Source organism: Acidisphaera sp. S103 (assembly GCF_009765975.1).
GTDB lineage: Bacteria > Pseudomonadota > Alphaproteobacteria > Acetobacterales > Acetobacteraceae > Rhodopila.
This window is the reverse complement of record NZ_LMUJ01000054.1, coordinates 181,127-238,797: the sequence shown is the minus strand read 5'-3', so window position 1 is coordinate 238,797 and position 57,671 is coordinate 181,127. Positions and strand designations below refer to the sequence as shown.

Sequence of the window (57,671 nt, the reverse complement as noted above, 5' to 3'; positions counted from 1 at the left end):
CCCGCGTACACACGATAAATGCGCGATTTTCATCTATCACGCAATTTTCGGAAAGAGAATGTGCCGATTTATTCACGTTTATTGAAACCGAGGGTTGACCCCGTCCATCAGGCAGCCTATCCGTCCGCCCCTATTCAGCAACAGGAGCCGGACAAATGTCGGCGGAATGGACTCAGTCGGGAGCAGAAATCCTTCTACGTGCCCTCAAGGATCAGGGCGTAGAGGTTATTTTCGGCTATCCCGGCGGTGCCGTACTGCCGATCTATGACGCCCTGTTCAAACAGAACGCGATCCGCCACGTGCTGGTGCGCCAGGAAGGCGGCGCCGTTCATGCGGCCGAGGGCTATGCTCGCTCCACCGGAAAGGTCGGCGTGGTCCTGGTCACCTCCGGTCCCGGCGCGACCAATGCGGTCACCGGCCTGGTCGATGCGCTAATGGACAGCATCCCGGTGGTTTGCCTGACAGGCCAGGTGCCGACGCACCTGATCGGCAACGACGCTTTCCAGGAAGCCGACACCACCGGAATCACCCGGCCGGCCACCAAGCACAATTATCTGGTCAAGCGCGCCGAGGACCTCGCCCGCGTGGTGCATGAGGCGTTCTATGTCGCCCGCAGCGGCCGCCCCGGCCCGGTGGTGATCGACCTGCCCAAGGACATCGTCATCAACCCGGCCCCGTACGCGGAACCGGCGGTCCAGCATCCCAGCTACCGGCCGCGCACCGAACCCGACCTGGGGCAGATCGCCAAGGCCGTCACGCTGATGAAGCAGGCGAAGCGGCCGATGATCTATGCCGGCGGCGGGGTCATCAACGCCGGCCCCGCGGCCTCGGAAGCATTGACCAAGCTGGCTCGGATCACCGGCTTTCCCATCACCAACACGCTGATGGGCCTCGGCTGCTACCCCGCCAGCGATCCGCAGTTTCTCGGCATGCTGGGGATGCACGGCACCTACGAGGCCAACCTCGCGATGCATGGCTGCGACATGCTGCTGGCCATCGGCGCCCGCTTCGATGATCGGGTGACCGGCCGCCTGAACGCCTTCAGCCAGCACTCGCAGAAAATCCACATCGATATCGACGGCTCGTCGATCAACAAGAACGTGCCGGTGGAGGTGCCGATCATCGCCGACGCCGGCAAGGCGCTGAATGCTCTGCTGGCAGCGTGGCAGGCCAGCGACGAGCCTACCGACAAGCCGGCGCTGGCATCCTGGTGGCGCCAGATCGACGAATGGCGGGGCAAGCAGTCCCTGAAGTTCACCCAGGACATGCAGCGCGGCGGCATCATCAAGCCGCAATACGCCATTCAGCGCCTGTTCGAGATCACCCGAGCACGCGGCAAGGAAGTGTTCATCACGACGGAAGTCGGGCAGCACCAGATGTGGGCCGCTCAGCACTTTCATTTCGAACAACCGAACCACTGGATGACGTCCGGCGGCCTCGGCACTATGGGCTATGGCCTGCCCGCCGCGATGGGGGTGCAGATCGCCCATCCCGATGCCTGCGTGATCGACATCGCCGGCGAAGCCTCGATCCTGATGAACATCCAGGAAATGGGCACGCTGGCGCAGTATCGGCTGCCGGTGAAAGTGTTCATCCTGAACAACCAGTATATGGGCATGGTGCGGCAGTGGCAGGAACTGCTGCACGGCAGCCGTTACTCGGAAACCTACTCCGCCGCGCTGCCTGATTTCGTCAAGCTGGCGGACGCGTTCCACGCCACCGGCATGCGGGCGCACTCAGTGGACGAACTGGATAGCGTCATCAACGCCATGCTGGATTGCCCCACCGCCGTTATCGCCGACATCGCCGTGGATCAGGCGGAGAATTGCTTCCCGATGATCCCCAGCGGCGCGGCGCATAACGAGATGCTGCTGGGGCCGGAGCACGAGGCCTCCGGCGCCGGCGTCACCGATGCGGGCATGGCGCTGGTCTGATCGCGCCTGCCTCTTGCGTCTCCGGCCACGGCGGGGCATCACCCCCCGCGCGTGCTGGAAAATCCTTTCCCCCGCACTATGGTTGACGTGATGCCCACCACCACTGACACGACCCAGCGCAGCGCGACGATATCCGTCCTGGTCGACAATGAAGCCGGCATTCTGGCCCGCGTCGTCGGCCTGTTTTCCGGCCGCGGTTACAACATCGACAGCCTGACCGTCGCCCCGGTCGACGCCGGCGGCCTGTACAGCCGCATGAACATCGTCACCTCCGGCACCAGCATGGTGATCGAACAGATCAAGGCGCAGATCGACCGCCTGGTGCCGGTGCATCGCGTCGCCGATCTGACGATGGACGGCCCGCACGTCGCCCGCGAGCTGGCGTTGGTCAAGGTGATCGGTACCGGCGAACAGCGCGTGGAGGCGATGCGGATCGCCGATACGTTTCGTGCCCGTGTCGTCGATACCACGCTGGGCAGTTTCGTTTTCGAGCTGACCGGTAACACCGACAAGATCGATGCCTTCATCGAACTGATGCGCGACCTCGGCCTGGCCGAGGTTTCCCGCAGTGGCATCGCCGCGCTCGCCCGCGGTACCCGCGTTATCTGAAATCGACTTGAACAGAGGAAGAAGTACCATGCGCGTTTACTACGACCGCGATTCCGACGTGAACCTGATCAAGGGGAAGAACGTCGCCATCATCGGCTATGGCAGCCAGGGCCATGCCCATGCGCTGAACCTGAAGGACAGCGGCGTAAAGCAGCTCGCCATCGGCCTGCGCGCCGGTTCGGCTGGCATCGCCAAGGCGGAAGCCGCCGGCCTGAAGGTGATGGATCCGGCCGACGCCGCCAAATGGGCCGACGTGGTCATGGTCCTGACCCCCGACGAGGGCCAGGGCGACCTGTACCGCGACAAGCTGGGTCCCAACATGAAGTCCGGCGCCGCCCTGGCCTTCGCGCACGGACTGAACGTGCACTTCAACCTGCTGGACCCGCGCCCCGACATCGACGTGTTCATGATCGCGCCGAAGGGCCCCGGCCACACGGTGCGCAGCGAATACCAGCGTGGCGGCGGCGTCCCCTGCCTGGTGGCGGTGTCCCAGAACCCGTCCGGCAACGCCCTGGAAGTCGCACTGTCCTACGCCAGCGCCATCGGCGGCGGCCGAGCCGGCGTCATCGAGACGACCTTCAAGGAAGAATGCGAAACCGATCTGTTCGGTGAGCAGGTCGTCCTGTGCGGCGGCTTGGTCGAACTGATCAAGGGCGGCTACGAGACCCTGGTGGAAGCCGGTTACGCACCGGAAATGGCGTATTTCGAGTGCCTGCACGAAGTGAAGCTGATCGTCGACCTGATCTATGAAGGCGGCATCGCCAACATGAACTACTCGATCAGCAACACCGCCGAATATGGCGAGTATGTCTCCGGTCCGCGGATCATCAACGCTGACACCAAGGCCGAGATGAAGCGCGTGCTGGCCGATATCCAGTCCGGCCGTTTCGCCCGCGACTGGATGCTGGAGAACAAGGTGAACCAGACCAGCTTCAAGGCCACTCGCCGCCGGCTGAGCGAGCACCCGATCGAGGAAGTCGGCGCCAAGCTGCGCGCGATGATGCCGTGGATCAGCAAGAACGCGCTGGTGGACAAGACGAAGAACTAACGCTTCGTGCATAAACAAATGCTTCGATGTTGGCACTGTCGCCCAGTCCCGTCATGGCAGGCGTAGGCCTGCCATCCACGCCTTTTCCGAGACCTACACAGCAAGGCGTGGATGGCGGGCCTTCGCCCGCCATGACGATGAGAGGCCGGCGGCGTTCGCCGGACAATTCGCTTATTCCCCGGCGAGCCCTAACGCTTCAAGAGTTGCTGATTGTCATCGTAAGGACCATGACGGCGAAGCCATTTCCTGCCATCTAACACGGCTGGAAATTGGTTTCGTCGCCAGGGCATCCATCCCGGCACCCGAAACCGCTCGGCCATGGAAAAGGTTCGCGATGATCAGTGCATTTGCCTGCGGAAATGGCCGGCTGGACCGCCTGGCCGACACCGGCTCCATCGATGCGCTGCGGCACGCGATCTGGATCGATCTGCGAAGCGCCGGTCCGGACGAAATCGACCGGGTGCAACAGGCGACCGGACTGAATATCCCGTCAGAAGCCGATCTCAGCGAGATCGAGTCGTCCAGCCGCCTGTCCACCCGTAACGGCACGCTGTATCTCAGCATGCCGATGGTTCAAATGGACGACGACGGCCCCCGCGGAGTCGCGGGCGGGTTTGTGCTGTCGCCGGATCGGTTGATCACCATCCGCTTTGCCCCCAGCCAGCTATTCGATACTTACACGGACCATCTTCCCCGCGGCTCCGCATCCGCCAGTTGCAGCGCGGACATCTTCGTCGGCCTGCTGGAGGCGATTGTCGATCGCCAGGCGGATGTGCTGGAGAAGGTGCGGGCCGATCTGGATACCATCTCGCACGCGATCTTTGCCATGGGCGTGAAACAGGAAGGCGGGCGCAAGGGCGAGGACGCCACGCTGCGCCGCACCCTCGGTCAATTGGGCCACATCGGCGACCTGATTTCCCACGTCCGCGATACCCAGGTCGGCGCCGCGAGGATCGTGCCGTATGTCGAGGCCACGGCGGCAGACTGGCTGCCGAAGGCGTTGGCACCCAGGCTGGTGACCTTGCGGCAGGATATTGCCTCGGTCAGCGACTTCGATACGCACCTGAACGACAAGCTGCAGTTCATGCTCGACGCGACGCTGGGCTTCATCAACATCGCCCAGAACAATGTGATGAAGGTGATGGCCATCGCCTCGGTCGTCGGCATCCCGCCGGTGCTGATCGCCGGCATCTACGGCATGAACTTCAAGAATATGCCCGAATACGACTGGGCGTGGGGCTACCAATGGGGCTGGGGGTTGATCATCCTGACCACCCTCATCCCCCTGGCCGTGTTCCGCTGGCGCAAATGGATCTGAGCGCCCGCGGCGTCAGATCACCTCGTCCCGCCGCAACGCCTCCCTGTCCGCCGCCGCGTAACCGAGTTCCGCCAACACCTCGTCCGAATGTTCGCCCAGCCCGGGGGCCGGACGCCGCACCCGGCATGGAAGATCGGAGAATTTGATTGGAAACCCCAACGACCGGACGATCCCATAGCCGGGATGCTCGATATCCATGACCATCTCTTGCGCCAGGATCTGCGGATCCTGGAACACCTCCGGAATGCTGTTGACCGGTCCGCACGGCACGCCCGCCTTGTTCAACACCTCGACCCAATGCGCCGTCGTGTTCCCGGCCAGTTTCCCGCCGACGATCGCATTGATTCGATCGCGGTTCGCCACCCGGACCGATTGAGTCGCGTAAAGCGGATCGTCCTTCAACCCCGGCTCACCCAGGGCATCGGCCAGCCGGCGGAAGAAGGCATCATCCGCCGGTGCCAGTGCGATCTGGCCGTCCCGGGTGGGAAACAATCCGTATGGTGCCGCGATCGGGTGGTCGTTGCCGCTGCGTGGCGGCACCGTACCGGTGGCGAAGTAGTTTGTTGCGATGTAGGACAGCAAACTAACCAGCCCGTTGGTCAGGCTGACCTCGGCCCGTTGCCCCTGGCCGGTGGCACGCGCGTGCGGCACCGCGGCGGCGATGCTCAAAGCCGCGTACAGGCCCGCTATCAGGTCGCTGATCGGCAATCCCGAACGCAACGGCGGATCGTCGGCATGGCCATTCACGCTCATGAAGCCGCTCATCGCCTGGGCAATGAAATCGAACGCCGGCCTGTCCTTGTAAGGTCCGGTGCTGCCGAACCCGTTGATCGAGCACACCACCAGGCTGGGCCGCAACGCCTTCAGGCGCATTTCGGAAAACCCCATCCGATCCAGCACGCCGGGCCGGAAATTCTCCACCAGCACGTCTGACCGTTCGATCAGGCGCGCCAGGATCGCCTTCGCCTCCGGTTTGCGCAGGTCCAGCCGGATCGAACGCTTGTTGCGGTTGAACTGCGCGAAATACCAGGACAGGCCGTCCTTGATCGCGCCCTGGCTGCGGACGGAGTCGCCCTCCGGCGTCTCCACTTTGATGACATCGGCCCCCATGTCGCCCAGCAGGGCGGTGCAGAACGGGCCGGATAGAACGCGTGTCAGGTCCAGGACCTTTACCCCAGTCAGCGGCATCGACATTTCCCATCGTTTGAGCGCCCACTCTCCCACCAAGACGCCGCTCTGCGAAGACGCCGCCACCCCACCTCATTCCCATCCCACCGGTTCGTTTTTTTCAGCAGAAATATGTCACCCCGTCATCGATAGGACGCAGTATGATGCCGATCGGCATCGTGCGTCCGCAAAAGCGGACAGAACAGTGGATCATGGCATCGTCAGCGTCCGAAAGCGCCACCCACGAAACCGTAGCCACGATGGACGCCGGCCGTACGCGCCAACCCGCCGGCGCGCCGCTGAGGGTGCTGCACATTTTCCGCTATTTCCGGCCCGATTTCACGGGCGAAGGCCTGTATCTGGAGAAGCTGGCACCGCTTCTCGACGATCTGAATATCCAGGCGGACGTGGCGGTCGAGTGTACCCGCTCCCCGGCGATGAACCGGCCGCCGGCCGGCATCGGACGCGCATCGTTCTTCGGATTGGGCACCGGCCGGGTGCGGCGGGTTCCGGCGGTAATGACAGGGTGGTTCCTGGTCAATGCCTTCCGCTACGACGTGGTGCATTTCCATGCCTTCGTCGACCGTATCTTCCTGTTCCACCTGATCGCCCGCATGTCCGGCTGCCGCATCGTGCAGTCGGCGACGCTCGACGACGGTCTTGGCTCCGTCCTGCGCGGCTACCGTCCGATCTACCGCCCGCTGCTGCTGCGCCTGTTCCGGTTGATCGACGCGGCCGTCGCCATCAGTCCGCGGCTACACGCGGACACACGGCAGGTGCTGCCGCCGCGGCAGACCTGGTTGATTCCGCAGGGTGTCAACCCTGCCCCCGACACGTCTCCGGCGGACCGGTCGCGTTGGCGCGCCCATTGGGGATTCGCGGCGGACGACGTCGTGCTGCTGTTCGTCGGCGGCATGTGCGCCCGCAAGGACGTCACTTTCCTGGTGGAGAACCACGCTGCCTTGCGGCCGCCCGCATCGGGCCGGGTGAAGCTTTTGCTGGTCGGCCCACAGTTGGAGGACGGCTACCTCGACGCCCTGCGCCGCCTGATCGCCGCGTCGGCCTGCCACGCCGACATCGTGCTGGAAGGCTATATGGACGACCCGTCGCCCGCCTACGGCGCGGCGGACGTGTTCGTCTTCGCCTCACGCGGGGAGGGTTTCGGTAATGTCCTGATCGAGGCGATGTCATGGGGCCTGCCGGTGGTCAGCCGGCGGCTGGAACAAGTCACCGACCACATCATCGACGACGGCGGTACCGGCTTCCTGTTCGATACCGCGGCGGAATATCACGCCGCCGCCACGCGTCTGATCGCCGATCCGTCGCGAAGGCTGGTTATGGGACGGGCCGCGTGCCAGACCGTACGGCAGCGTTTTGATTTACCCGGGATCGCCCATCAATACGCCCAACTCTATCGCCTGCTCACAGGGAAGCCGGACGCGTGACCGATATCTTCATCGTCCAACTGCCCAGCCCGCCACGCAAGAACGTCTTCCGCGAGTGGTCGGGCGGCATGGGCACCGCATTGGACACGGATCGGCCGGAAGCCGGGCACGATCCGGGCTATTACGACATTCCCTATTCGGCGTACCTCTATATCGCCCGCCGCCTTCAGCAGGATGGCGTGGCCTTCCGCTATGCCGACCTACAGGCAAACCCTTGGTTCGACGCCGCGGCGTTCGACGCGATGTTCCAGGCGGAACAGCCCGGTGTCCTGATCACCCAGGTCAACCTGCCCTCGTTCGACCACGACCTGGACCTGATCGCTCGGGCGCGCCGCCTGGTGCCCGGGTTGCGGGTCATCCTGGTGGGCGCCACCGGCAAATGGTTCCGCGAGCGGATTTTGCGGCAGGGCCTGGCGGACGTGGTGATGGAGGAGTCCGAGGAACTCGTGGTCTCCGACAACGCCCAGGCCTTGTTGCGGAACCAGGCCGACCAGTTGCAGGGTTGCAGCATCTGGCGGGACGGCGCCGTGGTCGGCCTGCCGATCCGTACGCCGCTGCAGAACCTCGATTTCGTCGATTTCCCGGCCTATGATCTGCTGGATTTTTCCCGTTACGAATCCAACCTGTATTTCGGACGGCGCCAACGTTACGCGACTGTGTTCACCACCAAGGGTTGTCCGTATCGCTGCGGCTACTGCCCCTATCCGTACGGCTTCGGCCGCCGGCTGATCTACCGATCCCCCGCCGTGGTCGGCGCCGATATCGCGCGCCTGAAGGCCGAGTTCGGTGTGCAACAGATCCTGTTCCGCGACCAGGTCTTCACCATCAATCCCAAACACGCAAGAGCGGTCTGCGAGGAATTGGTCCGGCGCGACCTGGGCGTCGCCTGGCTGTGCGAAACCCGTTACGATCTTGTCGACCAGGATATGATCGACCTGATGTGGCGCGCCGGCTGCCGGGAAATCCATTACGGACTCGAGTCAGCCGACGAAACCATGTTCGCCGCCGTCGCCAAGTCCGACGGACCGAAGTCGCTGGACCTGTTCGAACGCGTCATCGGCTGGACCAAGGCTCGCGGGATGCGGGCGCACGTCCATCTGATCGTCGGCATGCCGGACGAAAGCCACACCTCCGTGCGCAACACCTCGGCATGGCTGCGGCGGGTCAAGCCCGACAGTGTCCAGATCGGCTACTTCATGCCCTATCCGGGCACGCCGATGTTCGAGGAATTGCGGCAAAGCGGCGAACTCGGTGACGTCGAGACGATCGAATGGGGCTCGCTGGGTGCGTTTTCCAATCCGGTGCTGCCGTCGCGACACCTCTCGATCGAGCAGATCCGCAAGGCACGGCATCGCATTTCGGTGGATTGGCAGTACACGCTGGCGGATCGGGTCACCAATCGGTTGCGGCGGATGGCCGGCCTGCGGGTCCGATGACCCGGCGGATCACTTTCCTCAACAATCAGGGCCTGGTCTCGACCGGCGGTGGCGTGACCATCTTGCGGCATCTGGTGCGCGACCTGATGCGCGACCACGCGGTGACCGTCCTGTCATTCGACCAGCCGGCACCGGGATTCGATCCGGTTCGCCAGGTGACCCTGCCGGCGCCGCCTCCGCCGGGCCGTCTCTGGCGTCTCGCCCCTGTGCTGCGGGCGCGGCATCTGCGACGGGTCGTGTCGCGGGCGGACCTGGAAACCGACGTCACGGTGGCGCTGGACTGCCATTTCGGCCCGCTGCTGCGTCATGTCCCGCCGCGGCGGTTGATCTACCTGTCGCTGTCCTGCATTCCGCGGCAGGAGTGGTTCGGGACCGGTGGCCTGCAAGGCGTGATGAATTTTCCCCAATATATCTGGCTGGAACGTTCGCTGGTCCGCCGAGCGGATCGCACTTTGGCGTCCAGCCGGATGCATGCTGATGAACTGCGGCGGTTCGAAGCGCTGTTCGGATCGCGGCCGGTGGTTCTGCACCCGGTGTTTCCAGCCGAGACACCGTCGCACCGCGCCGCCGATGTGCCGAAAATCCTGTCCGCCGGCCGGTTGGAAGCTGTGAAGAACCACGCCGCCATCATTGCCATCACCGAACGGCTGCACGATGTGCCGTGCCAGTTCGTGATCGCCGGGGACGGTCCGCTCGCACCGGCGCTGCGACGGCAGGCCGCACACCTGGACGGCAAGATCGTTTTTCTCGGCGACGTCGCCGATTTGCGCGCCGAACGGGCCGAAGCCAGCCTGTATTTGCATCCATCCCGGTACGAAAGTTTTGGGATTGCGGTGTTCGAGGCCATGCGGGCCGGCATTCCGCCCATCGTGTCGCGAGATGCACCGGCCGGCTATCGTGAAATCCTGCAAGACGGCGTCAGCGCCTGTTGCGTCGATTTCAATCGTCCGGATATGGCGGCGGCGGCGATCCGCCGGTTGCTGAGCAACAAAATCGAGCGGGAGGCGATGGGCGAGGCGGCGAGGGCCGCGGCGATGCGGGTATCGCAACAAGATTATGCCGCCGCGTTCCGTTCCCTGATCGACGCAATACCCGTGTCATGAGAAGCGTTTTCAGCCATGCCCTGATCTTCGGCCTTGCCCCGCTGCTGCGTAAAGGCGTCGGCCTGGTCATGGTGCCGATCTACACGCATTATCTGTCCACCGGCGACTATGGCGAAATCGAACTGCTGACCATGGCGACCGGCCTGTTCGGGCTGGTCCTGGGCCTGGACCTGCGGGCCGGCTATATGCGGGCATGGATCAAGGCGCCGGATGCTTCCGCCCGCGCGGCGTTGCTGGCCGGCACGACCGGCCTGCTGAGCGTATGCGCCACCGCCGGAATGATCCTGTTCCTGATCGTCTGCCGCCCCCTTTCCACCTTTCTGCTCGGGCATTGGATCGGTTGGGGGTATGCCGCCGTGCTCGCGGTCGGGCTGGCGGCGGACGTCGTTTCGCTGGTGTTCAACGCGACCCTGCAGGCGCTACTGCGCTCCTCGCTGATGGTGACGTTGAGTGTGGTGCAGTTCGCGTTGGGCCTCGGCGTGACGGCGTTCTGCGTGGTGTATCTCCGCAGCGGGCCGGTGGGCTTCTTTCTGGGCGGCGCCGCGGCCTCGGTTGTGACCTTGGCGGTGACGGCCTGCGTCTGCTTTGCCCATGCCGGCTGGGCCGCGCCCGACTGGCGTGCGGTCGGCAAACTGATCGGTTATTCCGCGCCTTTGCTGGCCGCCGCACTGATGTTCTTTGTCGTTCGCAATGCGGACCGGTTCATTGTGTCGCGATTCCTTTCAGTCGCCGATCTGGGTCTGTATGTCATGGCCTGGACGCTCGCCGGCATGGTGCTGACGCTGGTGTTCGTGCCCATCCAGACATCGCTGGACGTCTGGCGCTACCGCATGCATGAGATGCCTGATGGCGCCGAACGGCTGGCCGACACGTTCCGCGTGGTGATGGCTCTGACCGGGCTGGCGGCGGTCGGGATCTCGACATTCGGCTGCGACGCGTTCGCGCGGTTGATCAATCCGGCCTTCGTTCCGGCCATGGGCTACGTGCCCTGGCTGTCGGGCGCCGTTATCCTGCAAGCCGGCTATTCGATCGTTGCCTCGGCCTTCTATGTGACCGGGGCGACGCGCCGCTGGACCACGTTGTTCGCCTTCGGCGCGGGCATGCAGGTGGTCGCCAGCTTGGTGCTGGTACCCCTGGCGGGCATCCTGGGCGCCTGCCTCGCGATGATCGCCGCCAACCTGCTGCTGTACGCCGGCGCGGCGCTCTGGGGCGCTCGGTTTTGGGCCGTGCCGTACGCGCATCGCGCGACACTGGCCTCGGTGGCGCTCGCGGTCGCCCTGCCGGCGCTGCGCCACTCGGTTGCGTTGCCCGGTCTTACCGGCGCGGCCCTGGCCGACGGCGCCGCCACCGGCCTGTTCCTGGCGGCCCTGTGTGTGTTCGGCCTGGTGCGGACAAGCGACTTCGCCATGGTGCCGCGGCTGTTCGCGACGGCCCTGCCGCGAGGATCATGACCATGCCGGACCAGCCAGCGGAAAACCCGTTCAATCCCAAACTGTTTGCCTATGACCCCGAGCGAACCTACGCATGGCGTGTGTTCGAAACCATCACCGTCGCCACCGTTACGTGGAACCGGCTGGAACACACCAAACGCTTCATCGACAGCGTGTTCCGTCACTCGCATCTGCCCTACCGCCTGCTGGTCGTGGATAACGGCAGCACCGACGAAACCGTGCCCTTCCTGCGGCAACTGGCCGCAACCCATCTGCATGTCACGGTGATCGAGAACCGCGCCAACCGAGGGTTGATGCGCGGCCTGATGCAAGTCCGCGATCATGTCGCCGATGGTCTGCTGGTCTATTGCGACAACGACATGGAAGTGCTGACCAACTACTGGCTGGTGCTGTTGCAGAAGGCCTTTCACGCCGCGCGGCTGCGGCTGGGGCATGCCGATGTCGCGCTGGGCTGCCGCGTCATCAACCTGGACGAATACGGCTTTCGCTATGCCAGCCGGCGCGAGATCCTGCCGATCCTCGCCGATCGGAACGCCGAACCCCGCACCAGCTATGCCGCCGCCAGCAAGGACGATTCCGACCCGTCGATCCGGCTGGACGAAGCCGTCGTGATCGGCTGGACCGAGTTCCTGATGGGCGGCGCCCAGGCCATACCCGCCTCGGTTTTCCGCCGGATGCGACTGGAGGAAGACTATCCGCGCTATATCGGCGGCACCGACTCGTTCCAGTCGGCGGAATACCGCCGACTGGGCGTGCCGATGGGCTACATCGAGAACGGCCCGGTCCTGCGCCACAACGATTGGCCCTACACCGAAGACAAGATCCGCATGTATGAGGCGTTGACCACGACCCGCGCGGTCACTGACTACAGCTACGTCCGCTGGAAACTGCGCGATCTCTGGCGCCGTCGGCGCTGGTCCCGTTGACGTGTCATGAACGGAATATTGAACGGGCCACGCTGTCGTGGCCCGTTCAGGACTGATGTATGGGTCAGAGCATGATCGCGCTGGGCGGAACGTCCAGAGCGCGTGAATCATGCGATCAAACAAAACGCTCTAGAACGGAATCTCGTCGTCCAGATCGCCGCCCTTCGGCGCATCCCAGGACGGGCCACCCGCCGCGCTGCGCGCCGCGCCACCGGACGGCCTGGAGGCACCCGCCGGGGCACGCTCGCGCGGAGCATATCCGCCACCGCCACCAACCGACCCGCCCTCGGCGTAACCGCCGCCGTCACCGCCGCCGCCCGATCGCGTATCCAGCATGGTCAGGGCGCCGTTGAAACGGCCGATCACCACCTCGGTGGTATAGCGTTCCTGGCCGCCCTGATCCGTCCATTTCCGGGTTTGCAGCGACCCTTCCACATAGATCTTGGCACCCTTCTTCAGGTACTTCTCCGCCACGTCGGCAGTGCGATCGTTGAAGATCACCACCCGGTGCCACTCGGTCTTTTCCTTGCGCTCGCCCGACGCCCGGTCGTTCCACGTCTCGCTCGTCGCCAGCGTGAGGTTTACGATCTTGCTACCATCCTGCATGGAGCGGATTTCCGGGTCCTTCCCCAGATTCCCCACCAGAATCACCTTGTTCACCGAACCTGCCATCGACCCAATCCTTTCCCAAGACTCCAATCCTAGCCCAAACCCCATCTACGGGCCACAAGGTTAAGATTCCCCTTACAAACCGCCGGCAACCGCCGCCGGAACCACCGCTTCCGCCGACAACTTGCGCGGCAGATCATGCGCACAACGGCCGAGTCCCACACAGAAATGGCTGACCACCGGCGCCAGCCGCTCCGCCGCCTGCCGCACGCCAGTGTTCGCCCCGCGCAACCGAACCGCCGCCTCCCGCGCCCGAGCCGCCACGGACGGCCAGTCCAGCCCCGGCAGCACGCCATCGCGCAGCACGAACCGGCCGCCGATCATCACGTCCCGGACGGCGGCCCCGTCCTCGGTATTCACCAGTTGGTTCACTGCGTCGTTCAGCGGCACCAGGTTGACGTGATCCAGGTCGAGAAACACCAGGTCCGCCTTGTAGCCCGGCGCGATCCGTCCGATCAGGCCGCCCATGCCCAGCACCGCCGCGCTGCCCTCCGTCGCCATTCGGAGGGCCTCCGCAGTGCCGATCCAGTCCTCCGGCGGCCGGTCGAAAACGCGGGAAACATAGGCGGCCAGCCGCGTCGCCTCGAACATGTTCTGATTGTCCGACGACGATGAACCGTCCGTTCCCACCCCGACCGTCACCCCGCCGGCGATCGCGCGCCGCATGTCGGCGATGCCGTTGCCCAGCCGCAGATTCGACCCGGGATTGTGCGCCAGGGCACCGCCATGCCGGGCGATCAATTCGATTTCCGAGTCGTCGATCCAGATGGCATGCGCCCCGCTGAACCCAGGCCCCAGCAGCCCTATCCGCTCCAGATGCGCGGTCAGCGTCATGCCATAACGCCGCATCGCCCCGGCCCGCTGCACTGCCGACTCCGCCAGATGAGTCTGCACCGGCAGCCCGAATTCCGCCGCGAGGTCTCGGCAGGCTTGCATGAATTCATCCGAACAATGCAGCGGGATCGTCGGCGCGATCCCCAGGCGGATCTGGTCGTTCGGGTATGGCCAGGTTCGCGCGGCCTCACGGATCGGCGCCAGGATGGTTTCGGCCGAAGCGGACCGCATCGCCTCGGCCACGGGTCGCAGTTCCGGCGGAAACGCGTCCAACAGCCCGGGAATGGCCTGGTAGAACGTGCGATCCGCGATCATCGGGGAAATGACCGCACGCATCCCCACATCGGCGTACGCCCGCGCCACATCGTGCAGTGCCTCGATGCTGGGGACCGGCAGCATTGCCGACAGGTCGTAACACGCGGTGCATCCCTTGCGGATCATCTCCACCGCCGTCAGCAGGGTGGAGAGATAGCGATCGTCGCTGGTCCGTCCGCCGTTGATCCACGGACCGGCGTTCAACAGCAACTCCAGCGACCAGCGGTCGCCGATCCCCTTGGCCAAACCGCCATGGCCATGAGTGTGCGCGTTCACCAGACCGGGAATGATCAGCCGGCCCGTGGCATCGACCACGCGCGGCGCCTCGGCCGCCCCCGCTGGCACGATGGCGCTGATCGTATCACCATCCAGCACGATGTCGGCTGGGCGCGCGGTGGTTTCGCGACCGACGAGCACCAGTCCACCGGAGACGACGACGTGATTGGTCTGCACGGCCTGCTCCATATGTGATCTGGACAGCCTACGCATCCTCGCTTCGACTTCAACGCCTTCAGACAATGACCGCGGCGGCCGGTCGATCGATGCATGAATCCTGCGCTTCAAGCCCTGGTCCAAATCCACATTCGGACCACATAGTCGAGGCCTCTTCCACCATCGCCCGGAACATGGCATACCGGGAACATCCCCAGAACACAAGGGACATCAGGATTCATGGCCGGCAACATCCACGTGCGCGGCGCGCGGGAACATAACCTCAAAAACGTCGACGTCGTCATTCCGCGCGACTCGCTGACGGTCATCACCGGCCTCTCCGGGTCCGGCAAATCCTCCCTCGCGTTCGACACCATCTACGCCGAGGGCCAGCGCCGCTACGTGGAGTCCCTCTCCGCCTACGCCCGCCAGTTCCTCGAACTGATGGGCAAACCCGACGTCGACAGTATCGAGGGCCTGTCCCCGGCGATCTCCATCGAGCAGAAGACCACCTCCAAAAACCCCCGCTCCACCGTCGGCACGGTGACCGAGATCGCCGACTACATGCGGCTGCTGTGGGCTCGGGTCGGCGTGCCCTATTCCCCCGCCACCGGCCTGCCGATCGAGGCACAGACCGTGTCGCAAATGGTCGACCGCGTCATGGCGATGCCGGAGGGCACACGTCTGCTGCTGCTGGCGCCCGTCGTCCGCGACCGCAAGGGCGAATACCGCAAGGAACTCGCCGAACTGCAGCGCCGCGGCTTCACCCGCGTCAAGGTGGACGGCACGCTCTACGAAATCGCCGACGTCCCCGCCCTGAACCGCAAGATCAAGCACGAGATCGAAGCCGTGGTCGACCGCCTCGTGGTCCGTGAAGGCATCGCCTCCCGCCTCGCCGACAGTTTCGAAACCGCCCTCAGCATGTCCGACGGCATCGTCTATGCCGAGAACGCCGACGGTGGCGAACGCACGGTGTTTTCGTCGAAATTCGCCTGCCCGGTCAGCGGCTTCACCATCGAGGAAATCGAGCCAAGGCTGTTCAGCTTCAACTCCCCGCACGGCGCGTGTCCGGTCTGCGACGGCCTGGGCGTGGAAAGCTTCTTCGACCCCGACCTCGTCGTCCCGGACGACCGGGCGGGATTGGCGGAAGGCGCCATCGTCCCGTGGACCGGCGCCCAGTCGCCCTACTACGACCAGACCCTGCAAAGCCTCGCTCGGCACTACAAGCAGACCACCAAGACCCCCTGGCGTGACCTGCCGGAAGACGTGCGGCAAGCCATCCTGTTCGGGTCGGACGAACCGATCGCCTTCACCTACAAAGACGGCGTCCGCGGCTACACCGTGACCAAGCCGTTTGAGGGCGTGCTGAAAAACCTGCAACGCCGCTGGCAGGAAACCGACAGCGTCTGGGTGCGGGAGGAAATGTCGCGCTACCAGGCAGAAAAACCCTGTGTCGTCTGCAACGGCGCCCGTCTGAAGCCGGAAGCCCTGTCCGTCCGCGTCGCCGGCAAGAACATCGCCGAGGCCTCCGAACTCTCGATCCGTCGCGCCAGTGACTGGTTCGGCGCCGTACTCCCGCAACTGACCCCGCAACGCCAGGAAATCGCCGGCCGCATCCTGCGGGAAATCGTCGATCGCCTGCGCTTCCTGGTCGATGTCGGCCTCGACTACCTGACCCTGGCGCGTGGGTCCGCCACGCTGTCCGGTGGCGAATCCCAGCGCATCCGCCTTGCCAGCCAGATCGGCTCCGGCCTCACCGGCGTGCTGTACGTGCTGGACGAACCCTCCATCGGCCTGCACCAGCGCGACAACGAACGCCTGCTGGGCACCCTTCGCCGCCTGCGCGACCTGGGCAACACCGTCCTGGTCGTCGAACACGACGAAGACGCGATCCGCGCCGCCGACCATCTGATCGACATGGGACCCGCCGCCGGTATCAATGGCGGCCACGTCATCGCCGAGGGCACCCCCGCCCAGGTCGCCGCCAACCCGAAATCCCTGACCGGAGACTATTTGTCCGGCCGCCGCCAGATCCCCATCCCCGCGATGCGCCGTCCGACGCAGAAGGATCGCGCCCTGACGGTGATCGGCGCCCGCGGCAACAACCTGAAGAACCTGTCCGCCAGCTTTCCGCTCGGCACTTTCACCTGCGTCACCGGCGTCTCCGGCGGCGGCAAGTCCACCCTGGTTGTGGACACGCTCTACAAGGCCGCGGCACGCCGCCTGATGGGGGCCGGCCTGGTGCCATCAGCGCACGACCGGATCGAGGGCCTGGATCAGCTCGACAAGATCATCGACATCGACCAGTCGCCGATCGGCCGCACGCCGCGATCCAACCCGGCGACTTACACCGACCTGTTCGCCCCGATCCGCGACTGGTTCGCCGAACTGCCGGACTCCCGAGCGCGCGGCTACAAGCCCGGCCGGTTCAGCTTCAACGTCAAGGGTGGCCGCTGCGAGGCCTGCCAGGGCGACGGCCTGCTGAAGATCGAGATGCACTTCCTGCCCGACGTCTACGTCACCTGCGACACCTGCAAGGGAAAACGCTACAATCGCGAAACGCTGGAAATAAAGTTCCGCGATAAATCCATCGCCGAAGTGCTGGAGATGACGGTCGACGAAGCCGTCCCCTACTTCAGCGCGCAGATGCGCATTCACGACCGCCTGAAAATCCTCCAGCAGGTCGGCCTCGGCTACATCGCCCTGGGGCAGCAGGCCACCACCCTGTCCGGCGGTGAGGCCCAGCGCATCAAGCTGTCCAAGGAACTGGCCAGACGAGCCACCGGCCGAACGCTGTACATCCTGGACGAACCCACCACCGGCCTGCACTTCGAGGACGTCCGCAAACTGCTGGAAGTCCTCCACGCCCTCGTCGACCAGGGCAACACCGTCGTGGTGATCGAGCACAATCTGGAGGTCATCAAGACCGCCGACTGGATCCTCGACCTTGGTCCGGAAGGCGGTGACGGCGGCGGCCGCATCGTTGCGGAAGGCACGCCGGAGGACATCGTCGCCAACCCCGAAAGCCACACCGGCCGCTTCCTGGCCCCGCTGCTGCCGGTGGTGGAAGCCCCGAAGGTACGGCGGAAACGGGCATAAGGTAATGGCGGCCGTCGTTTCGCCGCCGCGCTTGAAAAGCGGGGGTCAAGGATTTATCCATGCGGCAACACAACGGGCGAGACGGTCATGTGGGCGGAGCCAGGAAACGGCCTGAATATGAAGACGCTGTGGACCGACACACCCTACGCGGCACAGCGGGTCGCCGGTTTGTTCGAGGCTGGTGAAATCACCGCCGCGGAACGTGACGACCTCGCCCATTTTATCGAGCACGGATGGCTGGTGTGGCGCGCCGCGATCGAGCCTGAGTTGATCGATCGATTCGCTTCCGACATACATAATCATCACAAATATCCGGGCAAATTCCTGATCACGGATCATCGTCGTGGCTTGCCCAACCGGCCGTCGGGCACCACGCCCGACCGGTATGAAAGTCTGTTCGATCTTTACGTCAACTTTGAATCCTCACGGAAGGTTTGCTTCCATCCACGCATCTGCCGCTTCCTGTCGTTGGTGTTCGATACGAAGCCCGTGGCCTGCCAGCAATTGCTGTTCCAAAGAAGTAATGGACACCGTGTTCACCAGGACACCTCGGTTGTCGCCGTCGAGGATCCGATGCTGATGGCCGCGACCTGGATCGCGCTGGAGGACGTCGTGGAAGGCAGCGGCGAACTCGCATTCTACGACAAAAGCCACAGGCTGCCGCACTATCTTTTCAATGACGGGTCGAAACGGATGAATTTCGCGGCCGACGACCAGGACCTGTACATCGCCGAACTGGATGCCGCCTGCCGGCGCGAGGGCATGGCCTACGAACGCTTCCTCGCCAGGAAGGGGGACGTGTTCTTCTGGACCGCCGACCTGGTGCATCGCAGCCACCCGCGCACACTGCCGGAAGATACCAGCCGGCTGTCGTGCGTGACGCATTATCACCCCACCAACACCACGCCGTTCTGGTTTCGTCACCATCCGAACCGGACCCGCGTCATGGCGTTCGACGACCAAGGCTTCTATGTCAGCGCGCATTACCCACTGGATCGAAAGCAGCGCGGCATGTTGGACGTGGATTCGGTGTTCAAGGGATAGGTGTCGGCCGAATTTGACGGTTTCCTGAACGGGACTACGCTGACGGCAGCAATCCCAGGGAAGGCAACGCCGTGATCAGGCAATTCGACAGCACCTACGCGGGCCATATCGATCTGGAGAACGTCGGTTATGCCGGCACCCCGGTCAACGACCGCCGCTACCCGAACGAGCAGCTCGCGACCGCCCTGCACAAGGCGGAAACGACTGCCCAGGCGCTCGATCGCCTTGGTTACGGCACCTTCTGGATGGCGGAGCACCACTTCCAGCCGGAAGGCACCGAGTGCATCCCCAATGTCCTGATGATGGCGCTGCACCTGACGCACCTGACGAAAAACCTGAAGCTCGGTTGCGGCTTCAACATCACCCCGATGTGGCACCCGCTGCGCCTGGCCGAAGACTACGCCATGGCCGACATCCTGTCGCACGGCCGCGTGGTGTTCGGCGTCGGCCGCGGCTACCACACGCGGGAGGTGGAAACCTTCGGCGCCCCGCTGTTGAACCAGGAAGCCAACCGCGAACTGTTCGAAGAGCAGGTCGACATCATCTTCAAATCGTTCAACGAAGAGTCGTGGTCGCATAAGGGCAAGCACTACACGTTGCCGCCGGAAGTCCCCTATCGCGGCTACACCCTGAAGGAACTCACCCTGGTTCCCCGCCCCGAACGCCTGCCGGTGGAATGCTGGCAGCCGATCCAGGGCGGCTCGCAACGTGCGCTGGACTTCATGGCCAAGCACGGCATTCAGGGCGTCATCGGCGGCGGTTCGGCCGAAGGCGGCATCGTCCACAAGGTCATGGTCGATTTCCAGGCGGCGCATGCCCGCATCGGCAAGCACGTGGAACTCGGCGAGCGCCTCGCCATCGGCTTCCAGTTCTTCATCGCCGACAGCGTCGAGGCAGGCATCCGCGAAGCCGGCAAATACTATGAAGAGAACATGAAGATGTTCGGCGAACTGCGCCTGGTCAAAGCGCTGACCGACGAACAGATCGCCGCGATGCGCGACCCAAAGCTGGCGGTGAACACCAAGCTGCCGCGGGTCGAGGACGCGGTGAAAGCCGGTGGCTTCCTGACCGGCACGCCGGCCGACATCATCGAGAGCCTGAAGAAGATCGAGGCCGCCTATCCCGGCCTGTCCCGCGTCACCGTCACCCTGCCCCTGGGCACGCCGTTGTCGGTGTGGCTGGAACAGGTCGAGCGGTTCGCGAAAGAGGTGATGCCGGCCTTCAATGCCGGTCCAGGCGCCACGCGCTGAAGCGCCACCGCCCTTGCGGTCGCCGAAACCTGACCAACATGGGCGGGATGACCAAAACCATCCCGCTCGCCTTGGCCCTGCTGCTGCCCCTGGCCGCCCACGCCGCCAATCGATGGGCCGATCCGGAAAAGATGACCGTCGTGATGGTCGACAACCGCTTCGAGCCCGATCACCTGGTCTTCCACGCCGGCAAAACCTACGACCTGCTGCTGGAAAACCACGGCAAGGAGATGCACGAATTCACCGCCCCGATGTTCCTGAAAGCCGCCACGATCAAGGACAAGCATCTGCTGGCGAATGGTGGTACCGACATCGTGGTGCAGGCCGGCAAATCCGTCCACATCCTGCTGGTCGCCCCGCCCAAGGGGCCCTATGACCTCACCTGCGCCGACCACGACTGGGACGGCATGATCGGCAGTATCACCGTCGATTAACGGCCTTCCCGCACCACGGCCTCTTGCCTCTACCCCTGGCTTGACGCCATAGACAGCGCCTTGCCAACCATCAGGACCCACGCCCATGCCTGCCATCACATTGCCCGACGGCTCCGAACGCCAGTTCGACGTGCCGGTGACGGGCACCACGGTGGCCGAGGCGATCGGTCCCGGCCTCGCCCGCGCCGCCCTGGCGATGAAGCTGGACGGCAAGACCGTCGATCTCAGCACGCTGATCGACCACGACGCCGCCATCGTCTTCATCACCCGCCGCGATCCCGACGCGCTGGAAATGATCCGTCACGACGCCGCCCACGTGCTGGCCGAGGCGGTGCAGACCCTCTATCCCGGCACCCAGGTCACCATCGGCCCGTCGATCGAGAACGGCTTCTACTACGATTTTGCCCGCAATGAGCCGTTCACCCCCGACGACTTCGCCGCCATCGAAGCCAAGATGCGCGAGATCGTCGCCAAGGGCGCTCCGTTCGTCCGGCGGGAGATCGATCGCGACGAAGCCATCGCCTTCTTCCAGGCCAAGGGCGAGAAATACAAAGCCCAACTGATCCAGGACCTGCCGGCGACGGAAACCATCAGCCTCTACAGCCAGGGCGATTGGGTCGACCTGTGCCGCGGCCCGCACATGCGCTCCACCGCCGATGTCGGCGGCGCGTTCAAGCTGATGAAGGTCGCCGGCGCCTATTGGCGGGGCGATCACCGCAACGCCATGCTGTCGCGCATCTACGGCACCGCCTGGCGCGACCAGAAGGAACTCGACGCCTACCTGCACCAGCTCGAAGAAGCCGAACGCCGCGACCACCGCAAGATCGGCAAGGAAATGGACCTGTTCCATATCCAGGAAGAGGCGGTCGGCTCGATCTTCTGGCATCCCAAGGGCTGGAAGCTCTACCGCACGGTGGAGGCCTATCTGCGCCGCCGCCTCGACGCCGCCGGCTACCAGGAGGTCAAAACCCCGCAACTCGTCGACCGCTCGCTGTGGGAGAAATCCGGGCACTGGGACAATTACCGCCAGAACATGTTCATCGCCCAGGTGGAAGAGGAGGACAAATTCCTCGCCCTGAAGCCGATGAACTGCCCCTGCCACGTGCAGATTTTTCGCCACGGTATGCGGTCCTACCGTGAACTGCCCTTGCGCATGGCGGAGTTCGGGTCATGCCACCGCTACGAACCGTCCGGCGCGCTGCATGGCATCATGCGGGTGCGGGCGTTTACCCAAGATGACGCCCACATCTTCTGCACCGAAGACCAGATCGCCGTCGAAACCGCCCGCTTCGTGGAACTGCTCTCCACCGTCTACCGCGACTTCGGCTTTCCGGACTTCCGCATCAAGTTCGCCGATCGCCCGGAAGCGCGCATCGGCAGCGATGCCGATTGGGACCATGCGGAAGGCGCCCTGCGTGAGGCCTGCGCCATTGCCGGCGTCGAATACGAACTGAACCCGGGCGAGGGCGCCTTCTATGGCCCGAAACTGGAATTCGTCCTGCGCGACGCCATCGGCCGCGACTGGCAGTGCGGCACGTTGCAGGTCGATCCGAACCTGCCCGAACGCCTGGACGCCGAATATGTCGGCGAAGACGGCGCCCGCCACCGCCCGATCATGCTGCACCGGGCCATCCTGGGCAGTTTCGAACGGTTCCTGGGTATCCTGATCGAGCAGTACGCCGGCCGCTTCCCGCTGTGGCTGGCGCCGGTGCAGGCCGTCGTGGCGACCATCGTCTCCGACGCCGACGACTATGCCAACGAAGTCGCGGCCGCCTTCGCCCGAGCGGGTCTGTCGGTGAACACCGACCTGACCAACCAGAAGATCAACGCCAAGGTGCGAGAACACAGCCTGGCGCATGTTCCGGTACTCGCGGTCGTCGGCCGGAAAGAGGCGGAAACCCGCACCGTGGCGTTGCGACGACTGGGCAGCCAGGCACAGGAAGTGCTGCCGCTGGATGAAGCGGTCGTTCGGCTTGCATCGGAAGCCACGCCACCCGATCTACAGCCTGGTCGCCAGACGGCGTGAATCATCCGACTAAACACGGGGTTAGACCGTGACCGCACCGGAGCGTTGATCCAAACGCAGGCGATCACGGCCTGATTCCAGGCAAGATGGCTTGATTTTAAGCCCCTCTTTCGCCCACACTGCTAAACGGTCGCCGGCATCCGCGCTTTCGCGGCGGCACCATCGTCGTAACAGAGACAGGAGAGAACGATAGCCAGAGGACCAATGGCCGCCCCGCCAACCCGCGACGGCCCCCGCGTAAATGAGGAAATCCGAATCCCGCAGGTTCGCCTGATCGATCAGGACGGTGAAATGCAGGGCGTGCTGACAGTGCGGGAAGCGATGCAACGCGCCTTCGCCGTTGGCCTCGACTTGGTGGAGATCAGCCCCAACGCCGATCCGCCGGTCTGCAAGATCCTGGACTTCGGCAAATTCAAATACGAACAGCAGAAGAAGAAGAACGAGGCCAAGAAGAAGCAAAAAGTCATCGAAATCAAAGAGATCAAGGTTCGTCCGAACATCGATGAAAACGACTATCAGGTGAAGATGCGCGCCATGAAGTCGTTCATCGAGGAAGGCGACAAGGTCAAGGTGACACTGCGCTTCCGTGGCCGCGAAATGGCGCACCAGGACATCGGCGTGCGCGTGCTGGAACGTATCCGCGCGGAAATGGACACGACCTCCAAGGTCGAGCAAATGCCCCGTATGGAAAACCGCCAAATGGTGATGGTCCTGTCGCCGAGGTAAACACATCCGTCGAGGCGGACCTGTCCGCCATCCACCAAGCACATCCGTCACGGCGGGCCTGTCCGCCATCCACCAAGCACATCCGTCACGGCGGGCCTGTCCGCCATCCACCAAGTCCAACCGTCATGGCGGGCGCAGGCCCGCCATCCACGCCTCCCCGGCGTTCATCACACTCACAGGCGTGGATGCTTGCCGCACGCCGGCATGACCAACGCCGCCAACCGTCAGGCCTCGCCATCATGCCCACCCTCCCGCCCCACGCCCTGAAAGCCGTCACCCACCTGATCGCCCGCCGCATGGGCAGCGAGGAAGGCGAAGCCGCCCAGGTCGCCGACCATCTCGTCCGAGCCAACCTCGCCGGCCACGACAGCCACGGCGTCGGCATGCTGCCGACCTATGTCCGCCTGCTGCACGCCGGCCTCCTGGTCCCCAATCAGACAGCCGAGACGGTTCTCGACGCCGGCGCCCTGCTGGTGATCGACGCCCGCCGCGGCTACGGCCAGCGCATGGCCGCCGATGCCGTCAAACGCGCGATCGCCCGTGCGAAAGAACAAGGCGCCTGCGTGCTGGCGTTCCGCAATTCCTCGCATATCGGCCGCATCGGCACCTACGCGGAACTCGCCGCGTCGCAGGGCTGCGCCTTCACCGCCTTCGTCAACGTCGCCGACCATCACGATGTGCAGGCCACCTGGGGCGCCGCCGAACCGCGCCTCGGCACCAACCCATTCTGTGCCGCGGTGCCCGGAACCGACGGCCCGGCGGTCATGCTCGACATGGCCAGCACCACCATCGCTGCCGGCAAGGCGCGAGTCGCATACAACAAGGGCGTCCCGGTCACCGATGGCTGCATGATCGATGCCGACGGCAACCCCACCAACGACCCCACCGGCTTCATTCGCGACCACACCGGAGCGCTGCGGGCGTTCGGCACCCACAAGGGATCAGGCTTGGCGGTAATGTGCGAAATCATGGCCTCCGCCGTCGCCGGCGGCCAGGGCGCGTTCCACGAGGCCAAGGGCGGCGTGCTGAACTCCATGCTCGCCACGGTCATCGACCTCTCGAAGCTCGGCGATCCGGGGAAAATCGCCGCCGACATTCAGGCGGTGAAATCCCACGTCAAATCCGCCCGCCCCGGCCCCGGCTTCGATGAGGTCCTCACCCCTGGCGAACCGGAAAAGCGTTACGCCGCCAAGCGGACCGAACAGGGCATCGAGGTCGACGACACCACTTGGCGCGACATCCGCGCCGCCGCCGAAACGCTGGGCATCACCGCGGCGGAATTCGACCAGGCCGCCGGCGCCAACCGGGGTTAGGCAACGTCCGACAATAAGCGAGCCGGGCAGGACATCCATTTCTGTCTCCGCCCGGCTCGTCCTTAAAACTATAGGTGCACATCTTCATTACGAATTTCGATCGTTCGTCTGGCGACGTTCCCGGCCGGTGGTCAGTCCAAACCGAACCATGACGAATCAAGAGCCGGCAGCAACGCTAATCCAGCCCTGACATACGTCCATGACCCACCGGATGGACCGTCTACTTCCCGTCCGCCTGCGCGCCATCCCCACCCTTCGGCTTGCGATCAAACACACCGAATATCCCCCGCAAAAACCCGGGAGTCAGGGCACTGACGGGGTTGATCGACACGCTGGGATCGTCGATCTGCCCGTCAAGGCCGAACCGTGCCGCGAAAACGCCGCCGCCTTTCTCAGGGCTGAACAACTTACCGACCAGCGGCAATTGCCCGAGCATCGAATTGAAGAAATAGGCGGGAACGATCGTGCCACTTATCGAAACGCGCCCGGACGACAAGCCAATACGGCCCGTCGCCGTCAGCCCAAGCGAGGAATTGTAGGCATGCGCGTCATCGACGTGCAGATCGTTGCCGTCGTAGTGAAACGGCATGACGATATGGGAAAACCCCATCCCGGGTCCGCGCAGTGCATCAACCAACCCATAAAGCGTGATAGCCTGCAACAGCTTCCCCAATGCAGGCGAATTCCTGACCACCACATTGTCGATCGTCGCCGTTCCGACCAGTGGTTGCAGGCCAAGCGGCTTGTCGAGACTCCCATCGATCGCGAGGTGACCCGATCGCATTCCACGAACGGCATCCACGGCCCGCAGGAAGCTTCCGGCATCCTTCGCATCGACCAAGAGATGCCGTGTGCCTCCCCGTGGCTGAGCCGCGATCGAAAAACCGCCGCTCGTCCCGATCGTGCCAGCCACATCCAGAAGGCGGACCAGTTCACCCCCGCCGGACGCCGTTACGGCGACAGCTCGGGCGTTCTCTCCATTCGCCAGGATCGCATGATCGAAACGAGCGTCCAGCGTCCACCCCGGTGTTGTCACCGGGTTCGAATCAGGCTTGTCGCGACCGGACGTCTTCTCGGTCAGCTTGGCGGACAGATCGATCTGATCGCCCTGCAGCACGACCGAAACCGCCCCGTTCGACGCGAACCGGACCGAACCGTGCCCGCTTGTCTGCCCCAGGCGGATATTGTCCAACGCCACGCTACGAACATGGCCATCGTCGAGATCAGCCGATCCGGTCAGCAGCAGCCCCTCGCCACGCACCGCGATCTTGTCGATCTTCGTCAGCCGGTCATGCGCCATCAGCAAGACCACCGAGGCGTTGGCGATGGTCCCGGATGGCTTGGTCCAGGCCAAGGGGTGCACCGACAGCGTCGCGAGCGTCAGGTCGCCATTGATCGCGACCGAACCGTCGCCGCCGCGACGCTCGATCAGGACGAGGGTCAACGGGATCGGTCCGTCCAGGAAATCCACGACGGGCAAGCCGCCCGCCGCGAGTTGTGCCCCGGTCGGCTGGCCGGTGACCGCGATCTTCTGGACGATCTGGTCGGGTGGCCCCGGATTGAAGTCCATCGTGCCGTCCAGTGTGACCGGCACCTTCGCGACCGATCCCTGTCCCTTCAGGGTCAGGCCATCCTTGTCGATGCTCATGTCGAACACGCCATCATCGAGATTCTGGCCGCCCGCGACATCCAGCAAGCGAACCTGTTCGAGATGCGCGTCGGCGTGAATCCGCACGTCGTCGATCTGCAACTTGTTCTCCAGCGGAAACTGGAAATCCAGCGTCGCGGATACCGTCCCGGTGTCGGTCTTCAGCGCGATCGGATGGGTGGAGAGAAGATGCAGCCGAGGCTCTTTCAGCAATGCCAGCGCGCTGGCAACCGGACCTTCGACCCGGGCGCGGATCACCGCGAGCTGGTCGCGCAGCGACAGGCCGGTAATCCGCATCTGGCCGTCCTTGATCAGCAGGTCGGCCCCCCCGTTCGCGACGTGCTGATGGGCGGATGTGATATGAATATCCAGCGTGTTCGGATCGACCAGATGCAGGTGGACATCCGTTTGCTCGACCGGCGGGATATTGTCGATCCAGGTGAATGTCGCGTTGGTGCCGTCGAGGTCGGCGGTCGCCTTCGTCAGCACGACGTCATGCAGCGCGTCATCCGATTCGATGGCGAACGACACCGTCCCGTGCGTCACCATGCCCGCCGTCACATGTTCGGTGACCCACGGCCGAGCACCGCCCCCGACGCCGAGGGGCCATAGCCGAGGCAGATCGGCGATGTCGATCTGGGTCAACCCGATCGTTCCGGACGCCGACAGCCGATCCGCTTTGTGAACGATCGTTCCGCCGATATCGACGATCTCGGCACTGCCGTCCGGTGTGTGGGCGACGTCGAAATGGCCCTTCGTGATGGTGATCGCATCCGGTGTTCCCGACAGCGCGATGGTGCCGCGGCGTATCGGGACGCTGCCTTGCGCCACCTGGATCTGGCCTTGACCCAGCAGAACATCCGCCTGCATCCGATTGGGCTTGAAGTTCGTGTCCAACCCCACCGTCGCGGTCAGCGATACGGGCACGTCGATACCGGCCACGAAGGCCAGGGCGGGCGACAGCGCGCCCACACCCGACGGGCGGAACGATGTCAGCTTGATATCCAGATCGACTCCCGAACCGATGACCCAATCCGCTCGCGCCGTCAGTCCGGCCTGCTGATCGCCAGCCCGCAGCGCGCCGCGAACCAAACCCCGGACGTGCCCTTTTTCGGCGCGGATCAAATCGAGGTCCATGTCCGCTGTCCGCACCACCAACCCGGTCCCGCGATCCCGCACCATCATCGCGGTATCGCGAAAATGCACGCGGTGGATCTGATCCAGCAAACCCCGGGACCGCCCGTAATCGCTGCTGGCCGGGCGGGAGAGCTGTTCCCGGAGACGGTTCAGTTCAACAGCACCTGGATCGGACGACGCCCCACCAGCCAGGCCGGACCCAAGGTTGATCGCTCCGTCGGCGTCCCTTGTGACCGCGATCTGGGCATGGTCCACTTCGATGGCGCGCGGGACGACGCGGCCTAGCAGCAGTCCGGCCAGCGAGAACGTAAGGTGGGCACGCGGCGCCGCGACAATCCGGTGGCCCGCCGGGTCGGTGATGATGATATCGGAAAGACGGACGTCGAGCGGGTAGTCAACGCCTTTGTGGAACCCTTCCCAGACCAGGAACACGCCGTCGAATGAGACTCGCAAGCGCGCCGAATCATCGATGAACGCTGATTTCAGGCGATCCGACAGCCAGCGCAGGTCGATCGGTCCCTGCGCCAGGCGCCACGCGGTACCCGCCAGCAGGCAACTCGCCACCACCAGGAACCCCATGCCCAGCAGCAACAGCCGATGCACCGCTTTCGAGGTATGGTGGATCGCCCGCCCGGTAGAGCGGACCACCACGTGATGTCTCGATCGATGAAGCCAGCCACCTTCCTTATGCCACGCCATTGGCCCGCTCCCTATGACGAGGCCGCGGCGGATCGGCTCGTCGAGCGCTTCGAGGCGATCGGCGAAGCCGAAAGCCGCCTGCTGAAGGCACCGGGCGTCCTGCCCATGCTGCGGTGCCTAGGGGGCAACAGTCCCTACCTCGCTGCGTTGGCGCTGCGCGAATTCGACTCCATCCACCGTCTGGTGACAACCGGTCCCGAGGCCGCGTTCGCACATGGTCTGTCCTGTCTCGGTCAAGTTTCCTTCGCCGCGAAACGCCCCGACATCGCCGCCGCTCTCCGCCAGGCGAAGCGGGCCACCGCCCTGATCGCCGCGATAGCGGATATTGGTGGAATCTGGCCACTGGAAACCGTGACCGGCACGCTGTCCGACCTGGCCGAGGCCACGCTGCGGCTGGCAATCCGTCATCTGTTGCGCACCGCGCACGACGCAGGCGAAATCCGCCTGCAAGACGCCAACCGCCCCGAGCACAACTGCGGATTCGTCGCACTGGCGATGGGCAAGCTGGGCGCTGCGGAGCTGAATTATTCGTCCGATATCGACCTCATCCTTCTGTATGACAGTACCGCGCCGGTTTACGCGGGCGGGCGAGCGTCCGATAGCATAGGCTCGTTCACATCCCGGTTGGCCCGCGACCTGATCACGCTGATGGAGGCTCGGGACGCCAACGGCTACGTATTCCGCACCGATCTACGGCTGCGCCCCGACCCGGCGGCGACCCCGCCCGCCGTGTCCCTTCACGCCGCGCTGCTTTATTACGAAAGCATGGGCCAGAACTGGGAGCGCGCCGCCATGATCAAGGCCCGTCCCATCGCCGGCGACCTCCCGCTCGGGCATCGCTTCCTGGAGGCCATTCGTCCGTTCGTATGGCGCCGCGGCCTGGATTTCGCCGCCGTCGCCGACATCCATGCGATGAAGCGCCGGATCGATGTCGCCAGGAACACCGCGCTGAACCAAAGCGACGATCCCGCTGCCCGCATCGCCGGTCACAACGTCAAGTTGGGCGAGGGCGGCATTCGGGAGATCGAATTCCTGGTGCAGACCCTGCAAATGGTATGGGGCGGCCGCGACCCGACGCTGCGGATCAAGCCCACACTGCCGGCCATGGCGCGCCTGGTCGAAACCGGCCATCTGGACGAAACCGCCCGCTGCGAACTGGCGGAATCCTACCGGTTCCTGCGGCAGGTCGAGCATCGCATCCAGATGGTGAACGATCGCCAGACCCACGACCTTCCGGAACAGCCTGAGGAGATGAACCGCATCGCCCGGTTCATGGCCTATCCGGATGCCAAGGCATTCGCCCTCGATTTCCTGCGCCACGTGGACATCGTCCGCGCCAACTATCGCGCCGTTTTCGAGCTTGTTCCCGATATGCCCGACACAAAGACGGCGGGACCCGAACTGGATTTCCGCGGCGACGACCCCGAACCGGCGCCAACCGTCGCGGCGCTGCGCGCAATGGGCTACCACGACACGAAGCGCATCGTCTCGGCGGTTCGCCGCTGGCTCGCCGGACACGTACGGGCGTTGCGGTCAAGCCTGGCACGCGACCTGATGACGACGATGGTGCCATCGATCCTGGTCACGCTGGGACGCCAGCCGAACCCCGATGAGGCCTTCAACCGGTTCGACCGCTTCATCAGCGCATTGCCGGCCGGCGTGCAGCCGATGTCGCTGTTCCACCGGAATCCCCGGCAACTGGACCGCGTCGCCGCGGTACTGGGCGCTGCCCCCATGCTGTCGGAACATTTGGTACGGTATCCGAGCGCGCTGGAGGGGCTGCTCACCACGGATGACGTGGTCGATGTGGAGCGCATGTTGCGGTCGCGCCTGACGGATGCCGACCGGCAAGAGGACGTGATTCAGATCGTCCGGAGCGCGGTGAAGGAACGGGATTTCTTCCTGTCCGTCGCGACGTTGGAAGGACGGTTGGACGTCAACGCATCCGGCCGGCAACGAACGGCGCTGGCCGAAGCGGCGCTGTCGGTCCTGGTTCCCCGCGTTCTGGCCGACTTTGCGACGCGCTTCGGACGAGTCCCGGGCGGCGCGCTCGCCGTCGTGGCGATGGGCAAGGCGGGCGGGCGGGAAATGATGGCGGGGTCCGACCTCGACCTGATGTTCATCTACGATCACCCGCAAGATGTCACCGAAAGCCGCGGGCCACGTAACCTGCCGGCCAGCCAATGGTTCGTCCGAGCGGTACAGGCTTGCATCGGGGCACTGACGGCACCCGGGCCGGAGGGGCAGATGTATGCGCTGGACATGCGGTTGCGGCCGTCCGGCAACAAAGGTCCGCTCGCCGTCTCGCTGGAGGGTTTCAAGCACTATCACGAATGGGATGCATGGACCTGGGAGCGGATGGCCCTGACCCGGGCGCGCGTGGTCGCTGGACCGCCCGATATGCGCCGGCGGGTGACCCGGGCGATCGAGGCCGCGATCCGGCGCCAGCAGGAACCGGACCGCATTCGGGCCAACGCTGTGACGATGCGGGAGCGGATGGCGCGCGATCTTCGGCCACACGGTCCCTGGGACGTGAAACTGCGTGCCGGCGGCCTGATCGACATCGAATTCATCGCCCAGACCCTGCAACTGGTCCATGCGCAAGATCCGGGCTTTCGCGGCAGCCAGACGACGCATGTCGCCCTGCAGCGGCTGCGGAATGCCGGTGTGATCGCCAGGCCGGATGCGGCGCTGCTGATCGAGGCCGAACGGCTGTGGCGCACCATCCAGGGCATGCTGCGCATGACCGTCGGCCGGATCGAAGTGGCATCCTTGCCTGACGCGTCGGCCCTGCCATTGTTGCTTGCCGCGGCGAAAGCCGGCGTATCCGCGGTTGACGCCGACGATCTGTTGCATAAGTCCGAAGATATCGCGCAACAGGTTCGAAAACTGTTCGAAAATTATGTGGGGAAACCAGACGGATGAGTCTCGTGGAAGGTGATGCGGCTCCCGATTTCCAGATGCCGGCCACGGGGGGTCGTACGGTCAGCCTGGACGGCTACAAAGGCAAGCCGTTCATTTTGTATTTCTACCCGAAGGCCGATACGCCCGGGTGTACCAAGGAAGCCTGTGCGTTTCAGGAGGCCATGCCTCACCTGGAGCAGATCGGCCTGGATGTGATCGGCGCCTCACCGGACAAGATCAAGCCGATCGAGAAGTTCGCCGCCAAGTATGGGCTGACGTTTCCGTTGGCCTCGGATGAGGGGCACGCGGTGGCGGATCGCTATGGCACATGGGTCGAGAAATCGATGTATGGGCGGAAATACATGGGGATGGAGCGCAGCACGTTCCTGATTGGCGCTGACGGCAAGGTGCTGAAAGTGTGGCGGAAAGTCAGCGTGACCGGCCATGCAGACGCCGTGATGGAAGCGGTGAAGGCGGCGAAACTGGTTTAGTCGTTCGCTGTCGCTGCGGCCGGCAGTGAACGCGCGACGGTGGGTTCATTGTTTACCTGAGAGCCCCCCTCAACCGGCCCACCAGAGCGTCGGCGTCGGCCGTGGCGACGTTGGTAAAACCCAACAGCAACCCCTGCCCAGCGTCATGCGCCATCGTCAGCGACGACAGCGCGGTTGTGGCCAATCCGGCGAGCGCGGCGCGTTTCGCCAGTACGCTGTCGTCGTCCGCCCCGGGAAACCGTGCCAGCAGATGCATCCCGCCCGCTGCCAGTTCGACCGTGACCCGGTCTGCAAACGCCGCTTGCAAGGCGGTTGCCAGGCAGCGGCGGCGTTCGCCGTAGAGTATTCGCATCCGCCGGATATGACGCGCGAAGTGGCCGTTTCGCATGAACGCGGCGACGGCCTTCTGCTCCAGCATCGGCAGCCCCGACGTCAACAGCCTGGATGCCCGCAGGAACACGGTCTGCAACTCAGGCGGAACGATCAGGTAGCCCAGGCGCAACGCCGGAAACAGGACTTTGCTGAAGCTGCCGGCGTATAGCACGCGCTGTCCGCGATCCAGGCTCTTCAGTGACGGCAACGGCCGGCCGACGTAGCGGAATTCGCTGTCGTAATCGTCCTCGACGATCCACGACCCGGCTTCCGCCGCCCAGGTCAGCAACTCCAGCCGCCGCGGCAACGACAACGCCACCCCGGTCGGACACTGATGGGTCGGCGTCACGACCGCGAGCCTCGCCTTGGGCGCTGCGTTAATGCCGGCGGCCACGCGCAACCCTTCGGCGTCCACCCGTACCGGCACGACCCGGGCGCCGGCGGTTTCCAGGGCCATGCGCGTCATGTGATAGCCCGGATCTTCCATCCAGACCGGGTCTCCCGGACGGATCAGCACAGTGCGCACCAGCGCGAACGCGCCCTGATAGCCCGCGGTGATCAGCACCTGATCCGGCTTGCATTTGATACCGCGCGCGACCCCCAGATAGGCGGCGACCGCCTGACGCAGGTCGGGCAAGCCGGCGGGGTCAACGTCCGCCAGGTCCGCCGGCTGCATCGACCGGGCCGCCCGAACCGTCAGATTGGACCAGAGTTTTCGCGGAAAAGCATCCAAAGCCGGCAGTCCCATCTGGAACGGCAGTGGTTCGGCGCAGACGGCGGCCGGTGCGGACGGAAACTCCAGCGGCGATTGCTCCGCCACCTCGATCCGCCGGCCAATCTGTCCCGACACGATCGTTCCGGCCGAACGGCGAGTCTCAATCGCCCCTTCGCCCGCCAGCAGCGCATAGGCGGCATCCACGGTCCCCCGCGCGATGGCAAGTTGCGCGGCCAGTGCTCGGGATGACGGAAGCCGTGCGCCCGGCAGCAAATGACCCGCGGTGATCGCCGAACGCACCCGCGTCGCGATTTGCAGGAACAGCGGGTCTTCCTCGGTCGTATCGAGCGTGATGCTAAGCGTCATGGTCCAGTCGATTCGTCGTTTTCTGGCCCTTCACGCTATGCCACCAAAGATGTCCTCTCGGCGAGCCATAAACGAAGGACTCTCCGTCATGCCTAAATCCCTGCCCGAAATCGTTCCCGATGCCTATCGCGCCATCAGGGAGGTTGAAGCCTACATGCGCGGTTGCGGCCTGGACAAATCGCTGATCGAACTGATCAAGCTGCGCGCGTCGCAAATCAACGGCTGCGCCTTCTGCATCGACATGCACACGAAAGACGCCCGAAAGAACGGCGAAACCGAGCAGCGCCTGTATCTGTTGAACGCGTGGCGGGAGGCTCCTTTCTACACCGAACGCGAACGCGCCGCCCTGGCCTGGACCGAGCATCTGACGCGGCTGCCGATCGATCACGCATCCACCGCAGCCTACGACCGCCTGCACGAACTGTTCTCCGACACCGAAGCTGCCAACATCACGGTGCTGATCGGCCTGATCAATCTGTGGAATCGCGTCGCGATCGGCGGCGGCTTCCATCTGCAGGGCAAGGCCGCATGACTATCGACATCCGTCCGGCCGAGACCCCGGCCGACCTCGCGGCCTGCTTCCCGGTGATGCAGGCCCTGCGGCCCCACCTGACCGGCGCCCCCGAACTGGCCGCCCGCGTCCAGGTCCAGATCGCCCAAGGCTACCGCTTGCTCGCCGCCTGGCGCGATCAGGCGGTGATCGGCGCCGCCGGCTATCGTATGCAGGAAAACCTGATCCGCGGGCGCTTCTGCTACGTCGATGACCTTGTCGTCGCGGAATCGGAACGCCGCAACGGCCTGGGCGCCCGCCTGCTGGACGGGGTGGCGAAAATAGCCAGGGACGAAGGCATCCTTCGCCTCACCCTCGACACCGGATTGGACAATCTGCTCGGGCAACGCTTCTATTTCCGCTACGGAATGCTGCCGTCATCACTGCGCTTCAGCAAGCAATTGGACTGACCGATGCAAACAATCCTCTACATCTCATGCAGTCCACGCGGATCAGCATCCCACAGCCTGGACTTCGCCGAGGAATTCCTGACGCGTCTGCACCAGCATCACCCTACCGCCAGGATCCACAACCGAGACCTGGCCGCCAACCCGCCAACGGTCGTCGACGCCGCATTCAGCAACGCCATTCTCGACCCGGCCAGCCCACCCGAAGCCTTCACCCAGTCCGAAACCCTGATCCGCGAACTGGAAGACGCCGACGCGCTGGTGATCGCAACGCCCATGCATAATTTTACCGTACCCGCCGTTCTGAAGGCCTGGATCGACCAGATCGTGCGCATTCACCGCACCTTCAAAAGCACCCCGGCCGGCAAGGTGGGCACATTGCAGGACCGCCCGGTCTATATCCTCATCGCATCCGGCGGCTGGTTCAGCGGCCCGTCGCCGACCGGCACGCCGGCGCAACCCGACTTCCTGACGCCCTACCTCACCACCATCCTGAACACGATCGGACTCCGCGATATCCACATCATCGCGCTGGAAGGCGTCACCCGAGGTCCCGCCATGCTTGAACGCGCGGTCTCCCTTGCGCGTCAATCGCTCGACCGCATCCTGCCGCCGCGTTGACCCTTTCATCCCGCAACGCTAATCACCCCTGATGGTTCGGCGCCGCCGTCATGCTCGACATGGGCGCCGACAGAACGGGAGCGATGCGTGAGAGACGTACGCGACGCGCTGATGACCGCGCGGAACTCTGAAGGCAAACTGGTGCGACGCCCGCTGTCGCCGCACCTTCAGGTCTATCGTTGGCCGATCAGCATGGCGCTGTCGATCCTGCATCGCGTCACCGGTTGCGCCCTTGGCGTCGGCACGCTGCTGCTGACCTGGTGGCTGGTCTCCGCTGCCGGTCCGGATGAGGCGTTCGACCGCGCCCAGTGGTTCCTGGGATCGGCCGTCGGACTGCTGCTGCTGTTCGGCTGGTCGCTGGCGCTGATCTTCCATTTCTTCAGTGGCATCCGCCATCTGGTCTGGGACAGCGGAATCGGGTTCGAGGCACCGACCTACAACACCTCGGGCTGGGGCGTCGTGATCGCAACCGTGGTCTGCACGGTGCTGGTCTGGGTCGTTGGCCTGGTGGTTTGGTGAGGGGCTGACATGTCTGGAACACCGCATATCGATATGCTGCGCTCGCCGCTGGGCCGCGCGCGCGGCCTGGGATCAGCCCGAGCGGGGTCGCATCATTGGTGGATGCAGCGCCTGACCGCGATTGCGCTGGTGCCGCTGACACTGTGGTTCATCTTCTCGGTGATCCACCTGGCTGGCGCGACCCATCAGGCGGTTATCGAATGGCTGTCATCCCCGCTGACGATGGGCTTGATGCTGGCGCTGATCGTCGCGACATTTCACCATCTGCAACTGGGTGTGCAGGTGGTGATCGAAGACTACGTGCATGACGAACGCGCCAAGCTGACCGCCGTGCTGGTGGTGAAGGCACTCTGCATCCTGCTCGCCCTGGTCTGTATCGTCTCCGTGCTGAAAATCGGGCTGTAAGAGCCCTGAGGAAAACTCGATGAACGCGATCACGATGCCGTCCTCCCGCGCCTACAACATCGTGGACCATACCTACGACGTCGTGGTGGTCGGTGCTGGCGGATCCGGCTTGCGCGCCACTTTCGGCATGGGCGCCGCCGGACTGAAAACCGCCTGCATCACCAAGGTTTTTCCCACCCGCAGCCACACCGTCGCCGCCCAGGGCGGCATCGGCGCCGCGCTCGGCAACATGGGTGAGGACGACTGGCGCTGGCACATGTACGACACCGTCAAGGGGTCCGACTGGCTGGGCGACCAGGACGCCATCGAATACATGTGCCGGGAGGCCATTCCCGCCGTCTACGAACTGGAACATTACGGCGTGCCGTTCAGCCGGACGGAGGACGGCCGTATCTACCAGCGTCCGTTCGGCGGCCACATGAAGGAATACGGCAAGGAACCGGCGATGCGCGCCTGCGCCGCCGCCGACCGCACCGGCCATGCCATCCTGCATACGCTGTATCAGCAAAGCCTGAAGCACGACGCGGAGTTCTTCGTCGAGTATTTCGCCCTCGACCTGATCATGGACGAAGAAGGCGCCTGCCGCGGGGTCATGGCCTGGAACCTGGAAGACGGCACCATCCACCGCTTCCGTGCCCAGACAGTTGTATTGGCGACCGGTGGTTACGGCCGAGCCTATTTGTCCTGCACGTCGGCGCATACCTGCACAGGTGATGGTACCGGCATGGTGCTGCGTGCCGGCCTGCCTGCCCAGGACATGGAATTCGTCCAGTTCCATCCCACCGGCATTTTCCCCGCCGGCTGCCTGATTACCGAGGGTGCGCGTGGCGAAGGCGGCTACCTGACCAACGCCGAGGGCGAACGTTTCATGGAGCGCTACGCCCCCACCGCCAAGGACCTGGCCAGCCGCGACGTCGTGTCCCGCTCCATGACCATGGAAATCAATGAGGGCCGGGGCTGCGGTCCGCAGAAGGACCACATCATGCTCCATCTGGAGCATCTCGGTGCTGCCCTGTTGCACGAGCGCCTGCCCGGCATTTCGGAAACCGCGAAAGTGTTTGCCGGCGTCGACGTGACGAAGGAGCCGATCCCCGTCCTGCCCACCGTGCACTACAACATGGGCGGCGTCCCCACCAACGTGCATACGGAAGTCCTGCGCCCGACCAAGGACAACCCCGACGCGGTGGTCCCCGGCCTGATGGCGGTGGGTGAAGCCGCCTGCGTTTCGGTCCACGGTGCCAACCGCCTGGGCACCAACTCCCTGCTCGATCTGGTGGTGTTCGGCCGCGCCGCCGCCCATCGCGCCACCGAGACGATCAAGCCCGGCGCCCGCCAGGCCCCGCTGCCCGCGAAAGCCGGCGAATCCTCGCTGGACCGTTTCGACCGTGCCCGTCACGCCAAGGGCAGCACCAAGGTCGCCGAACTGCGCCTGACCATGCAGCGCGCCATGCAGGCCCACGCCGCGGTGTTCCGCACCGCCAAGAGCATGGAAGAAGGCGTCGGCAAGATGAAAAACATCTGGAGCGGGATGAGCGACATGTCCGTCTCCGACCGCAGCCTGGTGTGGAACAGCGACCTGATGGAGGCGCTGGAACTGCACAACCTGATGGGCAACGCGATGACCACCATGGTCGGCGCCGAGGCCCGCCTGGAAAGCCGCGGCGCCCACGCGCACGACGATTATCCGGATCGCGACGATCAGAACTGGATGAAGCACACCCTGGCGTGGTGCGGCGACAACGGCGACACGCGGCTCGATTACCGTCCGGTGAAGATGCAAACGATGACCAATGAGGTCTCGGTCTTCCCGCCGAAGAAGCGGGTTTACTAGGTCGGTTTTCTGTCGCCATTCCTTAGGATCACACGACGATGGTTGCTTTCAATCTTCCCCTGAACAGCCGCATCGGCCAGGGCCAGACCTTCAAGGCGCCGGCCGGGACCAAGCGCGTTCGGGATTTCAAGATCTATCGCTGGAACCCCGACGACGGCAAAAACCCCAGCACCGACACGTATGAGATCGACCTCGACGCCTGCGGCCCCATGGTCCTGGACGCCCTGATCAAGATCAAGAACGAGATCGATCCGACCCTGACCTTCCGTCGCTCCTGCCGCGAGGGCATTTGCGGGTCGTGCGCGATGAACATCGACGGCGGCAATACCCTGGCCTGCCTCAAGCCGATCGAGGACGTGAAGGGTGCGGTCAAGATCAGCCCGCTGCCGCACATGCCGGTGGTGAAGGACCTGGTGCCCGACCTGTCCCAGGCCTACGCGCAATATAGCTCGATCAAGCCTTGGATGCAGGCGGATTCGCCGGCGCCACCTGACGGCGAGCGGCTGCAAAGTAAGGAAGAGCGCGCCAAGCTGGATGGCATGTGGGAGTGCATATTGTGCTTCTGCTGCTCGACCTCCTGCCCTAGCTACTGGTGGAACGGCGACCGCTATCTGGGCCCGGCCGTCCTGCTGGCCGCCTATCGCTGGATCGCCGACTCACGCGATGAGGCGACCGGTCAGCGTTTGGATGAACTGGAGGATCCGTTCAAGCTGTACCGCTGCCATACCATCATGAACTGCACCGATACGTGCCCCAAGGGCCTGAACCCGGCCAAGGCGATCGGCACCATCAAGCAGTTGATCGTGGAGCGCCAGGGGTAAGCCCGCCGGCGTCGGTAACCAGCCTGCTACGACCCCGGCGGCGCCGTCACACCCATCGCCCGGCGCATGAACATGCGCTTCATGGGACCCAGGCGATCGACCGCGTTGATGCCCAGATCCCGAACGGCGCGGACCATACGGCGGTCCGTGCTGAATAGGCGGTCAATCCCATCGGTCATCGCGAACATCAGCAGATTGTCGGGTTGCCGCATGCGCTGATACTGCGTCAGCAAGGCTTTGCCGCCGACATCCGCGTTGTTCCGAACGGCCTCGACGATCAAATCAGCCAGCGCGATCCCGTCGCGAAAGCCCAGATTTAGGCCCTGCCCCGCGATCGGGTGAATCCCGTGTGCGGCATCACCGGCCAGCGCCAGCCTCGTATCGGCGTACCGATGCGCGATCATCGCTGACAGATTGTAGCTCCATCGCCGGCCGACCGCGCGGATTGCACCCAGGTGCGGCCCAAGCCGGCGGGCTGCTTCCCGCGCGAACCGCCCGTCGTCCAAAGCCATGAAGGCCGCCGCGTCTTTCGTCCGTTCCGTCCATACGATGGCCGACACGTGCGGCGCACCGCCGGGTTCGGCATCGGCGCTTGGCCCCATCGGCAGAGCGGCGAACGGACCAGCGGGCAGAAAATGCTCCAGCGCGAGGCCGTGATGCGGATACTCATGCGAAACGGCACAGACGATCGCGGTCTGACCGTAAGGAATCCGCGTGACCGGAATGCCCGCCTGTTCCCGCAACGGCGAGTTGCGACCCTCGGCCGCGACAACAAGCTGGCACGCGATCACCGGCCCATCCTCGATGCGAACCAGGGCACCATCATCCGACCGCTCGACGGCGGCCTTGGCCGGCGCGAACAGATGCAATCCCGCTTGCGCAGGGAAACGAGCATTCAGCGCCTTGCGCAGCGACCGGGCCTCGACCATCCATCCGAACGGCCGCGGGTCGCCGCCCGCTTCCCGGTGATCGAAATGCAGATGCAGCCGAGACGGCGGCCGGCCGATCCGCCCATCGCTGACCCGAATATCGAGGATCGGGTTCGGCGGGACATCAAGGACGTCCCACAGTCCCGCGTCTTCCAGCAGCGTCCGCGACCCTGCCGCGATCGCATAGGCTCGGCCGTCGAACGCCGGGTTCTCCATCGGCGGCAGCACCGCCTGGTCGATCAACGCGACGCTGACACCGGCGCTGGCCAGGCGACAGGCCAGCGTACCGCCAACCGGGCCGGCACCCATGATACAGACCTGCACAGACATGGATTGAGTCATGTCACCCGGAAGGCCCGGCGGGTTTCCCCGGCAGGTTCCATGTGGAGGCCGGCGGCGGTGGCCCGGCGGCGGGGTTCCAACGCCCGGACTTCTTCAGCGCGTCGACGACTTCCTTCGGCATGTAAGTCGCATCATGCTTGGCCAGCACCTCCGAGGCACGAAACTCCCCGTTCGGCTGCTCGACTCCCAGTACGACCACGCCTTGGCCCTCGCGGAACAGGTCCGGAAGGATGCCTTTGTAGACAACCTCGACACTGGCGTTGCCATCGGTGACCTTGAACTGGGCGCCAGCGTGGCCGCCCGTCGATTTTTCGACCGTCCCCTGCTCCACCAGACCGCCCAGGCGAACCTGCCGGCCGTTGGGCCCCGATTTGGCCAGATCGGATGGCGACACGAAAAACACCAAATTGTCGCTGAACGCCGACAGGATCAGCGCCGTGGCCGAACACAGGCCGACGCCGCAGACCAGCAGAACCAGCAGGCGCCGCTTCTTGCGGGTCATGCCCTGCCCCGGCCGGAGCGTGTGTCGATCGCCCGCAGCCGGCGGTGAGCCGACCTGACGCGAAACAGCACCTCGACGGAAAGGACCAGCGGCATCCCGACCGCGATAACGTAGGCCGCGGCAATGTAGGGCCAATGGGTCACGACAGAACCTCTTCTCCGCCGGAGGACGATGCCTTGGCCATCAGCAGGGCTCGGATTCGGCGTTCCATCACCGCGGCACGCGTGCGGGCGATGGTGATCCCGGCGAACAGCAGGCTGAATCCTAAGGTGGTGAACAGCAGCGGCCACAACAGGCTTGTCGCGATCGTCGGCGCGCCCATCAGAGTGATCGAGGCCGGCTGGTGCAGGGTATTCCACCAATCGACACTGAACTTGATAATGGGCAGGTTGATAACGCCAACCAGCGCGAGAATGGCGCCGGCCCGATAGCCGCGCGTAGGATCGTCAAACGCCCGGACCAGCGCGATATGGCCGAGATAGAGTAAAAACAGCACGAATACCGAGGTCAGGCGCGCGTCCCACACCCACCACGCACCCCAGGTCGGCCTTCCCCACAGGCTGCCGGTCGCCAGGCAAACGGCCGTGAAGCCGGCGCCGACCGGTCCAATCTCAACCGCCGCGAGGTCGGCCAGCGGATGGCGCCATATCAATGACAACACGCTGCAAATCGCCAACGACAGATATCCGGCTGATGCGAGCCAGGCAAACGGCACATGCACATACATGATGCGAACAGTATCGCCCTGCTGCCAGTCGTCCGGGGAGAAAAACAAGCCCCAGACCACGCCAATGGCAGTCAGCAGCGCGCCGGCCCAAAACAGCCACGGCAGAACCCGTCCGGACAGCCGAAGGAATTGGCCCGGATTGGCGAACCGATGCAGCGTCCTTCCCAAACGGGGCGGCGCGACGGATGAGCGAGCGTCCACTGGTTGTCCTCTACCCGATTGGCCCAAATCGCGAAAGCACACGCCGATCATGCCATGGCGGCCGCGCCATCAGGATGATCTCTGTCACCAAGCCCCAAATATTCCGAACCGGGGCATTGAACAACGTCCGGTCGCGGTGACAAGATCGACCAAGACGCTCCGATCCGAGCGCGCGAACGATGGGGAGAGATGATGACCGGCTATTGGTTGGTGAAATCGGAGCCGGATGCTTTTTCCTGGGATCAACAAGTCGCGAACCGGGTCGAGCCGTGGACCGGCGTGCGCAACCACATGGCGAAGAACAACCTGAAGGCGATGTCCAAGGGGGACCTTGCGTTTTTCTATCACTCGAATGTCGGCAAGCAGATCGTCGGCATCGTGGAGGTCGCGCGGGAAGCCTATCCAGACCCGACGGCGGAAAGCGGAGACTGGGTGTGCGTCGATATGAAGGCGGTTCGTCCGTTGCCGAAACCCGTTACGCTGGTCGATATCAAGGCAGACCCGAGCCTCGCGGACATGGCGCTGGTGCGTCAGTCCAGGCTGTCCGTCATGCCTGTTTCGAAGCCGCATTGGGATAAACTGTGCCGGATGGGTGGATGGAAAATCTGATGCCGACCGGCATGCGGACATTATGCCGGGTCACCGACATCCCCGAGAACGGCGCCAAGGGATTTCCCGGCGCCGACGGGGCGTTCACCGGACTGGTGGCGGTCCGCCAAGGTGACAATGTGTATGTCTACGAAAACGCGTGCCCCCATATCGGCACGCCGCTGGATTGGACACCCGACCGGTTTCTATCGGTGGACGGACGCCATCTGATCTGTGCGACCCACGGTGCCGAGTTCACAATCGCCACCGGGGCGTGTATCTCAGGACCGTGCCGAGGCGACCGATTGACCCCGGTCGATGTGGTGATCCGAGACGGCAGTATCCACGTGCTCGGCGACGGGTGACCTCAGACCGGCGCGGCACGACAGGGAAGCTTGCAAAAAGGCAGGGAAACAATCCGTGGCAGACAACGCTCTCACCCAGGAATCCGTCTTTTCCGTCCCGGCCGCCTTCGCCGCAAAAGCGCGCGTGACCGCCGCCGGATATCAGGAGGCATATCGGCAAGCGGCGGCGAATCCGGATGGCTACTGGGAAAAAGAAGCCAAGCGTGTGGCCTGGATGACGTTTCCCACCAAGATCAAGAACGCCAGCTTCAGCGGAGACGTGTCGATCAAGTGGTTTGAAGACGGGGTTCTCAACGCCTCGGTATCATGCCTCGACCGGCATCTGGCCGAACGCGCGGACGCGACGGCGATCATCTGGGAAGGCGACAATCCGGACTCCAGCCGGCATGTGACGTACCGGGAACTGCACGATCAGGTCTGCCGCCTGGCGAATGCCATGAAGGCGCTGGGCGCCAAGCGCGGCGATCGGATCACGATCTACATGCCGATGGTGCCGGAAGCGGCCGTGGCGATGCTGGCCTGTGCGCGGATCGGTGCGATCCATTCGGTCGTGTTCGGCGGCTTTTCCCCCGACAGCCTGGCCAACCGCATCCAGGATTGTGACTCCACGATGCTGATCACGGCAGATGAAGGCCGGCGTGGCGGCCGGCCGGTGCCGCTGAAGGCGAACGCCGACGCGGCCCTGAAATCCTGCCCGGGCGTCAAGACCGTTATCGTTGCAAAGGTAACCGGCGCTGCGGTCAACCATGTCGCCGGCCGGGATCATGACTATGCCACGCTGCTCGCCGCCGCGTCGCCGGACTGCCCGCCGGAGCCGATGTCGGCGGAGGATCCGCTGTTCATCCTGTACACCTCGGGTAGCACGGGCAAGCCGAAGGGCGTGCTGCATACCACCGGGGGCTATCTGGTCTGGGCCAGCTATACCCATGAAAACGTCTTCGATTACCGCCCGGGCGACGTCTATTGGTGTACCGCGGACGTGGGTTGGGTGACCGGGCACACGTATATCGTGTATGGCCCGCTCGCCAATGGCGCGACCACCCTGATGTTTGAGGGCATTCCCAATTACCCGGACAGCAGCCGCTTCTGGCAGGTGATCGACAAGCACAAGGTCAGCCTTTTCTATACTGCCCCGACCGCCATCCGCGCGCTGATGCGGGAAGGCGTCAAGCCGGTGGAGCGGACGTCCCGCGCATCGCTTCGCCTGATGGGCAGCGTCGGCGAGCCGATCAATCCGGAGGCTTGGCTGTGGTACTACAACGTGGTCGGGGAGAAACGCTGCCCGATCGTCGATACCTGGTGGCAGACCGAAACAGGCGGCATCATGATCAGCCCCCTTCCGGGTGCGACCGCTCTGAAGCCGGGGTCCGCGACCCTGCCGCTGCCCGGCGTCCAGCCGATCCTGGTCGATGGCGACGGCAAGGAGCTGACCGGCGCGGCCGAGGGGAACCTGTGCATCCGCGACCCCTGGCCCGGCATGATGCGCACCGTGTTCGGCGACCACGAACGGTTCATCCAAACCTATTTCTCCACCTTCAAGGGCCTGTACTTCACGGGCGACGGCGCCCGCCGCGATGCCGATGGCTATTACTGGATCACCGGCCGGGTCGATGACGTGATCAACGTTTCGGGCCACCGCATGGGCACCGCCGAGGTGGAAAGCGCGCTGGTCGCCCATCCCAAGGTCGCGGAAGCGGCGGTCGTGGGATTCCCGCACGATCTCAAGGGCCAGGGCATCTACGCCTACGTCACCCTGAACGCCGATGAGGAACCCACCGAGGCGCTGCGCAAGGAACTCGTCACCTGGGTCCGCAAGGAAATAGGCCCGATCGCCTCACCCGATGCGATCCAATGGGCACCGGGCCTGCCGAAGACGCGGAGCGGCAAGATCATGCGCCGGATTCTGCGCAAGATCGCCGCGAATGAGACAGACAGCCTGGGGGACACCTCAACGCTGGCCGATCCGGGCGTGGTGACGGAATTGGTGGCGAACCGCGTCAGGTAACACCAGCCGGGGTGTTGTTGATCCATCGGCAGTAAGGCCTGTCTGCCCCGAAGCCGGTGGTTATCCCGCCCTCTGCAGACGGTCCCCGTTCGCCAGGATCGCCGCCGCCAGCGCCGCCGCTGGTCCCCGCGGGCCGGTTCTGACGCCCAGAACCACGAACTCCACGTCGCCAAGCGTCGGCAGCCCGGCAGAGGCTGGCATTTCCATCAGGCCCTCCGGCATCAAACCCCGCGCATGGACAGTGACGCCGAGACCGGCCAGGCAGGCGGCGCGCAGACCGCTTAAGCTGCCGCTAGTGCAGGCGATGCGCCATGTCAGGCCGGCCCGCTCCATCGCCTCCAGCGCCACCGACCGGGTGATGCTGGGTGCATTGAACAGGATCAGCGGCACGGGTGTCCCGATCTGCGTGCCCGGCGCTGCGACCCAGGCCAGCCGGTCACGCCATACCAACTGGCCCCGGTCGTCGCCGTTCCGGCGCTTCGCCAGCACAAGGTCCAGTTCTCCGGCATCCAGTTCGCCATACAGGACCGCGCTGACCCCGACTTTCAATTCCAGGTCGACCAGCGCGTGCTGGCGGACGAACTCGCGCAGCAATTCCGGCAGACGGGTGCTGACGAAGTCCTCCGACGTGCCGAACCGCACACGCCCGCGCAGCTGTGACCCCGCGAAGTAACGCCGCGCCCGCTGGTTGGTGTCGAGGATGGTCTGCGCGAAGCCGGTCATCGCCTCGCCATCCGCTGTCAGAGTCACGCTGTGGGTGTCGCGCACGAACAGGCGCCGTTCGGCTCGCGCCTCCAGCTTGCGGATGTGCTGGCTGACCGTCGACTGCTGGAGACCGAGGCGCCGGCCCGCCTCGGTGAAGTTGCGGGTCTGCACGACGGCAAGAAAACTTTCCAGATGGATTGGGTCGAACATTGGTTTCCCTCGCCGCGGTAGGATTCACGCGGGCGTGCCATAATTTCGCTTCGGCGGCCTCTCGAAACAGCCGGATATCATAAATCGTCATAACAATAACACCAGTTAGGTTACTTCACAATAACCCACCGTGGGGACATCATTTCCTGCATCGCAGAAGACACAAAGGAACCGGCGATGTCCCCCAAGGCCCTGCTGTCCTGGCTACCGATCGACCCCTACATCGCCGCCATCGTCGGCATGGTCTGTCTGGCGTCCCTTTTGCCCGTGCATGGCGCCGGCACGGGCGTCGCCAACCACCTGACCACGGCCGCCATCGCGTTGCTGTTCTTCCTGCATGGTGCCCGCCTCGCCCCCAGGGCCGCGCTGGCCGGTGCCCGCAATTGGCGGCTGCACGTGATCGTATTGGCCTCCACCTTCATGCTGTTTCCGGTGCTTGTCCTGTCCGCACGGGCCGTGGTCCCGCACCTTCTCAGCGCCCCACTTTGGACCGGTCTGATCCTGCTGTCCGTGTTGCCTTCAACGGTTCAATCGTCGATCGCGTTTACCTCCATCGCCCGCGGCAACGTGCCGGCGGCCCTGTGCGCCGCCACCGCATCCAACCTGCTCGGCATGCTGCTGACGCCGTTGCTGGCGGGGCTGCTGCTGAGCGCCCAGGGCGGGTTCTCGATCAGCGGACTCGGCGACATCCTGGCTCAGCTTCTGCTGCCGTTCGCCGCTGGTCAGCTTTCGCGTCCGCTGATCGGCGCGTGGGCCGAACGCAACCGGACACTGCTTGGCCTGGTCGATCGCGGTTCTATCCTGCTGGTGGTTTACACCGCGTTCAGCGAGGGCGTGACCCAGGGTATCTGGCACCAGCTTGGCCTGACCGATCTGGGCCGGCTGCTGGTGATCGATGCGGTGCTGCTGGGCGCCGTGCTGGCGATCACCACCTATGGCAGCCGGCTGCTGGGCTTCTCGCGCGCCGATGAGGTGACGATCGTGTTCTGCGGGTCGAAGAAAAGCCTTGCGAGCGGGTTGCCGATGGCAACCGTGCTGCTGGCCGGCCAGTCTGTCGGGCTGATCGTGCTGCCGCTGATGCTGTTTCACCAGATCCAGTTGATGGTGTGTGCCTGGCTGGCGAAGCGGTACGCGAAGGCGAGGGTGGATGTCGGGGCGGGCGCGCTGTCACCGTCGTAACGGTGTGTGGTGAGAATCGGCCTCTCCGCACCCCACCCTTTGCACGAACCATTGGGGGACGGATGGCCGGGACAGTCCGGCCATGACGGCGCATGATGCGTTTGGTCTAAAACCGGTAAAGCCGAGCGGGGTTGTCCACCAGGACCTTCCGCCGCACCCCGGCATCCGGTAGCCAGGCGAACAACTGATCCAACAACAGCCCGGCATCCGGCACCGGGTCCATCTGCGGGTGCGGCCAGTCTGTCCCCCACACGCATCGGTCTGGTGCCGCAGACACCAGCGCCTTCACGTTCGCCTCGACATCATCCCACGGCGCACCTGTGGAGGACGCCCGGTAACCGCACACCTTCATCCAGGCCCGCCCGCTGTCCATCAGCCGCAGCAGTGCCTGGAACTGGTTGTGTCCGGTCCCCAGCGCCGCCATCACGCCGCCGCAATGGTCGATCACCGCCTCCACCGGCAAACGCGCCAGCAGCGGCGCGATCGCCAACATTTTTTCGCCATCGGCATAAATCTGGATGTGCCAGCCCAGCGGCGCCACCCGGCGGCCCAACGCCTCCAACTGATCCTCCGGCGTGCCGTTGCCGGAGACCATGTTGAACCGCACGCCGCGGATGCCCTGATCGTGCAGGCGGCGCAGGGCCGCATCGTCGAAGCTGTCGTCGATCACCGCCACGCCACGCGCCCGGTGCAGTCCGAATTGCCGGATCGCGTCCAGCGTCACCGCGTTGTCGGTGCCGGACACGCTGGCCTGCACCACCACCATCCGCTGAAGGCCGAGCGCCTCCGCCATGTCCAGATATTGTGGAACCAGGGCCGGTGGCGGCGAATAGGTACGGCCTTCGCTCAGCGGAAACCGGTCGTACGGGCCAAAGATGTGGAAATGGCAGTCGCAGCTCAGCGCCGGTGCCTTCTGCTTCGGGGGGCGGGTTGTCATCGGCTTCCTCCTGTCTCGGTCGTCGCGGCCACTGTAACGCCGGCGTCGGCGCCGACCAATGCCGGCGGCGGCCGCACCCCCGAGATCGCCCAGATCGCCAACCCGTACGCCAACGCCGAAACCACGAACGGCGCGCCCGGCAGCCAAATGGGCGCAGCCGAGCCGGTGAACGTGGAAAACACCCAACTGGCGATCAACGGCGAAACGATCGCCGTCAGCCCCTGCACCGAAGACAACGCGCCCTGCGTTTCCCCCTGCCGGTCCGCCGCGGCGGAGGCCGAAACCAGACCCTGGATCGCCGGACTGGTAACAGCCCCGATCGATTGCAGCACCAATCCCAACACCACCACCCAGCCGACCGGCGCGAACGCGATGCAAAGATACGCGACGGCCACGATGACCCCGCCGATCATCGCCGCCCGGCGTTCTCCCAGCGCCGGCACCACGCGCCGCACCAGCAACCCCTGCACCACCGCCGATCCCAGCCCGGCGACCGCCAGCGCCAGGCCGTTTTGCCGCGTACCCCAGGCAAACCGAGCCTCGTTGGCCAGCACGAAGGTGCTTTGCAGCGCGCCGAGAGCGAACCAGATGGCGCCCCAAGCGATCGCCAGACGCCCCATGTTGCGGCTCGCCATCACCAGCCGAAGTGAGCCCATCGGATTGGCTCGGCTCCAGTCCATCGGACGCCGTTGTTCCGGCGGCAGGCTCTCCGGCAGCACCAGCAACCCGTACAGAACATTGCAGCCGGCCAACCCCGCCGCGGCCAGGAACGGCAGGCGCAGGCCATAGGTGCCCAGCACGCCGCCCACCGCGGGACCCAGGACGAAACCGATCCCGAACATGGCGCCGACCAGGCCGAACTGGCCGGCCCGCTGCTTCGGCGGCGTCACATCGGCGATATAGGCGGTGGCGGTGGATGCGTTCGCCGCAGTCGCTCCGGCGATCAACCGTCCGAGGAACAGCCACGTCAGCGAGGGCGCCCAGGCCAGCAGCAGATAGTTCGCGCAAATCCCGCTTAACGACAGCAGCAGCACCGGCCGGCGGCCGAACCGGTCGCTCAGGCCGCCCAGGATCGGGGCGCAGACGAACTGCATCAGCGCATAGGCCGTCAGCAGCAATCCCACCCAAACCGAGGCGCCAGAGACGGTCAGGCCGGACAGTTTCACCACCAGGGACGGCACGATCGGCACCACCAGGCCGAATCCCAGCGCATCGATCACCAGGGTGATCAGGATGAACCGGACGGACGCCGACCGGGCGCTCATGGGCCAGCCCGATAAGAGGCGACCGATGCCGCGATGGAGGCGGCGGTGAGCGGGAAGGCGGCGAACAGAGATGTCATGCGGGTAATGTGCATCCGGATCGCCGGTTGCCAAGGCGGGGATAATCGTGTTGGCAGCACGACGATGCACCGCAAATGAGATTCGTGGGATAAAATTCCACGTCGATCCAATGTAGGGCGATATTTCTGCTCCCGGCCGACCCCACCTTGCCAGGAAGAAAGGTTTTGGCCCTTTATGCGCCACCAAATGCCGCCACCGGCCATCGCCGCGGCCCACCGGGAGAAGGACAAGCATCATGGCAACCGAACACAAGCCGCTGGTTTTCGACCGCCCGTTGCGGGGCCGCATCTATGACAGCATCGCCGAAACCATCGGCAACACCCCTCTGGTGCGCATCCCCAAAATTGTCGCCGAGGAAGGAATCACCGCCGACATCGCCCTGAAGCTGGAGTTCTTCAACCCGCTGGCCAGCGTCAAGGACCGCATTGGCGTAAACCTGATCCTGGCACTGGAAGCCTCGGGCACACTGCCGCCGGGCGGCACGATCATCGAGCCGACATCGGGTAACACCGGCATCGGCCTTGCCTTCGTGGCGGCGGCTCGGGGTTACCGGCTGATCCTGACCATGCCGGAATCGGTGTCGATCGAGCGCCGCAAGATGCTGACCTACCTGGGCGCCGAGGTGGAGCTGACGCCGCGCGAGAAAGGCATGAACGGATCGATCGCCCGGGCGAAGGAACTGCTGGCGGCCAATCCCGGTTCGGTGACCGCCAACCAGTTCGGCAATCCGGCCAACCCCGAAATCCACGCCAAGACCACGGCCGAGGAGATCTGGTTCGACACCAACGGTGAGGTCGATGCGATCATCTCCGGCGTCGGCACCGGTGGCACCCTGACCGGCGTGGCGCAGGTGCTGAAGCCACGGCGGCCGGGACTGAAAATGATCGCGGTGGAGCCGGAGGCCAGCGCGGTGCTGTCCGGCGGCAAGCCGGGCCCGCATCCGATCCAGGGCCTAGGCGCCGGCTTCGTGCCGGAGGTCCTGGATACCAAGGCGATCGATGAGGTGATCACGGTCTCCAACGAGGAAACGCTGGTCGCCGCCCGCCGCCTTGCCCGCACCGAAGGCATTCCCGGCGGCATCTCCTCCGGCGCGGCCCTGGCGGCGGCGCTGAAGGTGGGCAAGCGGCCGGAATACGCCGGGAAGCGGATCGTTGCGATCGTCCCGTCGTTCGCCGAACGTTATATCACCACGGTGCTGTTCGAGGGATTGTAGGACCGGCGACCGGAGATTCCGGCCGGCCGGCATCGCTTGCACCGTCATGCCCGCACGGGCCAGCATGACGGTGCGAGTGCCGAACAGGCGATATCCGGGGCCGCTATAAACCCCCCACCGAACATGATAACCTGCGTATCGAGACACGCGGCAGCGAGGTGGCATGAGCGAAGGGTTCACCGTGTGGCACCACGACAAGATCGGGTCCACCAACGACGAAGCACGCCGCCTGGCGCAGGAAGGTGCGCCGCATGGCACCGTCGTGCACGCCGACGAACAGACCGCCGGGCGTGGCCGCATGGCGCACAAATGGTTCAGCCCGGCCGGCAATCTGTATATCTCGATCCTGCTGCGCACCGGCGAACCGGCAAACCGCACCGCTGAACTTAGCTTCCTAGCGGCGCTCGCGGTGGCGGACACGGTGGAGGCGCTGCTGCCACGGCAGACCCGAGCCATGCTGAAATGGCCCAACGACGTGCTGGTCAGCGGTGCCAAGATCGCCGGCATCCTGCTGGAGCAGGTGGACGATGCGGTCATCATGGGCATCGGGCTGAACGTCCTGGAGGCACCGTCGAACGTCGCCTACAAAACCACGACCATCGTGGCCAATGGCGGCATCGCCTCGGTCGACGGGGCACGTGACATCCTGCTGGGGCGGCTGGGGAGTCACCTCGCGGTTTGGCGGATCGATGGCTTCGCGCCGATCCGGGAGCAATGGCTGGGGCGGTCCTATCCGATCGGCGCCGCGATCAGGGCGAACGCGGGGGGCCAGCCTGTCGCCGGCCATTTCGCCGGATTGGATGCCGATGGGGCGTTGCTGCTGGATACGCCGCAGGGCCGCCACCGGATCGTCGCCGGAGACGTGGTGCCGATAGCTGGATAGGCGGTCGCCGCTTCGGACGTGCGCCAGGTTTGACCCGGGCGCCCGCCGGTGGGAACATTCCGCCGGAACGTCCGAGACAAGAGCGCAGACCGAATGGATCAGATGACGCCCAATCCGTCCGCCAGTTGGCAAACGGAGTTGGATGAACTCGCCGAACGCAAGCGGATCGCACGCCAGATGGGTGGGCCCGAACGGATCGCACGCCAGCACGCGGGCGGACGGCTGACGGTTCGAGAGCGGATCGATCAGTGCCTGGATACCGAGTCTTTTTTCGAGATCGGATCGATCGCCGGCAAGGCCACCTACGACGAAACCGGTTCGGTCATGACCGATTTCATGCCGGCGAACGGGGTCTTCGGCCGCGGCACGATCGATGGCCGGCCGGTGGTGATCTATGGCGACGACTTCACCGTGCGCGGCGGGTCGGCCGATGCCTCGATCAAGGGCAAGTATTTCATGCCGGAGAAGATGGCCGGCGAGTACCGCCTGCCGCTGATCCGCATGATCGAAGGGTCCGGCGGCGGCGGGTCGGTGAAAACCATCGAGACGCGTGGGCATGCGAATTTGCCGGGTGGGATCGGGCAGAGCTCCGGTTTGTGGCTGTGTGCGCAGAACATGGGCCGGGTGCCGGTCGTCGCGCTGGGGCTGGGATCGGTCGCGGGGCTGGGGGCGGCGCGTCTGGCCGCCAGTCATTACTCCATCATGGTGCGGGATACGTCGGCGGTCTTTGTCGCCGGTCCGCCGGTGGTGGAACGTTTGGGTGAGATACGCACCAAGCAGGCGCTGGGCGGGCATCACGTACAGGTAGCGGCGGGCACGGTCGACGACGCGGTCGATACCGAACAGGAAGCCTTCGCTCGCACACGGCGATTCCTGTCGTATCTGCCGTCCTCGGTGTGGGAATTGCCGCCCAGAGGGGCGCGTGACGACGATCCGGAGCGGCGCGATCCGCATCTGATTTCGATCGTACCGAAGGACCGGCGCAAAGCATACAGCATGCGCAAGATCATCGAGTCCGTGGTGGACAAAGGCAGTTTCTTCGAGATGGGGAAACATTTCGGCCGCGCCATCATCACCGGGTTTGCCAGATTGGACGGCTGGCCGGTGGCGATCCTGGCCGGCGACCCTCTGTATGGCGGCGGGGCGTGGGGAGCGGCGGCGTCGCGGAAAATCACCCGCTTCGTCGACTTGGCACAGACGTTTCACCTGCCGATGGTACACTTGGTGGATTGTTTCGGGTTCGCAGTCGGGCTGGAAGCGGAGTCGACGGCGACAATGCGGCACGCCGTCACGGCGATCAGCGCCATCCACCAGTCCACCATTCCGTGGTGCGCCATCATCATCCGCAACGTCTTCGGTGTGGGCGGCGGCGGGCATGTGCCGCACACGCTGACGCCGATCCGGTATTCATGGCCGTCGGGCAACTGGGGATCCCTGCCGCTCGAAGGCGGCGTAGAGGCGGCCTATCGGGCGGAGATCGCCGCGGCGGATGATCCGGAGACGAAATTGAAGGAGATCGGTGACCGGTTGGAGCAGATGCGGTCTCCCTTCCGGTCGGCGGAGGCTTTCATTATCGAGGAAATCATCGATCCGCGCGATACGCGGCCGCTGTTGTGCGAGTTCGCCAACATGGCGGCGCCGTTGCGGACTCCGGGGCAATCCATGTTCACGATGCGGCCTTAGACGATGCCCCTGTCTCGTTTCCGCGTGCTGCAGGTCGGGTCCGGTATCGCACTGGATTACTGCGGCAAATTGTTCGCCGATTTCGGGGCGGATGTGGTGAAGCTGGAACCGGTGGGCGGCGACCCGCTGCGGTCGTTTCCACCGATACTTTCGGGCGGAGAAAGTGGTTTGTTCGCCTGGCTGAACACCAACAAGCGAAGCGTGATTGAGACGGCGTTGGGCGAACTACTGCCGGGGGCGGATTTGCTGCTGGACGGGCGTCCCAGTCTCGCCGTCATGGCCGGGACGCGCCCGGCCATGACGGAGGGGGCGGAGTTTATTCGGGCGACAGTTGCCACCACCACCATCTCCTGGTTCGGGGAGTCCGGCCGGTATGCCGGGTTCGCGGCGACCGAGGCGACGGTTCGGGCGCTGGGCGGACTTGTTGCGCTAACGGGCCGAGCGGAGGGGCCGCCGACGCTGGCGACAGATTGCCAGTCGGGGATCATCGCGGGATTGGCGGCGTTCATTGCCTCGGCTGCCGGGCTGTATGACCGCGCGTCCGGCAGCAGGCGTTTTTCCGTCAGTGTCCATGAAACCGCTGTCAATATCGCGGAATACGAAGCCGCGGTTGCCTGGGATATCGGTGTGTCTCGCGCTCGTCCCGGCGTAAATCGCTTCGGACGTAACTATCCGGTCGGCATCTACCAGACGCAGCACGGCATGATCGGTGTCACCATCGTGACCCCCGGCCAATGGCGCGGCATTTGCGCCATGCTGGGGATGCCGGATCTCGCCAAGAATCCTCGTTACGCGGTCAACACCGATCGCCTGGCGCATGCGCAAGAGATCGATGCGCTGTTCCAGCCGGTGTGGGAAACCCGCACCGCGACCGAATGGTTCGAACTGGCTTTGGAATACAAGTTGCCGATGGCGGTCGTTCCGACGATGGCGGAGCTGCTGGAACAGCATGTCCATCGCGTTCGGGGCGCCTTCGTCCCGGTCCGCATTGGCGACGTTGGGTTCGAGGCACCGGTGCTGCCGCAGCACCTGACGCTGACCCCGCCACGCGCCGGCGGCACCGCGCCGCTGGCCGGCGAGGACGCCGCGGTATGGCTGGTTCCGGCAGCGGACCGTCCTGCCGAACCCGCATCGGGCAAGACCCTGCCGCTGCACGGCATGCGCATCATCGACCTGACGATGGGCTGGGCCGGCCCGACCGCCGCGCGCCATCTGGGTGAACTGGGTGCCGAGATCATCAAGGTCGAGGCCTGCCAGTATCCCGACTGGTGGCGCGGCACCGACCTGCGCGCGTCCTTCATCGCGGAACAGAAATACGAGAAAATCCCCTGGTTCCAACTGATGAACCGCAACAAGCTGGACGTGACGCTCGACCTGACCCATCCGGACGGCGTCGCACTGCTGAAGCGGCTGGTCGCCGACGCGGATGCCGTGATCGAGAACTACTCGGCCGAGGTACTGCGCAAACTGGGCCTGGACTACAGCGTGCTGAGCAAGGTCAAGCCCGGCCTTGTCATGCTGTCGATGCCCGCGTTCGGATCGGACAACGCCTGGAGCGCCTGCCGAGGCTACGGTTCCACCTTGGAACAGGCATCCGGCCTGCCCACGATCACCGGCTTCCCCGACGACCCACCCACCATGAACCAGACGGCGTATGGTGACCCTGTCGGCGGGTTCAACGCCGCCGCGGCGCTGATGGTGGCGCTGTTGCACAAGCAGGCGACCGGGCAGGGGCAGAACATCGACCTGTCGCAGGTGGAGTGCATGCTGCCTTTGATCGCGCCAGCCCTGATCGAGCAATCCGCGACCGGCCATACCCCGCCGCGCACCGGCAACCGCCATCCGCTATACGTTCCGCAAGGCTGCTTCCGCTGCACTGGTTCGGATGCCTGGATCGCGGTTTCGGTTACCAGCGACGCGATGTGGCGGGCACTGTGTTCCGTGCTGGGCCGGGACGATCTGGCCGACCTGACCGCCGCTCAACGTCGCGACCGGCAGGACGCGCTGGAAGCCCTGATCACCGACTGGACAGCGGTTCGGTCACCGGACGACGCCATGGCCGTGTTGCAGGCGCGTGGCGTCGCCGCCGGCGTGGTCCGCACGCCGCTGGCGCTGACAGACGACCCGCATCTGGTCGCGCGGGGCTTCTGGCGCCGCCTGGACCGGCCGTTCATCGGGCCGCACTGGCAGTCCTCCGCCGCGTTCCGCGAAGGGCCTGATGCCTATCCAGTTCGCCGCGTTGCCCCTACACTGGGCCAGGACAACGAAACCATCCTGGGCGGCCGGCTCGGCCTCACCCGTTCGGAAATCGACCGCCTGGCTGCTTCTGATGTGATCGGCACTATCCCGAAACCACGACGCGCGCAGAGTGATCAATGAATACACCCCTGCAACGGACCGAGGTTAAATCGCTCGCGCTGATTTGCTCCGCGCACATGGTCAGTCACATCTACTACCTTGTGCTGATCCCGCTGTTTCCTATGCTGAAGGCCCATCTGGGTCTCGGGTTCGTCGAACTTGGGCTGGCGATCACGCTGTTCAACATTGTCGGCGGCCTGGCCCAGGCGCCCATGGGCTATGCGGTCGATCGCTTCGGCGCCAGGCGGATGCTGATCTGCGGCCTGCTGGTGGGCGGTTCAGCCTATATCTCCATCGGATTGTTCCCGTTCTATCCGTGGATGCTGTGTGCGATGGCGCTGGGCGGCGTCGCCAACGCGGTCTATCACCCGGCGGATTATGCCATCCTGGGCGCGGTGATCGAACCGAGCCGGGTGGGTAAGGCGTTTTCCATTCATACGTTCGCGGGCCTCCTCGGCAGCGCCATCACCCCGGTCGTGATGCTGTTCGGTGCCGAGATGTTTGGCTTCCGGATCGCGATCATGGCCGCCGGCGTGCTGGGTCTGGTGGTTGCCATCCCCCTGACGATGGCAGGCTGGTTGGACCGCCATGCCGCATCCCGGATACCGGCCGGTGCAGCGGTGCATATCCCAATGCGGCAGTTGCTGACTCCGACCGTGCTCGGGCTGGTCGGGTTCTTCACGCTGCTGAGCCTGAGCACCGGCGCCCTGACCAACTATTCGGCGGTGGCGCTGATTTCCATTTACGGCTTGTCACTGTCCTGGGCGAACTGGGCGCTGTCGGCATTTCTGTTCGCCTCCGCCATGGGCGTTCTGGCGGGGGGTGAGATCGCCGATCGGACCCTGCGGCACGGTGACGTTGCAGCGGTCGGGTTCGGCAGCGCGGCGGTGCTGATCCTGCTGGTTGGAGCGGTCAACCTGGGCGCGGTCCTGATTGTGGTGGCGATGGGGACGGCCGGATTCCTGGCGGGTATGATCTCTCCCTCTCGCGACATGCTGGTCAGGGCTGCGTCACCGCCCGGTGCGTTTGGCCGCGTGTTCGGGATCGTTACGACGGGCTTCAACATCGGCGGCACGGTCGGGCCGCTGATTGGCGGTTGGATCATGGATCACAATCTGCCGCGATGGGTGTTCTTTTCGTCGGTGCTGTTCATGGTGTTGACGTCGGTGATGGCGTTGGCCAGCGACTGGCGGTCGCGCCGGCGATCGGCGTTGGTACTGTCGTAGAGGGGATTTGAATGGGTTTGCCCGAAGCTGATGCCGCAACGAAAGCCTGGTTCGTCGCCTGGCTGGAAGGGTTTTCCGCCCATGTGCGGGCGGTGGACTACGCGTCGGCCCGTCCGCTGTTTCATCCGGAGATCCTGGCCTTCGGCACACACCAGGACGTCCTACCGAGCCTGGAGGCCTGGGTAAACACGCAGTGGGATAACGTGTGGCCGAAGACGGACGATTTCCGTTTCACCATTCCGGAGACCCATGTTCTGGTCTCGGACGACGGCAGTATGGTGGTGGTTATCGCACCCTGGACCAGCACGGGTTTCCACCCGGACGGGGCACCGTTCGATCGGCCCGGCCGGGCGACGATTGTGTTCCACAAATCGGCCGGCGGCTGGCGGGGTGTGCATTCGCATCTATCGTTGAACCGCGGCGTGCCGCAATCCAGCCATGGCAACCGCCCGGTCAAGGCTCGCTGACCGGGCGCGTATGCCAGCTTAGTGACCGCCGCCGCCGGTGACCGATGTCGCGGCGGCATTGGGATTTGGCACGACCCGGTCTGAACCGGCCATGCTGCTGCCGGAGCCCTGAACCACCGTCTGACCGGTGGCGCCCGGCACGTAGGGGTTGGTCGCGGCCGCTGACGGAGGCGGCGTCGGGGCAGTCTGTGAATCCCCGGACACACCATTTGCGCCGGTATTGACGCCCGGAGTCGTTCCCTGTGCCATCGCGAAGCCCATCGGGGCGGCGATCAGCGTCGCGGCCAACAGCAAAGATCGTGATTTCGAGATCATGGTTATCGCCTTTCGAACAAACCGCCGGAATATCCGCGGCGGTGACGAAGGGTGAACGCGCCGGTGCGCCTATCGCAGCGCGGCATCACGCGGATTCGAACGTCGTCCATACCGCTATCGGACAATGCGCAAACAGCGGTGAAAGCGGAACATCCAGACCGGCGGTCAGGGTTTCACCATCCGCCAGCACCGGGTGAAACACGCGACCGTGCAGTTGTTCCGGTAACAGTAATGTACCGTCCAGCAGACAGTCCGGGTCGAGTGCGAGGCCATCGCCGGGTTGCAGAAAACGATGCACCAGACGGGGCACGGCCACGATCAGCGCCGATCGGCCATGGGTACGGGTAAAAGCGATGATATGCTCTTCAAGCGCACCCTTCACCGGCAGCGGGCTGTAGTCGCCTCGGGCGAACAGGTCCGGTGCCTGACGGCGCAGTGTGAGTATTTTGCGGATCACGTCCTGCTTGATGCGGCCATCGCGCCACGACTGCCCGGTGGCCTCGCGGTGGGCCTGGTAGTCGACGGGCCGGCGGTTGTCCGGGTCGACCAGGCTAAAATCCCAGAATTCCGTACCCTGGAAGAAATCGGGCATGCCCGGAACGGTCATTTTCAGAACGGTTTGTGCCAGGCCGTTCACCGCGCCGGCCGGGGCGATCGTATCGACGAAAGATCGGGCGAGCGGCAGGAAATCACTTTGTTTCGAGAACAGGAAGAACAGGAAATCTCGAGCAGTTGTCTCGTAGATCTGGTTGGGGGTGGTCCAGTCGGTGCGCAATTTGGCTTCGCGCAGTGCCTTTTGCTGCCATACCGCCAGCCGTTCGGCGAACGCCTGGCAGCCGGGCGCGTCGGAGGGATCCAGTTGAGGTGGCCAGGCGCCGACGATCATCTGATACAGCATGATTTCATCGGCGGGGTCGGGTTTTGGCGTATCGATCGCGCCGCATTTTGTGATGAAGGCCGCCCATTCGTTGGGAATTTCGCTGATCACCGCCAGGCGGGCACGCACATCCTCGCCCCGCTTGTGATCGTGGGTCGCGGTGGCCAGCATGGCGTCGGGAAAGCGCGCCAGACGGTCGGCGCAGTCGCGATGGAAATCCGTGATCGAACCGCCCAGACGAGCGGCATCGAAGCCGACATCGTTCCGCGACAGCAAACGGCCGTAGCGGTAGAAGGCGGTATCTTCCACGGCTTTTGCGGCGATGGGGGCGCTGAGTTGCTGGAAACGGGTATTCGCGGCCTTGTGTCCAGGTTCGCCACCCAGCCAGCGGCCCAGTTGATCGAGGGTGACGTGCGCGGATGACGGGGTCGCCTGCTTCGCCGCCGCGAGGGCTTGTGCGAACGCGGCCTGATCGGACGCCGAACGAACCGATCCCGCGTCATAACCGCGATAGACTGGAAAATGCGACAGCAGCGCGACCAAGCCCCGAC

The 57,671-nt window shown here is 64.8% G+C and carries 50 protein-coding genes (2 of these 50 running past the window's edge); 36 read left to right on the top strand and 14 right to left on the bottom strand.

Going from position 1 to position 57,671, the window contains the following annotated elements:
- From miaA to GSQ89_RS17415, 5 genes are all read left to right on the top strand, one after another.
- Positions 1-98, top strand: the 3' end of a protein-coding gene (miaA, locus tag GSQ89_RS17435; RefSeq protein ID WP_158927489.1) for a tRNA (adenosine(37)-N6)-dimethylallyltransferase MiaA. The gene continues 883 nt to the left of window position 1, outside the view; only the last 98 of its 981 coding nucleotides appear in the window; its start codon lies off the left edge, out of view; its stop codon occupies positions 96-98.
- Positions 99-155: 57 nt separating this feature from the next.
- On the top strand, positions 156-1,934 hold the full coding sequence (locus GSQ89_RS17430) for an acetolactate synthase 3 large subunit (RefSeq protein WP_158927487.1): 1,779 nt from the start codon (positions 156-158) through the stop codon (positions 1,932-1,934).
- 90 nt (positions 1,935-2,024) lie between these two features.
- Positions 2,025-2,543, top strand: a complete 519-nt coding sequence (gene ilvN, locus GSQ89_RS17425; RefSeq protein WP_158927485.1) for an acetolactate synthase small subunit — start codon at positions 2,025-2,027, stop codon at positions 2,541-2,543.
- Positions 2,544-2,571: 28 nt separating this feature from the next.
- On the top strand, positions 2,572-3,591 hold the full coding sequence (gene ilvC, locus GSQ89_RS17420) for a ketol-acid reductoisomerase (protein WP_158927477.1): 1,020 nt from the start codon (positions 2,572-2,574) through the stop codon (positions 3,589-3,591).
- Positions 3,592-3,925: 334 nt separating this feature from the next.
- On the top strand, positions 3,926-4,909 hold the full coding sequence (locus tag GSQ89_RS17415; protein ID WP_158927475.1) for a magnesium transporter CorA family protein: 984 nt from the start codon (positions 3,926-3,928) through the stop codon (positions 4,907-4,909).
- 12 nt (positions 4,910-4,921) lie between these two features.
- On the opposite strand, the gene GSQ89_RS17410 is transcribed toward GSQ89_RS17415, so the two are convergent.
- Complete coding sequence (locus GSQ89_RS17410) at positions 4,922-6,097, bottom strand: CaiB/BaiF CoA-transferase family protein (RefSeq protein WP_158927473.1); 1,176 nt, start codon at positions 6,095-6,097, stop codon at positions 4,922-4,924.
- Positions 6,098-6,240: 143 nt separating this feature from the next.
- Between GSQ89_RS17410 and GSQ89_RS17405 the strand changes: the two genes are divergently transcribed.
- The 5 genes from GSQ89_RS17405 to GSQ89_RS17385 are packed head-to-tail and all read left to right on the top strand — an operon-like array spanning position 6,241 to position 12,437.
- Positions 6,241-7,521 (top strand): glycosyltransferase family 4 protein, encoded by a 1,281-nt coding sequence (locus GSQ89_RS17405; protein ID WP_158927471.1) that lies wholly within the window; start codon positions 6,241-6,243, stop codon positions 7,519-7,521.
- Complete coding sequence (locus tag GSQ89_RS17400; RefSeq protein ID WP_158927469.1) at positions 7,518-8,957, top strand: radical SAM protein; 1,440 nt, start codon at positions 7,518-7,520, stop codon at positions 8,955-8,957. Before GSQ89_RS17405 ends, GSQ89_RS17400 begins: the two co-directional genes overlap by 4 nt.
- Positions 8,954-10,060: a glycosyltransferase family 4 protein gene (locus GSQ89_RS17395; RefSeq protein ID WP_158927467.1), complete on the top strand. Its 1,107-nt coding sequence runs from the start codon at positions 8,954-8,956 to the stop codon at positions 10,058-10,060. Before GSQ89_RS17400 ends, GSQ89_RS17395 begins: the two co-directional genes overlap by 4 nt.
- On the top strand, positions 10,057-11,511 hold the full coding sequence (locus tag GSQ89_RS17390) for a lipopolysaccharide biosynthesis protein (protein ID WP_158927465.1): 1,455 nt from the start codon (positions 10,057-10,059) through the stop codon (positions 11,509-11,511). Before GSQ89_RS17395 ends, GSQ89_RS17390 begins: the two co-directional genes overlap by 4 nt.
- A gap of 2 nt (positions 11,512-11,513) precedes the next feature.
- Positions 11,514-12,437 (top strand): glycosyltransferase family 2 protein, encoded by a 924-nt coding sequence (locus GSQ89_RS17385; RefSeq protein WP_158927463.1) that lies wholly within the window; start codon positions 11,514-11,516, stop codon positions 12,435-12,437.
- Positions 12,438-12,566: 129 nt separating this feature from the next.
- Here GSQ89_RS17385 and ssb read toward each other — a convergent pair whose 3' ends face one another.
- Together ssb and GSQ89_RS17375 are read right to left on the bottom strand one after the other, a co-directional pair.
- Entirely contained in the window at positions 12,567-13,109 is a 543-nt protein-coding gene (gene ssb, locus GSQ89_RS17380; RefSeq protein ID WP_158927461.1) for a single-stranded DNA-binding protein, read from the bottom strand.
- A gap of 72 nt (positions 13,110-13,181) precedes the next feature.
- A complete protein-coding gene (locus GSQ89_RS17375) occupies positions 13,182-14,708 on the bottom strand; it encodes an amidohydrolase family protein (protein WP_216856221.1) in 1,527 nt (508 codons plus the stop codon).
- 219 nt (positions 14,709-14,927) lie between these two features.
- Between GSQ89_RS17375 and uvrA the strand changes: the two genes are divergently transcribed.
- The 7 genes from uvrA (at position 14,928) to GSQ89_RS17340 (ending at position 24,579) form a co-directional block, all read left to right on the top strand.
- Positions 14,928-17,786, top strand: coding sequence for an excinuclease ABC subunit UvrA (gene uvrA / locus GSQ89_RS17370; protein WP_158927459.1), 2,859 nt, complete (start codon positions 14,928-14,930; stop codon positions 17,784-17,786).
- 117 nt (positions 17,787-17,903) lie between these two features.
- Positions 17,904-18,830 carry a phytanoyl-CoA dioxygenase family protein gene (locus GSQ89_RS17365; RefSeq protein WP_158927451.1) on the top strand — a complete coding sequence of 309 codons (927 nt, stop codon included), beginning with the start codon at positions 17,904-17,906 and terminating at the stop codon, positions 18,828-18,830.
- A gap of 71 nt (positions 18,831-18,901) precedes the next feature.
- Entirely contained in the window at positions 18,902-20,080 is a 1,179-nt protein-coding gene (locus tag GSQ89_RS17360; protein WP_158927449.1) for an LLM class flavin-dependent oxidoreductase, read from the top strand.
- Positions 20,081-20,127: 47 nt separating this feature from the next.
- Positions 20,128-20,514, top strand: a complete 387-nt coding sequence (locus GSQ89_RS17355) for a cupredoxin domain-containing protein (RefSeq protein WP_158927447.1) — start codon at positions 20,128-20,130, stop codon at positions 20,512-20,514.
- Positions 20,515-20,599: 85 nt separating this feature from the next.
- On the top strand, positions 20,600-22,540 hold the full coding sequence (gene thrS, locus GSQ89_RS17350) for a threonine--tRNA ligase (RefSeq protein WP_158927445.1): 1,941 nt from the start codon (positions 20,600-20,602) through the stop codon (positions 22,538-22,540).
- 204 nt (positions 22,541-22,744) lie between these two features.
- Positions 22,745-23,266 (top strand): translation initiation factor IF-3, encoded by a 522-nt coding sequence (gene infC, locus GSQ89_RS17345; RefSeq protein ID WP_158927443.1) that lies wholly within the window; start codon positions 22,745-22,747, stop codon positions 23,264-23,266.
- A 239-nt stretch (positions 23,267-23,505) separates the two neighbouring features.
- The gene (locus tag GSQ89_RS17340) at positions 23,506-24,579 is read left to right on the top strand and encodes a malate/lactate/ureidoglycolate dehydrogenase (RefSeq protein ID WP_158927441.1); all 1,074 of its coding nucleotides are present in this window, start codon (positions 23,506-23,508) and stop codon (positions 24,577-24,579) included.
- 220 nt (positions 24,580-24,799) lie between these two features.
- Here the strand turns inward: GSQ89_RS17340 and GSQ89_RS17335 are convergent, their stop codons facing one another.
- Complete coding sequence (locus GSQ89_RS17335) at positions 24,800-28,012, bottom strand: DUF3971 domain-containing protein (RefSeq protein ID WP_158927439.1); 3,213 nt, start codon at positions 28,010-28,012, stop codon at positions 24,800-24,802.
- An 18-nt stretch (positions 28,013-28,030) separates the two neighbouring features.
- On the opposite strand from GSQ89_RS17335, the gene GSQ89_RS17330 reads away from it, so the two are divergent.
- Together GSQ89_RS17330 and bcp are read left to right on the top strand one after the other, a co-directional pair.
- A complete protein-coding gene (locus tag GSQ89_RS17330; protein WP_254073250.1) occupies positions 28,031-30,988 on the top strand; it encodes a bifunctional [glutamine synthetase] adenylyltransferase/[glutamine synthetase]-adenylyl-L-tyrosine phosphorylase in 2,958 nt (985 codons plus the stop codon).
- Positions 30,985-31,458: a thioredoxin-dependent thiol peroxidase gene (gene bcp / locus GSQ89_RS17325; RefSeq protein WP_158927437.1), complete on the top strand. Its 474-nt coding sequence runs from the start codon at positions 30,985-30,987 to the stop codon at positions 31,456-31,458. Before GSQ89_RS17330 ends, bcp begins: the two co-directional genes overlap by 4 nt.
- A gap of 52 nt (positions 31,459-31,510) precedes the next feature.
- Here the strand turns inward: bcp and GSQ89_RS17320 are convergent, their stop codons facing one another.
- Positions 31,511-32,911, bottom strand: coding sequence for a PLP-dependent aminotransferase family protein (locus GSQ89_RS17320; RefSeq protein ID WP_158927435.1), 1,401 nt, complete (start codon positions 32,909-32,911; stop codon positions 31,511-31,513).
- 88 nt (positions 32,912-32,999) lie between these two features.
- Between GSQ89_RS17320 and GSQ89_RS17315 the strand changes: the two genes are divergently transcribed.
- The 7 genes from GSQ89_RS17315 (at position 33,000) to GSQ89_RS17285 (ending at position 38,065) form a co-directional block, all read left to right on the top strand.
- Positions 33,000-33,443: a carboxymuconolactone decarboxylase family protein gene (locus GSQ89_RS17315; protein ID WP_216856220.1), complete on the top strand. Its 444-nt coding sequence runs from the start codon at positions 33,000-33,002 to the stop codon at positions 33,441-33,443.
- Positions 33,440-33,871: a GNAT family N-acetyltransferase gene (locus GSQ89_RS17310; RefSeq protein ID WP_158927433.1), complete on the top strand. Its 432-nt coding sequence runs from the start codon at positions 33,440-33,442 to the stop codon at positions 33,869-33,871. The genes GSQ89_RS17315 and GSQ89_RS17310 overlap by 4 nt, the downstream gene beginning before the upstream one ends.
- A 3-nt stretch (positions 33,872-33,874) precedes the next feature.
- Entirely contained in the window at positions 33,875-34,489 is a 615-nt protein-coding gene (locus GSQ89_RS17305) for an FMN-dependent NADH-azoreductase (RefSeq protein WP_158927431.1), read from the top strand.
- An 87-nt stretch (positions 34,490-34,576) separates the two neighbouring features.
- A complete protein-coding gene (gene sdhC / locus GSQ89_RS17300; protein WP_254073249.1) occupies positions 34,577-35,008 on the top strand; it encodes a succinate dehydrogenase, cytochrome b556 subunit in 432 nt (143 codons plus the stop codon).
- 9 nt (positions 35,009-35,017) lie between these two features.
- Positions 35,018-35,413, top strand: coding sequence for a succinate dehydrogenase, hydrophobic membrane anchor protein (sdhD, locus tag GSQ89_RS17295; protein ID WP_158927429.1), 396 nt, complete (start codon positions 35,018-35,020; stop codon positions 35,411-35,413).
- A gap of 19 nt (positions 35,414-35,432) precedes the next feature.
- A complete protein-coding gene (gene sdhA / locus GSQ89_RS17290; RefSeq protein WP_158927426.1) occupies positions 35,433-37,244 on the top strand; it encodes a succinate dehydrogenase flavoprotein subunit in 1,812 nt (603 codons plus the stop codon).
- A gap of 38 nt (positions 37,245-37,282) precedes the next feature.
- Positions 37,283-38,065 carry a succinate dehydrogenase iron-sulfur subunit gene (locus GSQ89_RS17285; RefSeq protein ID WP_158927424.1) on the top strand — a complete coding sequence of 261 codons (783 nt, stop codon included), beginning with the start codon at positions 37,283-37,285 and terminating at the stop codon, positions 38,063-38,065.
- Positions 38,066-38,091: 26 nt separating this feature from the next.
- Here GSQ89_RS17285 and GSQ89_RS17280 read toward each other — a convergent pair whose 3' ends face one another.
- The 4 genes from GSQ89_RS17280 to GSQ89_RS17270 are packed head-to-tail and all read right to left on the bottom strand — an operon-like array spanning position 38,092 to position 40,766.
- Positions 38,092-39,324 (bottom strand): UbiH/UbiF/VisC/COQ6 family ubiquinone biosynthesis hydroxylase, encoded by a 1,233-nt coding sequence (locus GSQ89_RS17280; protein ID WP_254073248.1) that lies wholly within the window; start codon positions 39,322-39,324, stop codon positions 38,092-38,094.
- Positions 39,325-39,337: 13 nt separating this feature from the next.
- Positions 39,338-39,838 carry a cytochrome c maturation protein CcmE gene (gene ccmE / locus GSQ89_RS17275; protein ID WP_158927420.1) on the bottom strand — a complete coding sequence of 167 codons (501 nt, stop codon included), beginning with the start codon at positions 39,836-39,838 and terminating at the stop codon, positions 39,338-39,340.
- Positions 39,835-39,981, bottom strand: coding sequence for a hypothetical protein (locus tag GSQ89_RS38520; protein ID WP_216856219.1), 147 nt, complete (start codon positions 39,979-39,981; stop codon positions 39,835-39,837). Before GSQ89_RS38520 ends, ccmE begins: the two co-directional genes overlap by 4 nt.
- Positions 39,978-40,766 carry a heme ABC transporter permease gene (locus GSQ89_RS17270; RefSeq protein WP_254073247.1) on the bottom strand — a complete coding sequence of 263 codons (789 nt, stop codon included), beginning with the start codon at positions 40,764-40,766 and terminating at the stop codon, positions 39,978-39,980. Before GSQ89_RS17270 ends, GSQ89_RS38520 begins: the two co-directional genes overlap by 4 nt.
- A 189-nt stretch (positions 40,767-40,955) precedes the next feature.
- Between GSQ89_RS17270 and GSQ89_RS17265 the strand changes: the two genes are divergently transcribed.
- From GSQ89_RS17265 to acs, 3 genes are read left to right on the top strand one after another with little or no spacing between them, the layout of a single operon-like run.
- Entirely contained in the window at positions 40,956-41,375 is a 420-nt protein-coding gene (locus tag GSQ89_RS17265) for an EVE domain-containing protein (RefSeq protein WP_158927416.1), read from the top strand.
- Positions 41,363-41,719, top strand: a complete 357-nt coding sequence (locus GSQ89_RS17260; protein ID WP_254073246.1) for a Rieske (2Fe-2S) protein — start codon at positions 41,363-41,365, stop codon at positions 41,717-41,719. The genes GSQ89_RS17265 and GSQ89_RS17260 overlap by 13 nt, the downstream gene beginning before the upstream one ends.
- Positions 41,720-41,774: 55 nt before the next feature.
- Positions 41,775-43,724 carry an acetate--CoA ligase gene (gene acs / locus GSQ89_RS17255; RefSeq protein WP_158927409.1) on the top strand — a complete coding sequence of 650 codons (1,950 nt, stop codon included), beginning with the start codon at positions 41,775-41,777 and terminating at the stop codon, positions 43,722-43,724.
- Between the two features lie 60 nt (positions 43,725-43,784).
- Here the strand turns inward: acs and GSQ89_RS17250 are convergent, their stop codons facing one another.
- Positions 43,785-44,639 carry a LysR substrate-binding domain-containing protein gene (locus tag GSQ89_RS17250; RefSeq protein WP_158927407.1) on the bottom strand — a complete coding sequence of 285 codons (855 nt, stop codon included), beginning with the start codon at positions 44,637-44,639 and terminating at the stop codon, positions 43,785-43,787.
- 177 nt (positions 44,640-44,816) lie between these two features.
- On the opposite strand from GSQ89_RS17250, the gene GSQ89_RS17245 reads away from it, so the two are divergent.
- Positions 44,817-45,818 (top strand): bile acid:sodium symporter family protein, encoded by a 1,002-nt coding sequence (locus tag GSQ89_RS17245; RefSeq protein ID WP_158927405.1) that lies wholly within the window; start codon positions 44,817-44,819, stop codon positions 45,816-45,818.
- A gap of 106 nt (positions 45,819-45,924) precedes the next feature.
- On the opposite strand, the gene GSQ89_RS17240 is transcribed toward GSQ89_RS17245, so the two are convergent.
- Together GSQ89_RS17240 and GSQ89_RS17235 are read right to left on the bottom strand one after the other, a co-directional pair.
- Positions 45,925-46,755 carry an amidohydrolase family protein gene (locus tag GSQ89_RS17240; protein ID WP_158927403.1) on the bottom strand — a complete coding sequence of 277 codons (831 nt, stop codon included), beginning with the start codon at positions 46,753-46,755 and terminating at the stop codon, positions 45,925-45,927.
- Positions 46,752-48,020 carry a TCR/Tet family MFS transporter gene (locus tag GSQ89_RS17235; protein ID WP_158927400.1) on the bottom strand — a complete coding sequence of 423 codons (1,269 nt, stop codon included), beginning with the start codon at positions 48,018-48,020 and terminating at the stop codon, positions 46,752-46,754. Before GSQ89_RS17235 ends, GSQ89_RS17240 begins: the two co-directional genes overlap by 4 nt.
- 313 nt (positions 48,021-48,333) lie before the next feature.
- Between GSQ89_RS17235 and cysK the strand changes: the two genes are divergently transcribed.
- The 6 genes from cysK (at position 48,334) to GSQ89_RS17205 (ending at position 55,928) form a co-directional block, all read left to right on the top strand.
- The gene (gene cysK / locus GSQ89_RS17230) at positions 48,334-49,311 is read left to right on the top strand and encodes a cysteine synthase A (RefSeq protein ID WP_158927398.1); all 978 of its coding nucleotides are present in this window, start codon (positions 48,334-48,336) and stop codon (positions 49,309-49,311) included.
- Between the two features lie 163 nt (positions 49,312-49,474).
- Positions 49,475-50,194: a biotin--[acetyl-CoA-carboxylase] ligase gene (locus tag GSQ89_RS17225; protein WP_158927396.1), complete on the top strand. Its 720-nt coding sequence runs from the start codon at positions 49,475-49,477 to the stop codon at positions 50,192-50,194.
- A 93-nt stretch (positions 50,195-50,287) separates the two neighbouring features.
- Complete coding sequence (locus tag GSQ89_RS17220) at positions 50,288-51,877, top strand: acyl-CoA carboxylase subunit beta (protein WP_216856218.1); 1,590 nt, start codon at positions 50,288-50,290, stop codon at positions 51,875-51,877.
- Positions 51,878-51,880: 3 nt separating this feature from the next.
- The gene (locus GSQ89_RS17215; protein ID WP_158927394.1) at positions 51,881-54,256 is read left to right on the top strand and encodes a CoA transferase; all 2,376 of its coding nucleotides are present in this window, start codon (positions 51,881-51,883) and stop codon (positions 54,254-54,256) included.
- Positions 54,253-55,461 carry an MFS transporter gene (locus GSQ89_RS17210; RefSeq protein WP_216856217.1) on the top strand — a complete coding sequence of 403 codons (1,209 nt, stop codon included), beginning with the start codon at positions 54,253-54,255 and terminating at the stop codon, positions 55,459-55,461. Before GSQ89_RS17215 ends, GSQ89_RS17210 begins: the two co-directional genes overlap by 4 nt.
- An 11-nt stretch (positions 55,462-55,472) precedes the next feature.
- The gene (locus GSQ89_RS17205) at positions 55,473-55,928 is read left to right on the top strand and encodes a nuclear transport factor 2 family protein (RefSeq protein ID WP_158927392.1); all 456 of its coding nucleotides are present in this window, start codon (positions 55,473-55,475) and stop codon (positions 55,926-55,928) included.
- Positions 55,929-55,946: 18 nt separating this feature from the next.
- Here GSQ89_RS17205 and GSQ89_RS17200 read toward each other — a convergent pair whose 3' ends face one another.
- A complete protein-coding gene (locus GSQ89_RS17200; protein WP_158927390.1) occupies positions 55,947-56,243 on the bottom strand; it encodes a hypothetical protein in 297 nt (98 codons plus the stop codon).
- A gap of 85 nt (positions 56,244-56,328) precedes the next feature.
- A protein-coding gene (gene treY, locus GSQ89_RS17195; RefSeq protein WP_216856216.1) for a malto-oligosyltrehalose synthase crosses the window boundary here: on the bottom strand, positions 56,329-57,671 show its 3' portion. The gene runs 1,144 nt beyond the window's last position; only the last 1,343 of its 2,487 coding nucleotides appear in the window; its start codon lies beyond the right edge, outside the window — the gene reads right to left on this strand; its stop codon occupies positions 56,329-56,331.

What these genes read in the sequence shown, in the direction of transcription:
- thrS (WP_158927445.1), top strand. Translation starts at nt 20,600, where the DNA reads ATGCCTGCCATCACATTGCCCGACGGCTCCGAACGCCAGTTCGACGTG.
- sdhD (WP_158927429.1), top strand. Translation starts at nt 35,018, where the DNA reads ATGTCTGGAACACCGCATATCGATATGCTGCGCTCGCCGCTGGGCCGC.
- infC (WP_158927443.1), top strand. Translation starts at nt 22,745, where the DNA reads ATGGCCGCCCCGCCAACCCGCGACGGCCCCCGCGTAAATGAGGAAATC.
- GSQ89_RS17225 (WP_158927396.1), top strand. Translation starts at nt 49,475, where the DNA reads ATGAGCGAAGGGTTCACCGTGTGGCACCACGACAAGATCGGGTCCACC.
- bcp (WP_158927437.1), top strand. Translation starts at nt 30,985, where the DNA reads ATGAGTCTCGTGGAAGGTGATGCGGCTCCCGATTTCCAGATGCCGGCC.
- GSQ89_RS17220 (WP_216856218.1), top strand. Translation starts at nt 50,288, where the DNA reads ATGGATCAGATGACGCCCAATCCGTCCGCCAGTTGGCAAACGGAGTTG.
- GSQ89_RS17235 (WP_158927400.1), bottom strand. Translation starts at nt 48,020, where the DNA reads ATGAGCGCCCGGTCGGCGTCCGTCCGGTTCATCCTGATCACCCTGGTG.
- GSQ89_RS17260 (WP_254073246.1), top strand. Translation starts at nt 41,363, where the DNA reads ATGGAAAATCTGATGCCGACCGGCATGCGGACATTATGCCGGGTCACC.
- GSQ89_RS17285 (WP_158927424.1), top strand. Translation starts at nt 37,283, where the DNA reads ATGGTTGCTTTCAATCTTCCCCTGAACAGCCGCATCGGCCAGGGCCAG.
- GSQ89_RS17200 (WP_158927390.1), bottom strand. Translation starts at nt 56,243, where the DNA reads ATGATCTCGAAATCACGATCTTTGCTGTTGGCCGCGACGCTGATCGCC.
- GSQ89_RS17405 (WP_158927471.1), top strand. Translation starts at nt 6,241, where the DNA reads ATGCCGATCGGCATCGTGCGTCCGCAAAAGCGGACAGAACAGTGGATC.
- GSQ89_RS17210 (WP_216856217.1), top strand. Translation starts at nt 54,253, where the DNA reads ATGAATACACCCCTGCAACGGACCGAGGTTAAATCGCTCGCGCTGATT.
- GSQ89_RS17240 (WP_158927403.1), bottom strand. Translation starts at nt 46,755, where the DNA reads ATGACAACCCGCCCCCCGAAGCAGAAGGCACCGGCGCTGAGCTGCGAC.
- GSQ89_RS17390 (WP_158927465.1), top strand. Translation starts at nt 10,057, where the DNA reads ATGAGAAGCGTTTTCAGCCATGCCCTGATCTTCGGCCTTGCCCCGCTG.
- GSQ89_RS17395 (WP_158927467.1), top strand. Translation starts at nt 8,954, where the DNA reads ATGACCCGGCGGATCACTTTCCTCAACAATCAGGGCCTGGTCTCGACC.
- GSQ89_RS17305 (WP_158927431.1), top strand. Translation starts at nt 33,875, where the DNA reads ATGCAAACAATCCTCTACATCTCATGCAGTCCACGCGGATCAGCATCC.
- GSQ89_RS17205 (WP_158927392.1), top strand. Translation starts at nt 55,473, where the DNA reads ATGGGTTTGCCCGAAGCTGATGCCGCAACGAAAGCCTGGTTCGTCGCC.
- ssb (WP_158927461.1), bottom strand. Translation starts at nt 13,109, where the DNA reads ATGGCAGGTTCGGTGAACAAGGTGATTCTGGTGGGGAATCTGGGGAAG.
- GSQ89_RS17245 (WP_158927405.1), top strand. Translation starts at nt 44,817, where the DNA reads ATGTCCCCCAAGGCCCTGCTGTCCTGGCTACCGATCGACCCCTACATC.
- GSQ89_RS17310 (WP_158927433.1), top strand. Translation starts at nt 33,440, where the DNA reads ATGACTATCGACATCCGTCCGGCCGAGACCCCGGCCGACCTCGCGGCC.
- GSQ89_RS17250 (WP_158927407.1), bottom strand. Translation starts at nt 44,639, where the DNA reads ATGTTCGACCCAATCCATCTGGAAAGTTTTCTTGCCGTCGTGCAGACC.
- GSQ89_RS17265 (WP_158927416.1), top strand. Translation starts at nt 40,956, where the DNA reads ATGATGACCGGCTATTGGTTGGTGAAATCGGAGCCGGATGCTTTTTCC.
- GSQ89_RS17340 (WP_158927441.1), top strand. Translation starts at nt 23,506, where the DNA reads ATGCCCACCCTCCCGCCCCACGCCCTGAAAGCCGTCACCCACCTGATC.
- ilvC (WP_158927477.1), top strand. Translation starts at nt 2,572, where the DNA reads ATGCGCGTTTACTACGACCGCGATTCCGACGTGAACCTGATCAAGGGG.
- GSQ89_RS17415 (WP_158927475.1), top strand. Translation starts at nt 3,926, where the DNA reads ATGATCAGTGCATTTGCCTGCGGAAATGGCCGGCTGGACCGCCTGGCC.
- GSQ89_RS17430 (WP_158927487.1), top strand. Translation starts at nt 156, where the DNA reads ATGTCGGCGGAATGGACTCAGTCGGGAGCAGAAATCCTTCTACGTGCC.
- ilvN (WP_158927485.1), top strand. Translation starts at nt 2,025, where the DNA reads ATGCCCACCACCACTGACACGACCCAGCGCAGCGCGACGATATCCGTC.
- GSQ89_RS17355 (WP_158927447.1), top strand. Translation starts at nt 20,128, where the DNA reads ATGACCAAAACCATCCCGCTCGCCTTGGCCCTGCTGCTGCCCCTGGCC.
- GSQ89_RS17330 (WP_254073250.1), top strand. Translation starts at nt 28,031, where the DNA reads ATGAAGCCAGCCACCTTCCTTATGCCACGCCATTGGCCCGCTCCCTAT.
- GSQ89_RS17215 (WP_158927394.1), top strand. Translation starts at nt 51,881, where the DNA reads ATGCCCCTGTCTCGTTTCCGCGTGCTGCAGGTCGGGTCCGGTATCGCA.
- GSQ89_RS17315 (WP_216856220.1), top strand. Translation starts at nt 33,000, where the DNA reads ATGCCTAAATCCCTGCCCGAAATCGTTCCCGATGCCTATCGCGCCATC.
- ccmE (WP_158927420.1), bottom strand. Translation starts at nt 39,838, where the DNA reads ATGACCCGCAAGAAGCGGCGCCTGCTGGTTCTGCTGGTCTGCGGCGTC.
- GSQ89_RS17320 (WP_158927435.1), bottom strand. Translation starts at nt 32,911, where the DNA reads ATGACGCTTAGCATCACGCTCGATACGACCGAGGAAGACCCGCTGTTC.
- uvrA (WP_158927459.1), top strand. Translation starts at nt 14,928, where the DNA reads ATGGCCGGCAACATCCACGTGCGCGGCGCGCGGGAACATAACCTCAAA.
- GSQ89_RS17410 (WP_158927473.1), bottom strand. Translation starts at nt 6,097, where the DNA reads ATGCCGCTGACTGGGGTAAAGGTCCTGGACCTGACACGCGTTCTATCC.
- GSQ89_RS17365 (WP_158927451.1), top strand. Translation starts at nt 17,904, where the DNA reads ATGAAGACGCTGTGGACCGACACACCCTACGCGGCACAGCGGGTCGCC.
- cysK (WP_158927398.1), top strand. Translation starts at nt 48,334, where the DNA reads ATGGCAACCGAACACAAGCCGCTGGTTTTCGACCGCCCGTTGCGGGGC.
- GSQ89_RS17385 (WP_158927463.1), top strand. Translation starts at nt 11,514, where the DNA reads ATGCCGGACCAGCCAGCGGAAAACCCGTTCAATCCCAAACTGTTTGCC.
- sdhA (WP_158927426.1), top strand. Translation starts at nt 35,433, where the DNA reads ATGAACGCGATCACGATGCCGTCCTCCCGCGCCTACAACATCGTGGAC.
- GSQ89_RS17280 (WP_254073248.1), bottom strand. Translation starts at nt 39,324, where the DNA reads ATGTCTGTGCAGGTCTGTATCATGGGTGCCGGCCCGGTTGGCGGTACG.